Origin of the sequence: Kitasatospora sp. NPDC057015, assembly GCF_042673745.1 — a bacterium.
Classification (GTDB): domain Bacteria; phylum Actinomycetota; class Actinomycetes; order Streptomycetales; family Streptomycetaceae; genus Kitasatospora.
Genome location: NZ_JBHUSG010000070.1, coordinates 1 through 42,479, shown reverse-complemented (window position 1 = coordinate 42,479; position 42,479 = coordinate 1). Strand labels below are relative to the sequence as shown.

General features: G+C 72.5%; 33 protein-coding genes. 11 read left to right on the top strand and 22 right to left on the bottom strand.

Features of this window, described 5'->3' with window-relative positions:
• Nucleotides 1-414: 414 nt before the first annotated feature.
• Nucleotides 415-1,419, bottom strand: a complete 1,005-nt coding sequence (locus ACFTWP_RS38525; protein WP_380269821.1) for a stage II sporulation protein M — start codon at nucleotides 1,417-1,419, stop codon at nucleotides 415-417.
• A gap of 321 nt (nucleotides 1,420-1,740) precedes the next feature.
• Between ACFTWP_RS38525 and ACFTWP_RS38520 the strand changes: the two genes are divergently transcribed.
• The gene (locus ACFTWP_RS38520) at nucleotides 1,741-2,874 is read left to right on the top strand and encodes an RDD family protein (protein WP_380269820.1); all 1,134 of its coding nucleotides are present in this window, start codon (nucleotides 1,741-1,743) and stop codon (nucleotides 2,872-2,874) included.
• A gap of 30 nt (nucleotides 2,875-2,904) precedes the next feature.
• Here the strand turns inward: ACFTWP_RS38520 and ACFTWP_RS38515 are convergent, their stop codons facing one another.
• The 7 genes from ACFTWP_RS38515 to ACFTWP_RS38485 all read right to left on the bottom strand — a co-directional run bounded on the left by ACFTWP_RS38515 (nucleotide 2,905) and on the right by ACFTWP_RS38485 (nucleotide 10,642).
• Nucleotides 2,905-3,552 carry a hypothetical protein gene (locus tag ACFTWP_RS38515; RefSeq protein ID WP_380269819.1) on the bottom strand — a complete coding sequence of 216 codons (648 nt, stop codon included), beginning with the start codon at nucleotides 3,550-3,552 and terminating at the stop codon, nucleotides 2,905-2,907.
• Nucleotides 3,553-3,717: 165 nt separating this feature from the next.
• Nucleotides 3,718-5,166, bottom strand: a complete 1,449-nt coding sequence (gene ahcY / locus ACFTWP_RS38510) for an adenosylhomocysteinase (RefSeq protein ID WP_380269818.1) — start codon at nucleotides 5,164-5,166, stop codon at nucleotides 3,718-3,720.
• Between the two features lie 346 nt (nucleotides 5,167-5,512).
• Nucleotides 5,513-6,490, bottom strand: a complete 978-nt coding sequence (locus ACFTWP_RS38505) for a cation diffusion facilitator family transporter (RefSeq protein ID WP_380269817.1) — start codon at nucleotides 6,488-6,490, stop codon at nucleotides 5,513-5,515.
• A 170-nt stretch (nucleotides 6,491-6,660) separates the two neighbouring features.
• Nucleotides 6,661-7,959 carry an SIS domain-containing protein gene (locus tag ACFTWP_RS38500; RefSeq protein ID WP_380269816.1) on the bottom strand — a complete coding sequence of 433 codons (1,299 nt, stop codon included), beginning with the start codon at nucleotides 7,957-7,959 and terminating at the stop codon, nucleotides 6,661-6,663.
• 120 nt (nucleotides 7,960-8,079) lie between these two features.
• The gene (locus ACFTWP_RS38495) at nucleotides 8,080-8,262 is read right to left on the bottom strand and encodes a Trm112 family protein (protein ID WP_380269815.1); all 183 of its coding nucleotides are present in this window, start codon (nucleotides 8,260-8,262) and stop codon (nucleotides 8,080-8,082) included.
• 190 nt (nucleotides 8,263-8,452) lie between these two features.
• A complete protein-coding gene (locus ACFTWP_RS38490; protein WP_380269814.1) occupies nucleotides 8,453-9,838 on the bottom strand; it encodes a phosphomannomutase/phosphoglucomutase in 1,386 nt (461 codons plus the stop codon).
• A gap of 432 nt (nucleotides 9,839-10,270) precedes the next feature.
• A complete protein-coding gene (locus ACFTWP_RS38485) occupies nucleotides 10,271-10,642 on the bottom strand; it encodes a DUF3499 domain-containing protein (RefSeq protein WP_380269813.1) in 372 nt (123 codons plus the stop codon).
• A gap of 162 nt (nucleotides 10,643-10,804) precedes the next feature.
• Here ACFTWP_RS38485 and ACFTWP_RS38480 point away from each other — a divergent pair, with 162 nt between their 5' ends.
• A complete protein-coding gene (locus ACFTWP_RS38480; protein WP_380269812.1) occupies nucleotides 10,805-11,257 on the top strand; it encodes a metallopeptidase family protein in 453 nt (150 codons plus the stop codon).
• Nucleotides 11,258-11,477: 220 nt separating this feature from the next.
• On the opposite strand, the gene ACFTWP_RS38475 is transcribed toward ACFTWP_RS38480, so the two are convergent.
• The 3 genes from ACFTWP_RS38475 to ACFTWP_RS38465 form a co-directional block, all read right to left on the bottom strand.
• Nucleotides 11,478-13,184, bottom strand: a complete 1,707-nt coding sequence (locus tag ACFTWP_RS38475; RefSeq protein WP_380269811.1) for a DUF5719 family protein — start codon at nucleotides 13,182-13,184, stop codon at nucleotides 11,478-11,480.
• Between the two features lie 6 nt (nucleotides 13,185-13,190).
• Nucleotides 13,191-17,096 carry a glycosyltransferase gene (locus tag ACFTWP_RS38470; RefSeq protein WP_380269810.1) on the bottom strand — a complete coding sequence of 1,302 codons (3,906 nt, stop codon included), beginning with the start codon at nucleotides 17,094-17,096 and terminating at the stop codon, nucleotides 13,191-13,193.
• A 329-nt stretch (nucleotides 17,097-17,425) separates the two neighbouring features.
• A complete protein-coding gene (locus ACFTWP_RS38465) occupies nucleotides 17,426-17,701 on the bottom strand; it encodes a WhiB family transcriptional regulator (RefSeq protein ID WP_380269809.1) in 276 nt (91 codons plus the stop codon).
• Between the two features lie 707 nt (nucleotides 17,702-18,408).
• Between ACFTWP_RS38465 and ACFTWP_RS38460 the strand changes: the two genes are divergently transcribed.
• The 3 genes from ACFTWP_RS38460 to ACFTWP_RS38450 are packed head-to-tail and all read left to right on the top strand — an operon-like array spanning nucleotide 18,409 to nucleotide 21,360.
• Nucleotides 18,409-19,050, top strand: coding sequence for a cysteine dioxygenase (locus tag ACFTWP_RS38460; protein WP_380269808.1), 642 nt, complete (start codon nucleotides 18,409-18,411; stop codon nucleotides 19,048-19,050).
• Between the two features lie 28 nt (nucleotides 19,051-19,078).
• Nucleotides 19,079-20,071: a 2-phospho-L-lactate transferase gene (gene cofD, locus ACFTWP_RS38455; RefSeq protein WP_380269806.1), complete on the top strand. Its 993-nt coding sequence runs from the start codon at nucleotides 19,079-19,081 to the stop codon at nucleotides 20,069-20,071.
• Nucleotides 20,068-21,360 (top strand): coenzyme F420-0:L-glutamate ligase, encoded by a 1,293-nt coding sequence (locus tag ACFTWP_RS38450; RefSeq protein WP_380269804.1) that lies wholly within the window; start codon nucleotides 20,068-20,070, stop codon nucleotides 21,358-21,360. The genes cofD and ACFTWP_RS38450 overlap by 4 nt, the downstream gene beginning before the upstream one ends.
• A gap of 71 nt (nucleotides 21,361-21,431) precedes the next feature.
• Here the strand turns inward: ACFTWP_RS38450 and ACFTWP_RS38445 are convergent, their stop codons facing one another.
• Nucleotides 21,432-22,349, bottom strand: coding sequence for a DNA-3-methyladenine glycosylase family protein (locus ACFTWP_RS38445; RefSeq protein ID WP_380269802.1), 918 nt, complete (start codon nucleotides 22,347-22,349; stop codon nucleotides 21,432-21,434).
• 82 nt (nucleotides 22,350-22,431) lie between these two features.
• Between ACFTWP_RS38445 and ACFTWP_RS38440 the strand changes: the two genes are divergently transcribed.
• The 4 genes from ACFTWP_RS38440 to ACFTWP_RS38425 all read left to right on the top strand — a co-directional run bounded on the left by ACFTWP_RS38440 (nucleotide 22,432) and on the right by ACFTWP_RS38425 (nucleotide 26,932).
• A complete protein-coding gene (locus ACFTWP_RS38440) occupies nucleotides 22,432-22,926 on the top strand; it encodes an SgcJ/EcaC family oxidoreductase (protein WP_380269800.1) in 495 nt (164 codons plus the stop codon).
• Between the two features lie 214 nt (nucleotides 22,927-23,140).
• Nucleotides 23,141-23,932: a TIGR03089 family protein gene (locus tag ACFTWP_RS38435; protein WP_380269798.1), complete on the top strand. Its 792-nt coding sequence runs from the start codon at nucleotides 23,141-23,143 to the stop codon at nucleotides 23,930-23,932.
• Between the two features lie 37 nt (nucleotides 23,933-23,969).
• Complete coding sequence (locus ACFTWP_RS38430) at nucleotides 23,970-25,190, top strand: LCP family protein (RefSeq protein ID WP_380269797.1); 1,221 nt, start codon at nucleotides 23,970-23,972, stop codon at nucleotides 25,188-25,190.
• Between the two features lie 173 nt (nucleotides 25,191-25,363).
• Nucleotides 25,364-26,932 carry an LCP family protein gene (locus ACFTWP_RS38425; RefSeq protein ID WP_380269795.1) on the top strand — a complete coding sequence of 523 codons (1,569 nt, stop codon included), beginning with the start codon at nucleotides 25,364-25,366 and terminating at the stop codon, nucleotides 26,930-26,932.
• A 42-nt stretch (nucleotides 26,933-26,974) separates the two neighbouring features.
• On the opposite strand, the gene ACFTWP_RS38420 is transcribed toward ACFTWP_RS38425, so the two are convergent.
• Nucleotides 26,975-28,021, bottom strand: coding sequence for a glycosyltransferase family 2 protein (locus ACFTWP_RS38420; protein ID WP_380269793.1), 1,047 nt, complete (start codon nucleotides 28,019-28,021; stop codon nucleotides 26,975-26,977).
• A gap of 162 nt (nucleotides 28,022-28,183) precedes the next feature.
• Between ACFTWP_RS38420 and ACFTWP_RS38415 the strand changes: the two genes are divergently transcribed.
• Nucleotides 28,184-29,704 carry an LCP family protein gene (locus ACFTWP_RS38415; RefSeq protein WP_380269791.1) on the top strand — a complete coding sequence of 507 codons (1,521 nt, stop codon included), beginning with the start codon at nucleotides 28,184-28,186 and terminating at the stop codon, nucleotides 29,702-29,704.
• A 72-nt stretch (nucleotides 29,705-29,776) separates the two neighbouring features.
• Here ACFTWP_RS38415 and ACFTWP_RS38410 read toward each other — a convergent pair whose 3' ends face one another.
• The 5 genes from ACFTWP_RS38410 to ACFTWP_RS38390 all read right to left on the bottom strand — a co-directional run bounded on the left by ACFTWP_RS38410 (nucleotide 29,777) and on the right by ACFTWP_RS38390 (nucleotide 36,529).
• Nucleotides 29,777-31,858 (bottom strand): hypothetical protein, encoded by a 2,082-nt coding sequence (locus tag ACFTWP_RS38410; protein WP_380269790.1) that lies wholly within the window; start codon nucleotides 31,856-31,858, stop codon nucleotides 29,777-29,779.
• A 224-nt stretch (nucleotides 31,859-32,082) separates the two neighbouring features.
• Nucleotides 32,083-34,650 (bottom strand): ABC transporter permease, encoded by a 2,568-nt coding sequence (locus tag ACFTWP_RS38405; protein WP_380269788.1) that lies wholly within the window; start codon nucleotides 34,648-34,650, stop codon nucleotides 32,083-32,085.
• Between the two features lie 18 nt (nucleotides 34,651-34,668).
• Complete coding sequence (locus ACFTWP_RS38400; protein ID WP_380269786.1) at nucleotides 34,669-35,457, bottom strand: ABC transporter ATP-binding protein; 789 nt, start codon at nucleotides 35,455-35,457, stop codon at nucleotides 34,669-34,671.
• Between the two features lie 296 nt (nucleotides 35,458-35,753).
• The gene (ssuE, locus tag ACFTWP_RS38395) at nucleotides 35,754-36,308 is read right to left on the bottom strand and encodes an NADPH-dependent FMN reductase (protein ID WP_380269784.1); all 555 of its coding nucleotides are present in this window, start codon (nucleotides 36,306-36,308) and stop codon (nucleotides 35,754-35,756) included.
• A gap of 143 nt (nucleotides 36,309-36,451) precedes the next feature.
• Nucleotides 36,452-36,529, bottom strand: coding sequence for a putative leader peptide (locus ACFTWP_RS38390; protein WP_380269822.1), 78 nt, complete (start codon nucleotides 36,527-36,529; stop codon nucleotides 36,452-36,454).
• A 160-nt stretch (nucleotides 36,530-36,689) separates the two neighbouring features.
• Here ACFTWP_RS38390 and ACFTWP_RS38385 point away from each other — a divergent pair, with 160 nt between their 5' ends.
• On the top strand, nucleotides 36,690-38,063 hold the full coding sequence (locus tag ACFTWP_RS38385; RefSeq protein WP_380269783.1) for an LCP family protein: 1,374 nt from the start codon (nucleotides 36,690-36,692) through the stop codon (nucleotides 38,061-38,063).
• Nucleotides 38,064-38,385: 322 nt separating this feature from the next.
• On the opposite strand, the gene ACFTWP_RS38380 is transcribed toward ACFTWP_RS38385, so the two are convergent.
• The 4 genes from ACFTWP_RS38380 to ACFTWP_RS38365 form a co-directional block, all read right to left on the bottom strand.
• Complete coding sequence (locus ACFTWP_RS38380; RefSeq protein WP_380269782.1) at nucleotides 38,386-39,036, bottom strand: hypothetical protein; 651 nt, start codon at nucleotides 39,034-39,036, stop codon at nucleotides 38,386-38,388.
• Nucleotides 39,037-39,362: 326 nt separating this feature from the next.
• Nucleotides 39,363-40,850: an Hsp70 family protein gene (locus ACFTWP_RS38375; protein ID WP_380269781.1), complete on the bottom strand. Its 1,488-nt coding sequence runs from the start codon at nucleotides 40,848-40,850 to the stop codon at nucleotides 39,363-39,365.
• A complete protein-coding gene (locus tag ACFTWP_RS38370; protein ID WP_380269779.1) occupies nucleotides 40,847-42,061 on the bottom strand; it encodes a hypothetical protein in 1,215 nt (404 codons plus the stop codon). The genes ACFTWP_RS38375 and ACFTWP_RS38370 overlap by 4 nt, the downstream gene beginning before the upstream one ends.
• A 322-nt stretch (nucleotides 42,062-42,383) precedes the next feature.
• A partial coding sequence (locus ACFTWP_RS38365; protein WP_360021341.1) for an acyl-CoA dehydrogenase family protein occupies nucleotides 42,384-42,479 on the bottom strand: 96 nt, incomplete at its 5' end.

Genomic DNA, 42,479 nt, shown 5'->3' with positions numbered 1-42,479 from the left:
GCGTTGACTTTTGGCACGCTGTTGAGTTCTCAAGGAACGGACACTTCCTTCGAGCCACTCTCGTGAACTCTCCGGGCGCTTCGTTCTTTCGTGTTCTCAGCTTATCAGATCCGCTCGGCCGGTTTGACCGGCGCTTGTTTCTCTGAATTCCCGCTGAGGGGGCTTTCCTTCAACTTCGCTCCGAAGCCTATCAAAGGTTTCGGTGTGCTCAGTTCAGGGATTTACCGAATCGAGCAGGCATCCGTAAATGCATTCTGTCCCGAATTTGGCGGTGTCGTGGACACTAGCGCCCGCGCCCGACCGTTGTCCAGTCCGACGCAACCGTTTGAGTCTACTAGCCCACCCGGACCACGTCAATGGTTCGTGCGGGATGTCAGAAGACTAGCAGGTCAGGGGTGGTCCGAGCACATCCGCTCAGGCGGCGACGGGTTGCAGGTCCGCCCGATCGGCCGCGTCCACATCACCGAACTCTCCGTCGGCCGCCGCCCGACGGCCGAGAACCAGTGCATAGAGGAGGAAGAGCACCTCGGCGACCGCGCCGATGGTGATCCGCGCCCAGGTGGGGAGGCCGGAGGGGGTGACGAAGGCTTCGAGGAGACCGCTCACGAAAAGCACCACGGTCAGTCCGATGACGGCGCCGATGATGGCGCGGCCCTCCTCGGCCAGCGCCGTCCGGCGGTCACGCGGGCCGGGGTCGACGATCGTCCAGCCGAGCCTCAGCCCCAGACCCGCGGCCACGAAGACGGCCGACAGCTCCAGCAGGCCGTGCGGCAGGAGCAGGCCGAGGAAGAGGTCCAGCCGGCCGGCGGAGGCCATCAGGCCTATCCCGAGGCCGAGGTTGATCACGTTGCCGGCCAGCACCCAGAGCACCGGGAGGCCGAAGAAGATGCCGTACATCAGGCACTGCGCGGCGACCCAGGCGTTGTTCGTCCACACCTGCGCCGCGAAGGAACTGGCCGGACGGTCCGAGTAGTAGGCCTCGTACGCGCCGCCGGGCCTGGTCATCTCGTGGAGCTCGGCGGGAGCGGCGAGGCTGTCGCGGACCTCGGGGTGGTTGGCCACCCACCAGGCCACCAGGGCGGCGGCGAGCAGGGAGACCAGCGCGATCGGGATCCACCAGCGGCGGGCGCGGTAGAGGGTGGCGGGAAAGCTGACCGCGAAGTAGCGACCGACGTCGCGCCAGCCGCTGCTCCGGCTGCCCGTCACGGCGTCGCGGCCGCGGGCCACCAGGGTGGTGAGCCGGCCTTCGAGGGTGGGGTCGGGCGCCGCGGCCTGGACCTTGGCCAGGTGGCCGGTGGCCCGCTGGTAGAGGGTCACCAGCTCGTCGGCCTGCTCACCGGTGAGCCGGCGGGTGCGGCTGAGGGCGTCCAGTCGGGCCCACTCCGCCTGGTGAGTGGTGACGAAGACGTCCAGGTCCATGCGGCACGCTCCATGATCGACGGGAGGAGGCGGAGTGAGACGGGTGGAGCGGGTGGAGCGGGCGAAGCGAGTGGAGCGGGTCCGAGCCACCAGGCGGTGCGGTGCTGACGGGTGGGCCGTCCGGGTTGCGGTCGTCGGGCAGGCGCTAGCTTGCCAGAGAGCGGTGCCGCGTCCGCAGGGGGCGGCGAATCGCACTTCCCGGGCGGGCACGGCTCCCCGTATGTTGGCGGCGGCAGACCACGGGATTCCGGGGGCGGGTCTGCGCGGGCCGGTCGGACGGTCGTTCTCCCCACCGGCGACGCAGTGGAACGGACGGATGTTGTGAGCGACCTGGTGACGGGTGAGGCGGTCGTCCTCGGCCTGCGGGCGGCAAAGCTTCCGAGCCGCGCGCTGGCCGTCGCCGTGGACCTGGTGGTGGAGGGCGGCGGCCTGCTGCTGGCGATCGTCGTCGTGGCCTTCGTCGCTCCCGACATCGACGACGCCGCCGCGGTCGCGCTCATGCTCGCGCTGACGGTGTTCTTCCTGGTCGGCCTTCCGGTGATGATCGAGACGCTGTCCGGCGGTCGCTCGCTCGGCAAGCTGGCGCTGGGCCTTCGGGTGGTCCGGCGTGACGGCGGTCCCATCCGGTTCCGGCACGCGCTGGTCCGCGGGCTGATCGGGTTCTTCGAGATCATCTCCTTCAGCGGGATACCGGCCGCGATCAGCTCGCTGGTCTCCGAGGAGGGACGCCGGCTCGGCGACGTCTTCGCGGGCACCCTGGTGGTCCGTGAGCGGGTGCCGGGGGCCGGCCGCGGCGGGGTGTCCCTGCCGCCGCTGCCGCCGCAGCTGATGCAGGCGCTGGGCGGCGAGCTCGTGGCGCTCGACCTCTCCGCGGTCCCGGAGGGGCTGTGGCTGGCGGTTCGGCAGCTGCTGGGCCGCCTCACCCAGCTGGATCCGCAGATCGCACAGAGCATGGTCGCCCGGCTGACCGCCGACATGGTCGCGTGCACCGGCCACCCGGCCCCGGTCGGGGTGCACCCGGCGGCCTATCTGGGGGCTCTGCTGGCGGAGCGCCAGCGCCGGGAGTGGGCCAAGGTCACCGGTCCGGGCGCTCAGCAGCCGGCGCCGTGGGCGTTCGGACCGCCGCAACAGCCGGGGTACGGCTTCCCGTACCCGGGCCAGCCCGTCCAGGCCTACCCGGGCCGGCCTTTCCCCGGGCAGCCCGGCCAGCCGGCACCGCACCACCCCGCGCCCCACTCCCCCGCACCGCACCCCCCGGCGCCGGCCCAGGTACCCGCCGGCTGGGCCGCGCAGGCAGCCCCCGCGCCCGCCCCGCCGGCGCACTCCACACCGATCCCGATCCCGGCACCGGCGGCCATGCCGTCCCCGGCCCACGCCAACCCGCCCGTCACGCCCCCGGCACCGGCACCGGCCGCTCCGCAGCCGCCGGCGACCGGCTTCGCCCCGCCGTCCTGACGGTCGCGTGACGGTCGCGCCCCTACCGGCTCAGCCGGTGAACTCGGCCGGCCACGCGTTGGGCGGCGAGGCCAGCTCCTCCAGCTCGATGCCGGGAGCGGCCAGCACCACGTCGCCGGCCAGGTGGACCAGCTGCTGCTCGCCCGTCTCCAGGTCGGTGACCTGGTAGCGCTCGACCAGCAGCGGGCCCGAGTCGGTGTCGTGCGTCTCGGTGCCCTCCAGCAGCCAGCCCTGGTCGAAGGTGCGCGGCGCCAGCACGGGCTCGCCGAAGCCGACCAGTCGCACCCGGGTGCTCGCGCCCTGCCGCAGCCGCAGCATCCGGGCGGTGGCGATCAGGAAGGCGGGCGAGGTGCCGGCGAAGCCGTGGGCGCGGTCGTGCCCCTCCGCGGCGTGCGGCCCGGCGGGGTCGGCGGCGTCCGTGCGGACCCAGGCGACGCCGTCCACCGCACCGCCGCGCACCTGCCAGCCTCCGGCGCGCAGTTCGAGGCGCAGCGGGCGGCAGCGCGAGTCGAGGGTGAGGTCGACGGTGCCGACGGTGCTGCCGTCGGGGGCGTAGGTCTTGGAGACGTAGCGCCAGCCGGCAGGGCCGGGGGCGCAGCTGAACCGCTCCTCGCCGAGCAGGACGCGGTCGTGTCCGGGCGTGGCGGACGTGTGGATCGAGTACCGGCCGTTGGGCATGGACCGAAGCCTACGTCGGGCCGGGTGCCGCTCCGGCAGGGCTGCGGGACGGCAGGGCTGCGGGGCGGCCGGGGCACGGCTACGGCCGGTGTCACGGGGACACCGGCCGTAGGGCGATCACGCGATCAGCGGGTCAGCCGACCCGTGGATCAGCGGACCCGTGGATCAGTAGCGGTACTGGTCCGCCTTGTACGGGCCCTCCACCGGAACGCCGATGTAGTCGGCCTGCTCCTGCGACAGGACGGTGAGCTTCACGCCCAGCGCGTCCAGGTGCAGGCGGGCGACCTTCTCGTCCAGGTGCTTCGGGAGGACGTACACGCCGACCGGGTACTGCTCGGTCTTGGTGAAGAGCTCGATCTGCGCGATGGTCTGGTTCGCGAAGGAGTTGGACATCACGAAGGACGGGTGGCCGGTCGCGTTGCCCAGGTTCAGCAGGCGGCCCTCGGACAGCAGGATGATGGTGTGGCCGTCCGCGAAGCGCCACTCGTGAACCTGCGGCTTGACCTCGGTCTTCACGACGCCTTCGAGCTTCGCCAGGCCGGCGATGTCGATCTCGTTGTCGAAGTGGCCGATGTTGCCGACGATCGCCTGGTGCTTCATCTGCTCCATGTGCGAGGCGAGGATGATGTCCTTGTTGCCCGTGGTGGTGATGAAGATGTCGGCGATCGAGACGACCTCCTCCAGGGTGGTGACCTGGTAGCCGTCCATGGCGGCCTGCAGGGCGCAGATCGGGTCGATCTCGGTGATGATCACCCGGGCGCCCTGGCCGCGCAGCGACTCGGCGCAGCCCTTGCCGACGTCGCCGTAGCCGCAGACGACCGCGACCTTGCCGCCGATCAGCACGTCGGTGGCGCGGTTGATGCCGTCGATCAGCGAGTGGCGGCAGCCGTACTTGTTGTCGAACTTCGACTTGGTGACGGCGTCGTTGACGTTGATGGCCGGGAACAGCAGCTTGCCGTCGCGGTGCATCTCGTACAGCCGGTGGACGCCGGTGGTGGTCTCCTCGGTGACGCCCTTGATGGTGGCGGCGACCTCGGTCCACTTGCTCGGCGACTCGGTGAGGGTGCGGTTGAGCAGCTCCAGGATGATCCGGAACTCGTCGTTGTCGGCGGTCGACGGGTCCGGCGCGGAGCCGGCCTTCTCGAACTCGACGCCCTTGTGGATCAGGAGGGTGGCGTCACCGCCGTCGTCGAGGATCATGTTCGGGGTCTGTCCGTCGGGCCAGGTCAGCGCCTGCTCGGTGCACCACCAGTACTCCTCCAGCGTCTCGCCCTTCCAGGCGAACACCGGTACGCCGGAGGGGTTCTCGACGGTGCCCTCGGGGCCGACCGCGATGGCGGCGGCCGCGTGGTCCTGGGTGGAGAAGATGTTGCAGGAGCACCAGCGGACCTCGGCGCCGAGCGCGGTGAGGGTCTCGATCAGCACGGCGGTCTGCACGGTCATGTGCAGCGAGCCGGTGATCCGCGCGCCGGCCAGCGGCTGCGCCGCGGCGTACTCCTTGCGGATGGACATCAGGCCGGGCATCTCGTGCTCGGCGAGCTGGATCTCCTTGCGGCCGAACGGCGCCAGGGAGAGGTCGGCGACCTTGAAGTCACCGGTGGTGTTCGACGACATGCGTGAGCTCCTCGCTGCGTGGTGGTGGGGCGTGGGCCAAGGTCCGGTGTGCGTCGCAGCACGGCGGGGCCACGGGGTGCGCGGCGACGCCCGGGGCACCGGCGGGGCCGGCTCCCAGCTGCACGGCACAATCCGTCGGAGGACCTCTCTCCCTCGACCGGCGGCGCGGACGGACCGCGCCGCGCCGATCGACCGCCATCAGCAGCGACGTTTGGCACTGGTGACGAATCTACACCGACGGCCCGCACCGCCGGGCTCCGTAGGGCCGGATCCGGCCGCCGGAACCCGGCCGCGCGGGCCGTCGGAGGGGTCGTTCGCGGTGGTCCGCGACGGGTGCCGCCAGGGGTCAGTGGGCGCCGTCCGGGCCGGGGCCGCCCGGCGTGGCCAGCGGATCGTCGCCGGCCGCGGCCTTCTCGGCGTCGTAGATGTCCGGCTCCAGGTAGATCGCCCGGGCGATCGGGACGGCGCGCCGCACCCGGACCTCGGCCGCGTCGATGGCCTGGGCCACCTGGGCGGCGCTGTCCTCGGCGTTGACCCCGATCTTGGCGGCGACCAGCAGCTCCTCCGGCCCGAGGTGCAGGGTCCGCATGTGGATCACCCGGGTGACGGAGTCGTGGTCGACCAGCGCCTCGCGGATCCGCTGGACGGTGTCCTTCTCGGCCGACTCGCCCAGCAGCAGCGACTTGGTCTCCGCCGCCAGCAGCACCGCGATGACCACGAGCAGGATGCCGATGCAGAGCGTGCCGATGCCGTCCCAGACGCCGTTGCCGGTGATCACCGTCAGCGAGACGCCGAACAGCGCGAGCACCAGGCCGATCAGCGCGCCGGCGTCCTCCAGCAGCACCACCGGCAGCTCGGGCGCCTTGGCCCGGCGGACGAACTCCACCCAGCCGAGCCGGCCCTTGGCCTTGTGCGACTCCCGGATGGCGGTCATGAACGACCAGCCCTCCATCAGGATCGCGAAGACCAGCACCCCGACGGCCCAGTACCAGCCGTGCAGCTCGTGCGGGTCGTGGATCTTCTCGTAGCCCTCGTAGATCGCGAACAGGCCACCCACGCTGAACAGCACGATGGCGACCAGGAAGGCGTAGATGTAGCGCTCGCGGCCGTATCCGAAGGGGTGCTGCTCGTCCGCCTCGCGGCGGGCCCGCTTGCCGCCGATCAGCAGCAGGACCTGGTTGCCGGAGTCGGCGACCGAGTGGACGCCCTCCGCGAGCATCGAGGAGGAGCCGGTGAAGCCGAAGGCCGTGAACTTGGCCGCCGCGATCGCCAGGTTCGCGGACAGTGCCGCCACCAGTGCCTTGGTCCCGCCTTCGGTACTCATGCTCGGGTTCGTTCCCTCCGACTGGGCCGGTGCTTCGGCCTGCGCTCTGCTGACGAGCGCATACGGTATCCCGGTCGCTGGGGGCGGCCGGGCTCTGCCCTGCCCCCCGGCTACCCCGTCGTGGCGTCCGTGCACGGCGGCGGGCCCGCCGGATCGCACGGCGGGCCGGCTCAGCCGCCGGCGGCGGCCAGACCGAGGTAGACGGCGGCGAAGTCGGTCAGGGCCACCAGGTCCGCCAGCGCGTGCAGCGGATCGGTCCGGCCGCTGGCGTACTCGGTGAGCCTGACCTCGTGCGCGGCGGCCAGGCGGTGGGCCCGGGAGACGGCGACGCCGCGCGGCGAGTCGTCGTCGGCCGGCTGCTCGTACGGGCCGTCGGTGTCGGCGCCGCCGTCCGCGTCCGGGTCGGCGAGCGACCGGCCCGGGGTGTGCCGCAGCAGCAGGACCTGGAGCAGCAGCGGGTCCGGCTCGTCGATCCGGTCGCGGAAGAAGTCGTCCGGGTCGGCGCCGCCGCCGAACTGGCCGACGAACATGCCCCGGTGGGCGAGCAGGGCCTGCGGCAGCAGTCCGGCCAGCGCGGGGCGCCCGCCGCGTTCGGCGAGCTGCGTGGCGAACCGGCCGGCCACCGCGCCGGCCAGCGGGCCCTCCGCCCAGAGCAGCGGGACGGTGCCGGACAGCCGGGCGGCCAGGCTCTTGGCCGGGTTGGTGTACGCGGCGGCGTCGGGGCGGCAGCGCACGGCGCTCTCGTCCAGACGGTCGGCGGTGGCCGGCAGGGAGCCGGGCGGCAGCTGGGTGATGCCGGTCTTCTCGGTGAGCGCGAGCAGCGGCGCGAGGAACGCCCAGAGGGCGCCCGGGTCCTCGGCGGGGAGGTCGGGCTCGGCCGGTCGGTACCCGGCGGACTCCCGGCCCTCCGGCGCCGTCGGCTCCTCACGCTCCGGCAGTGCGGACGGGACGAAGGGCAGCGGCAGGGCGCGGACCTGCCGGGCCGCCTCGGCGAGGCTGCTGCCGTCGGGGGCGATCACGACGATCGAGCAGCCACGGGCGTACGCCTGCTCGGCGAGCGTGACCAGCCCGCGCTCGTCGCCGTCGGCGGAGGCGATGACCAGCAGGTCGATCGGGCCGGCCCAGCCGGGGAGCTGCCAGGTCATGCCGGCCGCGAACGAGGGAGTGGCGCGCAGCCGGCGGTCCTCGCGGGCGACCGGGCCGGCGTCGGCCGGGGGCAGCCCGGTGACCAGGCAGGCGGTGCCGGCCAGTGCCGCCAGGATCTCGGCGGCGGCCAGTGCGCTGCCGTGGCCGGCCACCAGGACGCCGCGCGGGCGGCCGTCGGGGCGCAGGGCGGCGACGCCGGCCGCGTCCGCGAGCCGCAGGGCGGTGCGCACCCGGGCGCCCGCCCCGGCGAGGGCGAGCAGCGCGTGGTCGTGGTCGGCGCGCTGCAGGGCGGCCGGGTCGTCGAGCAGGGTGTCGTCGAGCATGCGCTGGCCTCCGACTGAGAGGTGGAGCTACCGACGGGGTGGGGCGGCCCGCTGCCGGGCGGCGGCCCCCGGAGCGCCCGGCCCGTGGGGCCCGGCCTCGGGGAACCGTGGTGCCGGGCCTCAGGCCGGGCGGCGGGCCTCGTCGACCAGCAGCACCGGGATGCCGTCACGGACGGGGTAGGCCAGCCCGCAGCTGTCGCCGGTGCAGACCAGCTCGGGCTGCTCCTCGGTGCCGCCCTCGGCGAGCGGCGCCCGGCACTCGGGACAGACCAGGATCTCCAGCAGGAAGGGTTCCAGCTTCATTGGGCGTCAGGCTCCAGATCTCGCGGGGAGGGGCGGCAGGACGGTGCCCCGGCCGAGGGCAACCCTACCGGCCGGGGCACCCGGGAGGTCAGAGCCGGGGCCCGGCCGCGACGGTGTCAGCCGTCGCGGCGTCAGGCCCCGGACGCCCGCGGGCGGGCGGCATCCGGTGCCGGCTGCCCGGGGCCGCGGGTCAGGCGCGGACGATGGCGAGCACGGCGTCGCGCACCTCGGCCATCTTCGCCGGGTCCTTGGCCTCGGCGTTCAGGCGCAGCAGCGGCTCGGTGTTGGAGGCGCGCAGGTTGAACCACCAGTCCTGGCCGGCGACGGTCAGGCCGTCCAGCTCGTCGACGGCGGTGCCCGGCAGCTCGCCGTAGGCGGCCCGGACCGCGGCGACCCGGTCGGCCTGGTCGGCGACGGTGCTGTTGATCTCGCCGGAGGCCGCGTAGCGGTCGTACTCGGCGGTCAGCGCGGACAGCGTGCCGTCCTGCCCGCCGAGGGCGGCCAGCACGTGCAGGGCGGCCAGCATGCCGGTGTCGGCGCGCCAGAAGTCGCGGAAGTAGTAGTGCGCGGAGTGCTCGCCGCCGAAGACGGCGTCGGTGACGGCCATCTCCTGCTTGATGAAGGAGTGGCCGACCCGGGTGCGGACCGGCTCGGCGCCCAGCTCGCGGACCACCTCGGGGACGGTCCAGGAGGTGATCAGGTTGTGGATGATCGTCGGCTTCTCCTCGCCGGCCGCCCGGGCCCGGGCGATCTCGCGGGCCGCGACCAGCGCGGTGATCGCGGACGGCGAGACGGGCTCGCCGCGCTCGTCGATGACGAAGCAGCGGTCGGCGTCGCCGTCGAAGGCCAGGCCGATGTCGGCGCCGGTCTCCACGACCTTGGCCTGGAGGTCGACCAGGTTCTTCGGGTCGAGCGGGTTGGCCTCGTGGTTGGGGAAGGTGCCGTCGAGCTCGAAGTACATCGGCACGAGGTCCAGCGGCAGGCCGTCGAAGACGGTCGGGACGGTGTGGCCGCCCATGCCGTTGCCGGCGTCCACCACGACCTTGAGCGGGCGGATGGCGGTCAGGTCGACCAGGCCGAGCAGGTGGTCGGCGTAGCCGCGCAGGCTGTCCTGGGTGGAGAGGGCGCCGGGCTTGACGTCCGCGGCGGGGACGGTGACGGTGTCGTCCTCGGCGGTCCAGGACTCGACCAGCTCGCGGATCTCGGTCAGGCCGGTGTCCTGGCCGACCGGCGCCGCGCCCGCACGGCACAGCTTGATGCCGTTGTACTCGGCGGGGTTGTGGCTGGCGGTGAACATCGCACCGGGCAGGTCCAGCTTGCCGCTCGCGTAGTACAGCTGGTCGGTGGAGCAGAGCCCGATCTCGACCACGTCGGCGCCGTAGCCGGCCGCGCCCTCGGCGAAGGCCCGGCTCAGCGAGGGCGACGAGGGCCGCATGTCGTGGCCGACGACGATCGCGGTCGCCTCGGTGACGCGTACGAAGGCGGCGCCGAAGGCACGTGCCAGGCTCTCGTCCCACTGGTCCGGCACGACGCCCCGGACGTCGTACGCCTTCACGAGCTGCTTGAGGTCGCGCACTACGGCTCCACCCTGCTTTTTCCGGTCTGCGGGCTGGTCGCCCCTGGTCACGATACGTCCGGGCACAGCCGGTGACGGCGGCTCGGTCAGGGGGAAGCGTACCGGGGCTGCCCGAACAGCCGGTGCCACCGGGTCGACGCCCACGACCACAGGCCGACCCACCGGCCTCACGCCCCGCGCAGCAACGCACCACCCCGAACGCCGTGACCCTCCGGAAGGCCACCACCCGCGAGCGAGCCGAAGGGACGCGCCGGTGCCGAAATGGGGGCACCCCCGGCCGAAGGCTGGGAGAGAGAGCGCGGGAGGGAGCGGTGGGGGCACCTCCCGGCCGAAGGCTGGCGGAGAGCGACGGAGCGACGAGTGTCGGCACCGGATCAAAGCGCCCCGGAGGCGAGCCGAGCCCAAACAAGCAGCCCCGGAGGCGAGCCGAGCCTAATTATCAGGCGACCGCAGCACCCGCAGGTGCCCGCGGCGCCCGGCCTCGGTGGGATCGCCCTCGGGGCCGCGTGCCTGACGGGGGGTGCGTTCCTGCGGGCGGGCGGCCTCGCGGACGGCGTTGGCGAGGGCTTCGAGGTCGTCGCTGCTGCGGCGCAGCGGGCCGGTCTCGGCGGCGAGGCGGACGACGTCCCAGCCACGGGGGGCGGTGAGGCGTTCGGCGTGTTCGGCGCAGAGGTCGTAGCAGTGCGGCTCGGCGTAGGTGGCGAGCGGGCCGAGGACGGCCGTGGAGTCCGCGTAGACGTACGTCAGCGTCGCGACGGCCGGCCGGCCGCACGCGGTCCGCGAACAACGACGTACAGAGCTCACGAGGGTGGACGGTACCGCACTCACCGCCGGGGAGCGAAGACCCGCCCCCGGTGAGTGCGACGTGTCGTGGCGGCCGGGCCCGCCCGGGTGGTGACCCGGGGTGGTGAGTTGGTGCCGGGGTGGTCCACTTCGGAGCGTGCAAGGACTACGCTCGACGGTGATATGGAGAGCTCCGCACCTCAGTCATCACCGGGCCCCGCGCGCAGGCCCCGGCACCGCGACCGGCACGGCCGGGGCCTGCGCGGTCCGCTGGCGCCGCCTCAGGTGCCGATCTCGCTGACCCGATCCGAACTCTTCGACGACTACGTGCGCGAGTCGGTGGAGCGGCTGGAGCGGCGGTGGCCGCAGCTGATCGACGTCGAGTTCGCCGTCCAGGAGGTGCCGCAGCCGGGGCAGGGCGGGGAGGATCCCGAGGGCGGGGTGCCGCTCGGCCGGGTGCAGCCGGCCCAGCAGGGCCGCAAGAGCCGGATCGTGGTCTACCGGCGGCCGGTGGAGATCCGGGCGAAGTCGCGCGAGGACCGGGCCGCGCTGGTGCACGAGATCCTGATCGAGCAGGTGGCCGACCTGTTGGGGATGTCCCCGGACGCCATCGATCCCCGGTACGACGAGGAGTGACCTCGCGGTACGACGAGGGGTGACTTCGCGGTACGCCGCGCGCTGACCTCCCGTCGCCGCCCCGCACCCCGGTCTCCGGGTACGCCGTGACGTGGCCCGGGACGCTCCCGGCCTTGTCCGACGCGCCGCCTAGACGCGCCTCGGCCGCCCCGACACACCGCGGGCCCCGGAGGGGCGGTCGGCGACCGCCCCTCCGGGGCCCCACAGCTGTGCGCGGATCTCAGTGGACCAGCAGGCCAGGGTCCTGCCCCGCGTGCGGCACCCGGACGGTGCTGCGGTCGTCGGCGAAGGACTGGATGGTGAACATCGGCACGTCCTTGACCGGCAGCACGAGCATCCGGGCCGCGACCACCGGGCCGCCGGAGACCGTCTCCAGGGTGATCGCGAAGGGGCCGTTCAGCCCGGCCGGCTCGGGGGCCGGCAGGCCGACCGTGCCGCCCGCCGGGATCTGCACGTCCTGGGTGGCGGGGGTGCCGCCGCCGCTGCCGGCCGAGGAGGTGACCCGGACGGTCGCGGCCTCGCCGGTCGAGGTGAGGTAGAGCGTGCTGGCCTTGGACCGGTTGTCGGCGACGGTGGCGCGCTTGCCGACCGGCACCGCGCCGGAGAGCCAGGCGGCGTCGGACTTGCCCTTGTCCGCGCGGTCGACCCGCACGCCGGCCACCACCGGGGTCGGGTGCTTCTCGTCGCTGGGCGACACCCGCAGCGAGGCGAGCTCGTCGCGGGTGACCTTGCCGAGGTCGACGGCCGCGACCATGCTGGCCTTGACGTGGATCGACTCGTTGCCGGCCGGGGTGAACCAGCCGTTCTTGCCGGAGAGCTCGATCTTCAGGTCGGCGTCGTCGTCACCGGGCGCGGCCACCACCAGGCGGGCCGAGGCGGTGTCGGCCGGCAGGCCGGGCAGTACCTGGACGGCGGCGGGGGCCGCGGAGGCCGGCACCCAGTCCGCGCCCTTGTTGCCGTCGGCGGCGTGCAGCGCGGCGCCGACGCGCCCGCTGCGGGCGACCACCTGCACCGCGAGGTCGGCGACCGGGCCCTTGCTCAGGGTGGAGAGCAGCAGCGACTGCGAGGTTCCCGGGGCGAGCGTGATGCCGCCGGCCGCCTCGTTGTCGATCTTGCCCTTGTCGCCGTACAGCTTGAGGTCGACCACGGCCGCGACGGATCCCGGGTTGGTCAGGCTGACGTAGTCGGTGCGGCCGTCGGTGGTGCTGGCGCCGGCGAACCAGAAGGTGGTGCCGGCCGCGCCGCAGGTGACGCCGGAGAGGCCGAGCCCGCGCTGGTCGGTGACGGTGGTGGTCTGGCCGATGGTGAAGCCCGGGGCGTACGCGCCGGTGGCGGTGCCGAAGCTGCCGGGCGCGGTGTCGCCGTTGGCGGCCGGGGCGGCCAACGGGACGCCGGGCTTGGTGAGGGCCAGCCGGGCGTCGGCCGGGGCCGCGTCCGGGCTCGGGGCGGCCGGGGCCGGGGCGGCGGGCGTGGCGGGAGCCGCCGGGGCGGACGCGGCCGGTGCCGACGGCGTCGCGGTGGGCGCGGCCGGCGGCGGGACGAGGTCGGCGGCGAACCCGCTGCCGCCGGTGGCGGTGGCGCCCGGCGGCGCGTACGCGGTCAGCGTGGTGGTGCCGGTCAGCCCCTGCAGGGGCTGCGGGCAGACCAGTGCGGTCCGCTCGACCTGGGCCGTGGTCGCGGATCCGGCCACCGGCTCGGTCCCGGCGGGCGGGCGCAGTTCCGCGATGCCGAACACGGCGGCCAGCACCACGGCGGCGGCCAGCAGCGACTGGGTGGTCCGGGTGACGCCGCTGCCGCCCCCGGGCGTGGTCCGGCCGCCGTCCGCCCCGGCGGGCGGGGCGGAGGGCGCGGCGGAGTCGGGCTCGGCGGACGGGGCGGACGGGCCGGTGGCCTTCGCCGAGGAGGTCCTGAACGTGGGCTTCTTCATCGCGGGTCAGCTCCCCGATCCGTTGTGGTGCGGGTACGGGTGGCCCTGGTCGCCCCGCTGATCGGGGTCGTTGGGGTCGTAGTAGGGCTCGCCCTGCGGCTGGCCCGGCACCCACGGCTGCTGCTCCCCCGGCTGCTGCTGGTAGGGGTCGTAGCCGTACTGCTGGTACTGGTCGTAACCGGCCTGCTGGTCGTAGCCGGCCTGCTGGTAGGGCTGCTGCTGGTAGCCGTCCTGGCCTCCGTACGGCGCGGCGGCGGGCTGCGGCTGGCCCCCGTACGGGTAGCCCCCGCCGCCCTGGCGGCCGGCGCCCTGGGACGGGTCCCAGCTGTACGGGTCGGCCTGCTGGTAGGCCTGCTCCTGGTACGGGTCCGCGTAGCCGCCAGCGTACGGGTCGGCGCTCTGCGCCGCCGCCTCGGCGGCGCTCAGCGGCTCGGGTGTGCCGGTGGGCTGCGCCGGGATTCCGGTGGAGCCGCCCTCGTACACTCCGGCGTCGTCCCCGGCAACGCCGTCGCCCTCCCCGCGCTCGGCCATCCGACGGGCCCGGCGGCTGCCGGGTGCGGGGGCCTGCGCCTGGGCGGCGGCGGCCAGCGCGGCGGCGGCCACCACCTCCTCGGGGAGGTCGTCGTCGTTGTGGTTGCGCCGCCCGGGCAGGGCGAGCACCAGCACGGTCAGGCCGATCAGCAGCTGGGCCCAGATCCAGCCGGTGTGCGCCGCGCTGCCCTCGCGGGTGACGGACAGCTTGCCACCGGCGGCCGGGAGCTTGAAGCCCTGCGCCCAGTCGTCGACGGTCACGGACTCCAGCGCGGTGCCGTCCAGGGTGGCCGTCCAGCCCGGGTCGGCCTGCTCGGCGAGCCGCAGCACCCGGCCCTCGGGGCCGGCCGGCACGGTGGTGGAGAGGTCGCGCTCACCGGAGGGGACCGCCACGGGGACGGTGCCCGGCGCGGTGATCACGGCGCGGGTCGCGGGCACTCCGCTGACCTGCCAGAGCGCCCGGCCGGCGTCCTGGCTGACCTTGGTCAGGCCGGGGGTGGAGTCGAGCACCTCCCTGGCCTTGGCGATCATCGGGTCCTCGACCAGCACGTACGCGATGCCGTAGCCGGCCAGCGCGCTCGCCTGGTCGGCGCCGGAGCCGGCCAGCAGGTTGCCGACCAGCGAGGTCAGGCCGTTGCCGGAGCCGTCGGCCGCGACCGTGCCCTCGGCCTGGCCGAGGCTCAGGCCGGCGCCGCGGACCAGCGCGTACCGGACGGCGGCGACGTCGGCGTCACCGGTCAGCACGAGGGTGCGGGAGCGGTCGGTGGTCCCGGACTCCTCCGCGATGAACGCGGGGACCTGGGCGACCGCGGCCCGCCGCAGCGGCCCGTCCGCGCCGCTGACGGCCCACCAGACGCCGGTGCCCAGCGGGGCCAGCCCGGCGGCGGCCACCACCAGTGCGGCGACCGGCTGGCGCCAGCCGAAGGCGATCCCGGCCACGCGGGCGTTGGCGCCGTCGGCGCCGATCGCGGCGGCGGCCAGCAGGGCGATGCCGGTGAGCAGGGTGGCGGGGCCGGCCCAGGCGGGCACGGCGGCGCCGCCGGAGGCGGGGGTGACGGCCGAACCGGCCACCGCGACGGCGAAGACCATGCCCGCCGCGGCCGCGCCCCAGGCGGCGAGCACGGCCCGCCGGCGGTCGGCGCGCAGCAGCGCGGCGAGGGCCGCCAGCACCACGCCGGCGGAGAGCCAGACCGGCGGGACGCCGGAGCCGCCGGGGTTGACCAGGACGAGGCCGAGCGCGGTCGCCGGGTGGCCGCTCGGGCCGGGCAGGCCGGCCTCCAGCAGGAGCCGCGAGGGGTGCGCCAGCACGTGCAGCGACCACGGGGCGAGCACCAGCACGGGCATCCCGAGGATGACCAGCACCCGCAGGCCGAGCAGGCGCAGCGCGTCCAGGCCGGAGCCGAAGGCGCCGCCGCGGGCCACCGCGACGGCGAGCGCCGCGAGGCTGAGCGGGACGGCCAGGGCCCAGGCCAGCGGCACGAAGGCGGTGGTGAGGGTGAGCAGCAGGACGGTCATCCAGGCGCTGCGCCAGCCGGGTCGGGCGCCCTTGGCCGCGGTCTCGGCGCGGATGCCGAGGCCGACGGTGATCGCGGCGGCGCGGGCCAGCGGCGGCAGCAGGACGGCGAGGACGGCGGTGCCGATCCGGCCCTGGGCGAGCGCGCCGGTGGCGGCGGGCAGCAGGGCGTAGGTGGCGCTGGCCCAGGCGCGGACGAGCTTGGAGTCGAGCAGCGGCCGGGAGACCAGGTAGGCGCTGACGGCGGCGAGCGGGACGGCGAGCACGACCAGCAGCGTCAGGGCGAGGTCGGCGTGGTCGAACAGCAGCCAGGAGAACACCGACAGGACGCCGAGGTAGGGCGGGGCGGTGGCGGTGGATCCGGTGCCGACGGGGTGCCAGGACCCGGCGTACATGCCCCACAGGCCCGCGGCGCCGTCGGCGGCGGGCAGCAGGGCGCCGCCGAGCAGGTAGCCGCTGCCGAAGAGGGTCCGGCAGGCGGCCAGGGCGAAGACCAGCAGACCGGCGAAGAGCACCGGCGCGGGGCGTCGGGCGAGCTTCTTCAGCAGGGCGAACTGCTCGACGACCAGGTCCTCGGAGTCCTCGTCGCCGGGGCCGGCCTCGACCGAGCCGTGCCGGCCGGCGCCGGAGTCGTCGGCGCCGCCGATGCCGAGCGAGCTGATGACGCCCTCGACGGCGAGCCGGGCGGTGGCCCCGGGGGCGGGGAAGAGCGTGCGGTCGTCGCCGGGTTCGGCGGCTCTGGTCCGGGCCCGGCGTTTGCGGGCGAGCAGGATCCGGGGCAGCCGGATCAGTTCGTGGCCGAGGCCGGCGATCTCGTCGAAGGCCTGCTTGGGGTCCTTGCCGACCAGGTTGGTGACGACCCGCAGCAGGGTGCCGAGGACGAGCCGCAGCAGGACGTAGGGCACCAGCAGGCCCTTGGAGTTGGCCAGCAGGGTGTAGACGGCGCCTGCCTTGTCGACCCGGTGCGGGTGGGCGGAGGCGCAGTCGATGGCCCGGCGTTCGCGGCTGGCGGCCTCGGCGTGCCGCAGGACGGCGTCGGGGGCGATCACCACCCGGTGGCCGGCCGCGTTGACGCGCCAGCAGAAGTCGGTGTCGTCGCGCATCAGCGGGAGGGCCTTGTCGAAGCCCCCGAGGTCCTCGAAGACGTCGCGGCGCACCAGCATGCCGGCGGTGGAGACGGCGAGGACGGGCCGGACCTGGTCGTGCTGGCCCTGGTCCTGCTCGCGGCGGTCGAGGCCGGTCCAGCGGCGGCCGGAGCGGGCGATGCTGACGCCGACCTCCAGCAACTGGCGGCGGTCGTACCAGCTGCGCAGCTTGGGGCCGACGACGGCGGCGGAGGGGGTGGAGTCGGCGACCTGGAGGAGTCGGCGCAGGGCGTCGGTCTGCGGTTCGCAGTCGTCGTGCAGCAGCCAGAGCCACTCGACCGGCGCGGTCTCCCGCGGGCCGCCGCGGCCGAGTTCGTCCTCGGTGCCGAGCGGGTCGCCGAAGTCGTCCCAGCCTCCGGTGACGGGGTCGTACCCGGAGGGGTCGAGGCTGTAGGGGAGGTCCTCGGGGCGCAGCGGCGGGCTGTTGAAGACGGCGTCGGCGACGGCGGTGCCGAAGCCGGCCCGGCGGGCGAGGATCAGCGGGCCGGTGTCCGGGAGCCAGTCGCCGAGGGTGTCGGCGAGCAGCTGCGGGGAGGCGTCGGTGGAGCCGGTGTCGACGGCGAGGATCCGCTGCACCTGACGGTCCTGGCCGAGCAGGCCGGCCAGGGCCTGCGGCAGCCAGCGGGCGCCGTCGTGGGAGACGATCACGGCGGTGACCAGGTGGCGCGGGTACGCGGGCGGCCTGGCAGCTGAGAAGCCGCTCTGGTGGCTGTAGACAGTCATCGAGTGCGCTGGCCCCAGTTTTTCGGTGGATGCAGCCGGTGGATGCAGCCGGTGCACGGCGGTTGGTGCGCGGTGCCGGTCCGGGCGGGCCGTTCCACGGCCGGGGCGGGCGGCGCTGCGCGGGCCGGGAGCAGCGGCACCCGGATGGCGCACCACACTAACCGCTCTCGCGGCCGTCGGTGTCAGCGGTGTCCGAGCAGTGGCGGTTGCGGTGGTGGTCCGGGAATGCATGAGCGCCCCACCGAATGGTGGGGCGCCGGCACAGTGTGGGTGGTGGTCGGCGGGCCGCCGGCGGCGGCTGGCGCCGCCCGGTCAGAGGCCGCGGGGGCTCAGACCGCGCTCTTCTTGAGCCGCCGGCGCTCGCGCTCGGAGAGGCCACCCCAGATCCCGAACCGCTCGTCGTTGGCGAGTGCGTACTCCAGGCACTCGGAGCGCACCTCGCAGGCGAGGCAGACCTTCTTGGCCTCCCGGGTGGAGCCGCCCTTCTCCGGGAAGAAGGACTCGGGGTCGGTCTGGGCGCACAGTGCACGCTCCTGCCAACCGAACTCCTCCTCCTCTTCCTCCTCGATGCCCTCACCGATCAACAGCTCAAAGAGCTCGCTCATGTGGCGCGCCTCCTCTGCCCCTCTTGGCGTCCCCGTGTTGCCGCTACCGGGTGCGGCTGAACGACACGAGTGAAATTACAGTTGCGTCACTCTGGCCCAGTCAAGCCGAGCTCTGGTATTGGGTCGAGGATTCACTCCCCGGCACCAAGCCGTTACGAATAGTGTACATATCCGGACATCGCCGACTTCCGGCCCGGATGCCCTCGAACCGCCCTCAAGCGCTTGTCCGCTGACCCGTGGTCACCACGGGACGCGTCGATCTTGACCATCCCTCACGGGGAGGGACGCCCACCGGGCCGACGAGGGTTCCGGGAGACCGGCTCCGAGGGGTGGACACCGCCCGAACCGGTCATCGGGCTGCCTTCCCGGCGATCTTCACATCGAAACATAGAGGGTGATTTATCACCCCATCCGGTGGTTCATGAGCTCTGCACCCCCAATGTCCGACGGAACGGGTTGACACAGGCGTACCTCTTGCGGTCTCCTTGCCCGTATGTCAGAGTCCGCCGCCCCCCGGAGCCGCCAGGCCGAGCTCCGCCGTGCCGCGCACTCTTTCCCCTGTTGTCGCCTCTGTTCCTGCTGTATCTAGGCGCTCGCGTCCCACCGCGCGCCGCCCAGGACCACAGAGGCCGCCCGCGCTCCCGCCCCAGGACACCCGCGGATCCGGCTGATCCCTTCCGAACCAGCCGCCCTCCGAGGACGATCCCATGCGAATGAACCGCATCCGCAAGCGGAACCGCGACCGCAACAAGCACAGCCGCCTCCTCCTCATCCCGTCGCCCGCGACCGCGACCGCGACCGTCCACCCCTGGGCCGACGGCCTCAGCGACGTCTCCATCGCCGGCGACCCGCTGGCCTTCCCGCACCTGGCCCGCACCGACCTGCCCCAGCACCCCACCACCGTCGCCGGGTACGCCCAGCTCGTCCGCGAGATCGCCGCCGACCGCGCCCGCTGGGAGCCGCTGGTCCGCTACGACGCCCTGACCCGCTGGTACGCCCGCCTGGAGACCGGCCCCGGCTACGAGGTCTGGCTGCTCAGCTGGCTGCCCGGCCAGAGCAGCGGCTTCCACGACCACGGCGACTCCTCCGGGGTGATGTCCGTCGTCGCCGGCGAGCTCGTCGAGCGCTCGCTCACGCACGCGGGCGAGGGTGCGCGCACCCTGCGCCCGGGCGGCCAGCGGGTGTTCTCCTCCGGCTACCTGCACGAGGTCGTCAACGCCTCGCTCGAACCCGCCGTCAGCATCCACCTCTACTCGCCGGGTCTGACCGAGATGCACCAGTACGGCGTGCCGGTCACCCCCGAGGCGCAGCCCGTCCGCCGCAGGCCCGACCCGGCCGGCGCGCACTGACACTCCGTCCGCCTGGCAGGATGGACGCATGCGCATCGTGGCACTGGCAGGCGGAATCGGCGGAGCGCGCTTCCTGCGCGGACTCAAGGAGATCGTCGGCCCTCAGGACGAGATCACCGTCATCGGCAACACCGGCGACGACATCCACCTCTTCGGACTGAAGGTCTGTCCGGACCTCGACACCGTGATGTACACCCTCGGCGGTGGCATCCACGAGGAACAGGGCTGGGGCCGGGCCGACGAGACCTGGTCGATCAAGAACGAGATGAAGGCGTACGGCGTCGGGCCCGAGTGGTTCGGGCTCGGCGACCGTGACTTCGCCACCCACATCGTCCGCACCCAGATGCTCGGCGCGGGCTACCCGCTGAGCGCCGTCACCGAGGCGCTCTGCGACCGCTGGCAGCCCGGCGTGCGGCTGCTGCCGATGAGCGACGACCGGGTCGAGACGCACGTGCGGATCACCGACGAGCAGGGCCCCCGGGTGGTGCACTTCCAGGAGTACTGGGTCCGGCTGCACGCCGCCGTCGCCGCCGAGGCGATCGTCCCGGTCGGCGTCGACACGGCGAAGCCGGCGCCCGGCGTGCTGGAGGCCCTGGCCGCCGCCGACGTGATCCTCCTCCCGCCGTCCAACCCCGTCGTCAGCATCGGCACCATCCTCGCCGTGCCCGGCATCCGGGAGGCCGTCGCCGCGGCGACGGCGCCGGTGGTCGGTCTCTCCCCGATCATCGGCGGCGCGCCGGTGCGCGGCATGGCCGACAAGGTGCTGGCGGCGGTCGGGGTGGAGGCCACCGCCGACGCCGTCGCACTGCACTACGGCGGCAGGGGCGCGCCGGGCGGCAGCGGCCGACCGGCGGGCCTGCTCGACGGCTGGCTGGTGGACACCGCCGACCAGGCCGTGGTGGCGGCGGTCGAGGCCGCCGGCATCAGCTGCCGGGCGATCCCGCTGCTGATGACCGACACCGACGCGACGGCCGCGATGGCGCGCGAGGCGCTCGCCCTGGCCGAGCAGGTCCGCCGGTGAGCCTGCACGTCCTGCCGGTCACCGGCCTGCCGGAGATCGACGCCGGCGCGGACCTGGCCGAACTGATCGCCAAGGCCGGCGAGTTCGAGGACGGCGACATCCTGCTCGTCACCTCCAAGATCGTCAGCAAGGCCGAGGGACGGCTGCTGCGCGCCGCCGACCGCGAGGCCGCCATCGACGCCGAGACCGTCCGGGTGGTGGCCCGGCGCGGCCCGGCCCGGATCGTCGAGAACCGCAACGGCCTGGTGATGGCCGCAGCCGGGGTGGACGCCTCCAACACCGCCCCCGGCACCGTGCTGCTGCTGCCCGAGGACCCGGACGCCTCCGCCCGCGCCCTGCGCGCCCGGCTCCAGCAGCTGACCGGCCGCCGGCTCGCCGTCGTCGTCACCGACACCTTCGGCCGGCCCTGGCGCAACGGCCTGACCGACGTCGCGATCGGCGCCGCCGGCCTGCCCGTCCTGGAGGACCACCGCGGGCGCACCGACAGCCACGGCAACGAGCTGGCGCTGACCGTCACCGCCACCGCCGACGAACTCGCCGCCGCCGGCGACCTGGTCAAGGGCAAGGCCACCGGCACGCCGGTGGCCGTCGTCCGCGGCCTGGCCGCCCTGGTCACCACCGAGGACGGCGAGGGCACCCGGCCGCTGGTCCGCCCGGCCGCCGACGACATGTTCCGGCTCGGCACCTCCGAGGCGCTGCGCCAGGCGGTCACGCTGCGGCGCACCGTCCGCTCGTTCACCGCCGAGCCGGTCGACCCGGCGGCCGTCCGCCGGGCGGTGGCCGCCGCCGTCACCGCGCCCGCCCCGCACCACACCACCCCCTGGCGCTTCGTCCTGCTGGAGAGCCCCGAGGTCCGCACCCGCCTGCTGGACGCGATGCTCGCCGCCTGGCAGCGCGACCTGCGCGAGCTGGACGGCTGGGACGACGCGAAGATCGCCCGTCGGACGGCCCGCGGCGACGTCCTGCGCGACGCGCCGTACCTGGTCGTCCCCTGCCTGGTGATGGACGGCTCGCACGCCTACCCCGACGCCCGCCGGGCCGCCGCCGAACGGGAGATGTTCACCGTCGCGATCGGCGCCGCCGTGGAGAACCTGCTGGTCACCCTCACCGGCGAGGGCTACGGCTCGGCCTGGGTCTCGTCCACCATGTTCTGCCGCGACACCGTCCGGGCCGTCCTCGACCTCCCCGCCGACTGGGACCCGATGGGCGCCGTCGCGGTCGGCCGCCCCGCCGAGGCCCCGCGCCAGCGCCCGGAGCGCACGGCGGACGCCTTCGTCACCGTGCGCTGAGGCGGCGCGGGTCAGGGCGTGCGGCACCCGTCCCACCCGTTCCGACCTGGACGGCTTGGAGCAGCAGGACGTCACCGCCCCCGGTGGTCGTTGGGCGCCAGCCGCGGGCCGTAGCGCGGTGCGTGGCCGCCGGTGGCCAGCAGCAGCCGGCAGACCCGGTGGCGCTGCGGGCGGTAGGGCTCCAGCAGGGCCAGCATCTGGGTGTCGTCGCTGCGGGGGCGGCCGGCCAGCGCCCAGCCGACCAGGTTCGGCAGGTGGAAGTCGCCGACCGATACCGCGTCGGGGTCGCCGTTGCTGCGCTGCAGGGTCTCCGCGGCCGTCCAGATCCCGACGCCGGGCACGGTGGTCAGCCGGGCGAAGGCCTCGTGGTGGTCGAAGCCGGAGGCCTCCTCCAGTCGGGGCGCCAGCCGGGCGGCGCGCACCACGGTGGCGGAGCGCTTCGGGTCGACGCCCGCGCGGTGCCACTCCCAGCTGGGGAGCAGCGCCCACTCGCGGGCCGAGGGCGCCACCCGCATGCCCTCCACCGGCCCGGGGGCCGGGGTGCCGAAGTCGCGCAGCAGGGTGCGCCAGGCGCGGTACGCCTCGTCGGTGGTGACCTTCTGCTCCAGGATCGCGGGGACGAGCGACTCCATGACCAGCCCGGTCCGGCCCAGCCGGGCGCCGCCGAGCCGGCGCTGGGCGTCGCGCAGCGGGCCGGGCGGCAGCACCAGGGCGGCCGGGTCGTCCTCCGCGCCGAGCAGTGCGGGCAGCCGCTCCAGCAGCCAGTCGGCGCCCGGCCCCCAGGCGCTCGCCTCGACCTCGCCGGTGGCCGGGCGGCCGAGCACCCGCAGCGTGCCGACGCCGGCGGGGGTGCGGGAGGCGCGCCAGACGGCGCCGTCGCCGGTCCGGCGGTACGCGGGGTCGCCCGGTCCGCGGCGCAGCGGCAGCAGGGCGCGGCCGGGGTCCACCGGGAATCCCGGTCGCCAGTGCCGTACCGCTTCCTCCGTCACCGCGCGCACCTCCTGTGCTCCGGGCCGCCACGCCGGGGCTGCTCCGCTGTCCCGCCGGGTCGCCTTCGCCGACCATGGACCTATGAACGATACGCGGCTGCCGGACCTCTCCCCCGGCGACGAGAGCGCCGTCCGCGGGCTCTACCACCGGGTGCTCGACGGCTGGAACCTGCGCGACGGCGCCGCCTTCGCCGGGCCCTTCGCGCAGGACGGCGAGGCCATCGGGTTCGACGGCAGCCGGCACGTCGGACGCTCCGGCATCGCCGCCGAGGTGGGCCGGGTCCTCGCCGAGCACGAGACGCCCGCGTACGTGGCGAAGGTGCGCCGGGTGCGTCCGCTGGCCGCCGGGGCGGCGCAGCTGGACGCGGTCGCGGGCCTGGTGCCGCCGGGCGCCGAGGACATCGATCCGGTGCTGAACGCGCTGCACACGGTGATCGCCGTCAACCGGGGCGCCGGCTGGCGGATCGCCCTGCTGCAGAACACCCCGGCCCGCTACGACGGGCGCCCCGACCTGGCGCGGGCCCTCACCGCGGAGCTGCGGGAGCTGCTGGTGCGCACTCCGGGCCCGGTCGCCTGACCTGCGGAGGGGCCGCTCCGGGGGCGGTCCGTGGGCCGTCCGGGCGGGCGGCGGAGCGGGCGGACGGCCCGGGAGGGCCGGGGTGCCCAAGATCACATCCGCCGGGAGACGCCGTGAGCCTTGCCGGGCAGCGGTTTCTGACGCCACGCCGGTTCTTGCGGGGCCCGTCACCCCTCCCGGTGGCGACCCCCTAGGCCGTAGGCTGGGGCGCACCATGACTGCGCCTTTCGCTGCCGATGCCCGCACCCCTGTCGAGCTGCTGCACGCATATCTGCGAGGTGGCACTCCCGCTGCGGATCCCTCACTCCCGCTGGTCACCTTCTACGACGACGCGACCGGCGAGAGAGTCGAGCTCTCCGCCCGGACCTTCGACAACTGGGTCGCCAAGACCGCCAACCTGCTCCAGGACGAGCTGAACGCCGGGCCCGACGACCGCGCCGTGCTCCTCCTCCCCGCCCACTGGCAGAGCGCCGTCTGGCTGCTGGCCTGCTGGTCGGTGGGCGTGACGGCCGCCCCCGCCGGCGACCCGGCCGACGCCGATCTGGTGGTCAGCGGCCCGGACGGGCTGGAGGCCGCCCAGGCCTGCACCGGCGAGCGGGTCGCCCTCGCGCTGCGCCCGCTGGGCGGCCGCTTCCCGCAGCGCCCGGACGGCTTCCTGGACTACGCCGCGGAGGTGCCCGGCCAGGGCGACCGCTTCGCGCCGTACTCCCCCGTGCCGCCGGACGCGCCCGCGCTGGAGACGGTGGTGGACGGCCTCCCGCTGAAGCTCACCGGCGAGCAGACCGTCCAGCTGGCCCGGGAGGGTGCGGCGAGGCTCGGCATCGGCCCCGGCGACCGGGTGCTGTCCACCCTCGGCTACGAGGACTGGACCGGCCTGGAGGCCGGGCTGCTGGCACCGCTGGCGGCCGGCGCCTCGGTGGTGCTGTGCCGCAACTCCGACTCGCTGACGGCCGATCAGTGGGAGAAGCGGATCGACTCCGAACGGGTGACTCTGCGCCTGGGGTGACCGCGCGACCCCGGGCCGGCGGGTAGGCATCCCTGCCATGGCCGAGGACGAGAACCCCCAGGACTCCCCGACTGCACCCGGACAGAAGACTCCCCGACGAGGGCGCCGACGGTGGTTGCTGATCACCGCCGGCGCCCTCGCGTTCCTCCTGCTGGCCTGTGGCGCGCTGCTCTGGATCGCGTACCGCAAGCTGGACGGCAACATCGAGACCGACACCGCGACCCAGCGGCTGCTGGCCCGGCTGGAGGCCGAGCGCCCGAGCCGGACCGCCGGCGCCGGGGGCGCCGAGAACATCCTGCTGATCGGCAGCGACGACCGGACGGGCGCCAACGCCGCCTACGGTTCGGCCGGCGGCCAGCGCTCCGACACCACGATCCTGCTGCACATCGCGGCGGACCGCCGGCACGCGACGGCGGTCAGCATCCCGCGTGACGTGATGGTGACCGTCCCCTCCTGCGAGCTGCCGGACGGCACCCGCACCGGGACCAGGCTGGTGCAGTTCAACCAGGCCTTCGAGACCGGCGGGCCGGCCTGTGCGATCCGGGCGGTGGAGCAGCTGAGCGGCATCCGGGTCGACCACCACATGGTGCTCGACTTCACCGGCTTCAAGGCCATGGTCGACGCGGTCGGCGGGGTGGAGGTCTGCGTCCCGCAGCCGATCCACGACCGGGACGCCAAGCTCGACCTGCCGGCCGGGCGGCAGACCCTGCACGGTGAACAGGCCCTCGGGTTCGTCCGGGCGCGCGAGAGCCTGGGGGACGGCAGCGACACCCAGCGGATGGGACGTCAGCAGCAGTTCCTGGCCTCGCTGATCCGCAAGGTGCAGTCCCAGGGCGTGCTGCTGAACCCGGCCAGGCTCTGGCCGGTGCTGGACGCGGCCACCTCCTCGGTGAAGGCCGACGAGGGCCTGTCCTCGCTCGGCGCGCTGTACGACCTGACCTGGGACCTGCGCTCGATGCAGCCCGCGAACGTGGTCTTCCTGACCGCCCCGCGCCGCCCCTACCGGCCGGACCCGGACCGCGACGAGTTCGTGCAGCCGCAGACCGCCCAGTTGTTCACCGAGCTGCGGGAGGACCGGCTGCTCACCGTCCGGCCGCCGGGGTCGGGCGCCTCGCCGTCCCCGAGCCCCGCCTCGGCGTCCCCGTCCCCCGCCTCGGCGGACCGTACGGCCTTCGGCGCGAGCCCGTCCCCGTCGGCCGGCCCGGCGCCCGTCTTCGAGGGGCGGACGGCCGACACGGACGGCTGCGCCCTGCACTGATCGCCCCCGGGGGCGCCCGCGCGCCGGCACGGCGGAGGTCCCGCCGGTGCGAAGGGACGGCCCCAGAATTGTTCTGACTATGTAACACATACGATCATCGCTTGTGACCTCGGGTAGGTTCCCCCTCGAACGGCCCAACGGGGGCCCGCGGGACGAGGGGTGGCGGACCGGCCATGGCAGTGGACACCGAGGCCCGCCCGGGCCACCGCCGCACGACCGCCGCCCGGCGCTCCGGGCGCGCCCGCCGGCGCTGGGTCAGGCCCGTGGCGCTGGCCACCGGACTCACGCTGGTGGGCGGCTGCGCCGGCGCCTACCTCTACGTCCGGCACCTGGACGCCAACATCCAGCACGCGCCGCTCGGTGCCGGCAACGCACCGCCGCCCGGCGGCGCCGCCGACGAGCACGGCCGGACGGCGATGAACATCCTGGTCATCGGCACCGACAGCCGGAAGGACCTCGGCGGAGCGTACGGCGACCGGCAGAACACCGGGCTCGGCAACAACGACGTCAACATCGTGCTGCACGTCTACCCCGACCGGCGTTCGGCCGTCGCCCTCGACCTCCCCCGGGACACCCTGATCGACCTGCCGGCCTGCACCGACCCGCAGAGCGGCCGGACCTCCCCCGCCGTCCGGCACCGGCCGCTCAACGAGGCCATGGGCCGCGGCGGCCCCGGCTGCGTGCAGGACACCGTGCAGTCCGTCACCAAGCTGAAGATCGACCACTTCGCGGTGGTCAACTTCCAGGGCGTCAAGGACCTCACCGACGCCGTCGGCGGCGTCGACGTCAACCTCTGCCGGGCCCTCAAGGACGGCGACTCCCACCTCGACCTGCCCGCCGGCCCCAGCCACCTGAGCGGCGAGCAGGGCCTGCAGTTCGTCCGGACCCGCCACGCCGTGCAGGACGGCAGCGCCGTCGGCCGGTTCTCGATGCAGCGGGACTTCCTCGCGGCGCTGCTGCGCAAGCTCACCGACCGGGGCACCCTGCTGGACCCGACCAAGGCGTTCCCGGTGATCGAGGCCGCCACCCGGTCGATCACGGTGGACGACGCGATAGCCGGCACCACCAAGCTGGTCGGGCTGGCCTCCGAGCTGAAGAACATCAAGCCGGCCGAGGTCGCGTTCGCCCAGCCGCCGGTGGAGTACACCCATGACGACCCGGACCGCGACCTGCGGGAGAAGAACCGGTTCGTCCAGCCGGGCGCCGACCAGCTGTTCGCGCTGCTGCTCGCCGACAGGTCGCTGACCGGCGGCCCCGACCAGGGCCCGGCCGCCGACGCGTCCACCGCGGCGCCCGCCGCGGCCCCCGTCTCCACGGCCTCCCCGGCGGCGCCCGCACCGGACCCGGCCACGGTCGGCGTGAGCGTGGTCAAGGGCGTCAGCACCCCGGGACTCGCCACCTCGGTCCAGAAGACCCTGGCCGGGCTCGGCTACCAGGTCACCGTCGGGCACGACACCGCCCGGCCGGTCGCCGTCAGCACCGTGCAGTACGGCCAGGCCGACCGGAAGGGCGCCGCCGAGGCGCTCGCGACGGCCCTCGGCCTGCCGGCGTCCGCCGTCACCGCCGGCGGCAGCGGGCGGGGCGTCCTGGTCACGCTCGGCGCGGACTACCGGGCGCCCGCCCAGGGCGCGCCGGCCGCGCCGGCCCCGGTGCCGAGCGCCGTCCCGAGCGACGCCTCGGTCCACACCGGGGACGAGGCCACCTGCTCGGGCGGCGCCAGGTTCGGCACCTTCACCCGCTGACCGGCCGGGGCGCCGACGGCGACGGCCGGGGCGGGCCCGCCGTCAGCCGCTCTCGGCCGCCCGTACCGCGCTGGTGGTGCCGCCCGGCGCACGGCTGCCGATCACCTTGCGGGCCAGCGACCTGGGCGAGGTGAGGAAGCCGAAGCCCCAGCTGAGGTGCATGGTGGCCAGCGCCACCGGCAGTCGCAGCCGGGCCTTGAGGGAGAGGCCGCGGCCCTCCACCGCCGCTCCGCCGACGATGCCGAGCAGGTAGCCGGCCGGCAGCACGAGGAAGGCCGGGTGGACGGCGCTGAGCGCCAGCCCCAGCACCACGGCCAGGAAGGCCGCCGGCGGTGCCAGGTAGCGCAGGTTGACCGAGCCCCGGTGGTAGCGGATGACGACCCGGCGCCAGCGCCCGTAGTCCTTGTACTGCTTGGCCAGGGCCCGCACGGTGGGTCGCGGGCGGTAGGTGACCCGCAGCTGGGGGGTGAACCAGATCAGGCCGCCGTCCTGGCGGATGCGGTAGTTCAGCTCCCAGTCCTGGGCGCGGATGAACTCCTCGTTGTAGCCGCCGAGCTTCTCCAGCACCTCCCGGCGGAAGACGCCCAGGTAGACGGTGTCGGCCGGGCCGGCCAGGCCACCGGTGTGGAAGGCGGCGTTGCCGACGCCGATCTTGGACGTCATGGCGGCGGCGACCGCCCGCTCCCACTCCGTCTCCCCCTCGGCGAACATGATGCCGCCGACGTTGGCGGCCTCCATCTCGCCGAGCAGCCGCACGGCCGTGGCCACGTAGCCGGGGGTGAGCAGTCCGTGGCCGTCCACCCGGACCACTATCGGGTGACTGGAGCCGCGGATCGCCGCGTTCAGCCCGGCCGGGGTGCGGCCCGTGGGGTTGCGCACCGTCCGGACCCGGGAGTCCTCCGCGACGAGTTCGGCGGCGATCTCGTCGGTCCGGTCGCTCGACGGACCGAGGGCGATCACCACCTCCATCGGGCCGGCGTAGTCCTGTTCCAGGATGTGCCGGACGGCGGTGCGAAGGTGTCGTTCCTCGTTGAGCACCGGCATGATCACGGAGACCGCCGGCAGCTCCTCAGCAGCCTTGGTGTTCATCGAGGCCAACCGTACCGGTGCCGACGGGTTCCAGTCTCGTCCCGGTCCCGGCAGCGCGCGGACCCCGCGCGGGGCGGAACGTTCCGGCCGGTGCGACGGCCGCCCGGGCGGCCCCGGCGTGCCCTCGCCCGCCGGACCGCACGCACGCATACCATCCGGGAGATGCCCGTGTCCCCGTACCCCGCCACCAGCGTCCCCCGCCGCCGCTGGACGCGCCGGCTGGCCGGCGGGGCCGCGTTCGCCGTCCTGGCCACCTCCTGCGGGGGCTGGGCGGTGCTGAACGGCCTCGGCTCGGCGCTGGAGCGGGTGGACGCCTTCAGCGGCGACCAGGCCCGGCCGGCCGACGACGGCGCGACCACCTTCCTGGTGGTGGGCACCGACGACCGCGAGGGCATTCCGGAGGCGACGCTCAAGAACGTCCTGCACGCGGGCGGCCCGTCCTGCCACTGCACCGACACCATGATGATCGTCCAGCTGGCGAAGGACGGCGGCCGGGCCAGCGTGATCAGCATCCCGCGGGACTCGTACGTGGACATCCCCGCCCACCAGGACCTGGCCACCCGCAGGGCGGTGCCGGCCGGCAAGGGCAAGATCAACGCCGCGTACGGGATGGGCGGCGCCCCGCTGACCGTGCAGACGGTCGAGCTGAACACCGGCCTGCGGATCGACCACTACCTGCAGCTCGACTTCGTCAGCTTCGTCTCCACCGTGGACGCCCTGGGCGGCGTGCGGGTCTGCACCGCCAAGCCGCTGAAGGACGAGTACTCCGGGCTCGACCTGCCCGCCGGGACCACCACCCTGGACGGCGCCGGCGCGCTCAAGTACGTCCGGGCCCGGTACGTGGACGGCAGCGCCGACCTCGGACGGATGCACCGCCAGCACCGGTTCGTGGCGGAGCTGCTGCACCAGGCCACCAGTTCGGGCACGCTCCTCAACCCGGTCAGGCTGGCCCGGCTGACGGAGGGTGTGCTCGGCTCGGTGAAGGCCGACAAGGACCTCGGCGCCGGCGACCTGATCACCCTCGCCTCCCGGCTGAAGGACCTGTCCGCCCAGAACGCCGACTTCGCGACGGTACCGATCGGCGTCCTGGACCATCCCGTGGCCGGCTGGGGATCGACCGTGCTCTGGGACCGGGCCGGTGCCAAGGCCCTGTTCGACGCCGTCCGGGCCGGGCGGCCGCTGGTCGCCCCGCCGACCGCGGCCCCGGCGCCCGCCCCCGCGGCAGCCGCGCCGAGCCCGGCGCCGGCCGTACCGCCCGAACAGGTGCACGTCCAGGTCCTCAACGGCGCCGGGGTGGCCGGGCTCGGCGCGCGCTTGGACGGCGACCTGCGCCGGGCCGGCTTCGCCACCACCGGGGCCCCCGCCAACGCGCCGGCCGGTGAGCCGGCCACCCGGACGACCGTCCGCTACGACCCGCGCTGGGACGAGTCGGCCCGTACCCTGATCGCCGCGCTGCCCGGCGCGGAGGCGGTCGCCGTCCCCGGCCTGGGCGCGACCCTCCAGGTGGTGGCCGGCAGCGACTACCCGGGCCCGAGCCCGAGCGCGGGGCCGCCCACCGCCGCGGCGCCCACCGCCGCGGCCCCCGGCGGCGCACCCGGCGGCCCGACCGCGACGGTCACGCCGGCCCCGCCTGCGGCCTCCGGCGTCAGCGCCGCCACCGCCGCCGAGATCGCCTGCCCCTGACGGGCGCCCCGGCCGGGCGGGGTACGACCGGGCGGAGCAGGACCGGTCAGGCCCGACCGTGCTGCGCGGGACTCAGAACAGGAACCTGGCGACCACGAACACGATGTACCCGGTCAGCGCCGCCCGGTTCACCAGCAGCTGGGGGCTGGACAACCGCTCGCGCAACGCGGCGCCCGGGCGCCGCCCGGGCAGGTGGGCCGCGGTGGCGATGGCCGCGGCGACCGCCTGCGGGTCGTACGGGCCGCCGAGGTGGCGGCTGAGCAGCCGGGCCGGCCGGCTGCCGATCCGCAGCTCCCGGCCGTCGGTGAGCTGCACGGCGAGGCGGTGGCGGTGCACGGCCGCCGCGTTGACCTGCTCCCACGGCACGAACCGGCGGGTCATCCCGGAGACCACCGCCACCCCGTGCCCGTCGATGGCCGCCTGCCAGGTCAGTGCGCCGGCCGCGGCCAGGAAGAGCGGTATGCCGGCGAGCAGGGGGTGCACCAGTCCGGTGCCCCAGGAGCGCGAGCCGAGCAGCTGCACCAGCAGGGCCAGCCCGAGCGCCACCAGCGGTCCGGCGACCAGCCGCAGCACCAGCGGCATCTCCCAGCGCTGCGGCGGCAGCGGCGGGCCCTCCTCCGGCGCCGCCGCGATCGTCCGTGCGGCCAGCGCGGGGACGGCCAGTTCGTCCTCCAGGTAGCGCCGCTGCCGGGCGCCGCGCCTGACCGGCAGCACGCTCTCCCGGCAGACCACCGCCAGCCAGCCCGGCTCCGGCCCGTCCGGCGACGTCTGCGGGCGCACCAGCAGCTGGGCGTAGGGACTGTCCGGCCCCCGGTAGAGCACCGCCGGTACGGGTCGGTTGGCGTCGGCCAGGGCGGCCGCGGCGCGGTGGGGGGCCGCCACGAGCGGGCCGGAGCCCTCGTCGCCGTAGCCCTCCCCGGCGCCCGGGTCGTCGTGCTCCCCCTCGTACCCCTCGCCGTCCTCCTCGTCGCGCACCTCGTCCTCGCGCCAGCCGTACCGCTCGCTCCAGGCGTGGGACTCGGCGGCGCGCAGCCGCCACAGCGGCCGGCCCTCGGCGGCGGCGTCGCCGTCCACCGGGCGGACCAGCAGGCTGCCCTTGCCGTCCGGCTGCACCAGCACCGCGAGGGCCGGCGCGCAGGGCTCCCCGAGCCCGCGCCGGATCCGCACCCGGGTACGGGCGGATCCCAGCAGCAGCGCGCCCAGCAGGGCGGGCAGCGCGCCGGTGAAGGCCCAGTCGGTCGGGTCGTAGGGCTGGCCGTCGACCCGGACCCAGTCCGCGCCGTCGACCAGCAGGGGCACGCCCGTGCCCGGCCCGGGCAGCGGGGTCCACAGGATGTCCGCCTCGAACTCGTGCTCCTCGCCCTCGCCCGGGACGGCCGGGTCGGAGCCGGCGGTGTCCGCGGAGGCGGTCGGGCCGCCCCGGGCCCCGCCGGGCAGCCGGTAGCCGATCCGGGCGGTGCCGGCGTCCTCGTCGACCGACAGCACCGTGCCCCGGACGCGGGCCGCGCCGGCCGCCCGGTCGTCGCTGGCGGCCTGGCGGACCAGGCCGGTCAGCGCGAGCAGGACCCCGAGCGCGATCAGCAGCCGGCCCAGCAGGCGCCGCCCGCGCGGGCGGCGCGGCGGCGGCACCGGGGAGGGCACGCCGGCCAGCGTCCAGGGGTAGGGCTCGGGGGTGCCCATCAGGACGTCCAGCTGGTGGCGGGCCCGTCGCCGGCCCAGCTCCGCGCCGATCAGGACGACGGCCAGGAACCCCTGCGTGGCCAGCGCCGCCCAGCGGCAGATCCCGTTCTCCAGACCGCCGGGCAGGTACCAGAGCCCGGCCGCGACCGCGACCGGGACGAGCGCCAGCCCCCGCGGCCTGGCCAGCAGCAGGACCACCTCGGCGACCACCGAGAAGGTCGCCAGGGCGCTCGGCCAGGACGGCAGGCAGGGCCGGTCCGGGCTGCAGGCGCTCGCGACCGGCTCCAACGCGCCGGCCAGCATGATGAATCCGAGCGGCACCAGGGCCAGCCAGCGGCCGTCCAGCCGCCGCCCCTCCAGCGGCCAGGACGTCCGGGCGGCCCGCCAGCGGGCGGCGGCGGCGGAGGTGAGCGGCGGCGCGGCCGGCAGTACCGGTGCCGGCGCGCCCGGGCCGGGCAGGTCGTGGCTGGGCATACGGCGATGCTCTCAGGCGGGCCGGCGGGGCCGGGCGAAGGGGTCGCGGCTGGTGCCGGAGCGACCGTCAGGACGCTGGTCCGGAGCGACCGTCAGGACGGCGGCGGGGCAGGGGGCCGGGAGGCGACCGCACGTGCCCGGGCCCCGGGCACGGCGGAGGGGCCGGATGCGATGCATCCGGCCCCTCCTCCGACGCCTCCCCCCGTTGCTCCCCCGACGAGGCGTCAGTCCGTCGCGATGGCCGCGAGGACGTTCATCCGGCCGGCCCGGAAGGCCGGGATGAGGGCCGCGAGCAGACCGATCAGGACGGACGCGAACAGCGTGGCCACGATCGTCCCAGTCGGGATGGCCAGGGTGGCCAGGCCGTTGCTGGCCAGCACCTTCTGCGAGGTGACGCCCCAGGCCAGGCCCAGGCCGGTGCCGAGGACGGCGCCGAACAGGGCGATCACCACCGACTCCAGACGGATCATCCGGCGCAGCTGGCGGCGGGAGAGCCCGATCGCCCGCAGCAGGCCGATCTCCCGGGTGCGCTCGACCACCGACAGCGCCAGGGTGTTGACCACCCCGAGCACCGCGACGATGATCGCCAGGCCGAGCAGGCCGTAGATCATGTAGAGCAGCTGGTTGAACTGGGCCTGGACGAGCTCCTTGTAGCCGGCCTGGTCCTTGACGGTGAGCTGCGGGTACCCCTTGAGCGAGTCCTCCAGCGCGGTCAGGGTCTTGGCCACGTCGGCCCCGGAGGCGGCCTTGGCGAAGGCGACGCCGACCGGCGGCTGGTCGGCCACCGGGACGGCCTTGGCCACGGTGTCGACGGTGGCGAAGTAGTTGCCGTCGAAGAGCGAGTTGCCCTTCTTGACGATCAAGCCGACCGGGAGGGACTGGGTGCGGCCCTGCCCGTAGTCGACGGCGATCCGGTCGCCCACCGCGAGGTGGTGCTCCTTCGCGAAGTCCTGGCCGATCGTGATCGCGCCCTGCTGGAGCGAGTCGGCCGTGCCCGTCAGGACGGGGATCTTGAAGTCCTGGGTGAAGGTCGGGGAGACCGCGGAGACCGCGCTCTCCGTGACGGCGCCGTCCGGCGTGGTGAACACCGCGTCGAGCCCGCTCTGCGTGGTGACGTGGGCCAGGCCCGGGGTGGCGCCGACGGCCTTGAGCATCTCCTTGGTGAGGCCGGTCCTCCCGCCGGCGATGATGTAGTCCGCGCCGACCGACTCGTCGACCTGGCTGTTGATGGACTCGACCGCGGACGAGGTGAACACCGAGGCGCCGATCACCAGCGCCAGCCCGATCATCAGTGCGGCCGCGGTGGCGCCGGTGCGACGCGGGCTGCGCATCGCGTTTCGCTGGGCGAGCCGGCCGGACGGGCCGAAGAGCTTCGGCAGGGCCGCGCCCAGCACCCGGACGACGGTGGTGGCCAGCAGCGGACCGAGGACGACGAAGCCGACCAGGGTCAGGACGACGCCGACGCCGAGCAGCTTCCCGCCGGTGCCGGCCGAGTCGGCGCCCGCGGCGGCGACCAGCAGGGCCCCGCCGCCCACCGTCAGCACCAGGCCGACCGCGGTACGGATCCGGTTGGCCTTGGCCTCGCTGGGGGTGCCGTGGTCGCGCAGGGCGGCCATCGGGGCGATCCGGCTGGCCCGGCGGGCCGGGATCCAGGCGGCGAGCACGGTGATCACGACACCGACGCCGTACGCGGCGATCGGTACGTTCAGGCCGATCTGCAGCTCCGAGCCGGAGAGGTTCATCCCGACCGACTTCATCAGCTGGATCAGGCCCTCGGCCAGGCCGAGGCCGGCGCCGAGGCCGATCGTCGAGCCGAGCACGCCCAGGATCAGCGCCTCGACCAGCACCGACTGGTTGACCTGCCGGCGGCTGCCGCCGACGGCGCGCAGCAGGCCGATCTCCCGGGTGCGCTGGGCGACCAGCATCGAGAAGGTGTTGATGATCAGGAAGCCGCCGACCAGCAGCGAGATCAGCGCGAAGCCGAGCATCGCGTACTTCATGAAGTCGAGGAAGGAGCCGACGTCCGCGTTGCTGTCGGCCTTCTGCTCGGCCGCGGTCTTGACCTGGTAGCCGCTGCCGAACGCGCTCAGGGCGTCGGCCTTCAGCTGGTCGTCCGTCCGGCTGCCGTCGCCGTAGGCCTCGACGGAGGTGTAGGCGGTGCTGCCGAGCAGGTCCTTCTGGGCGGTGGCGGTGTCCAGGAAGGCCAGCGCCGCACCGGGGTTGGTGGTCTTGAAGGTGACGATGCCGGAGATGGTGAAGTCGTACGTGCCGTCGGCGGCGATCAACCGCAGCGGGCTGCCGAGGCCGAGGCCGGACTTCTTCGCGGTGTCGGCGTCCAGCATGATCTGGCCGTCGCCCCGGGGGGCCGTGCCGGAGGTGATCTCCACCGAGTTGCGCGGGGTCTCGGCCCAGTTGCCGGTCAGGGTCGGGGCGCCGGTGGTCGGGCCGACGGCCTTGTCGGTGGCCGGGTCGACCAGGGTGGCCTGCTCGGTGAACACCTGGCCCACGACGGTCCTGACGCCCGGCAGGGCGGCGACCTTCTGCGCGGTCTCGACCGGGACGGTGTGGATCTTGCCGTCGTGCACCTCCTTGCCGTTGAGCTTCGGCGGCTCCTGGCGGACGGAGATGTCGGAGGCGGTGGAGGCGAACAGCCGGTCGAAGGTGCTGGTGGCGGTGTTCGAGAACACCAGTGTTCCGGAGACGAAGGCCACCGACAGGACGACGGCGATCAGCGAGAGGATCATGCGCCCCTTGTGGGCGAAGAAGCTCCGTAGGGAGGTCTTGAGAAGCATCGGTCCGTTTCCCCCGGCTCAGCTGGTGCGCTTGCCGTCGAAACGGCGCATGCGTTCGAGGACGGAGTCGGCGGTCGGGGCGTGCATCTCGTCGACGATGACGCCGTCGGCGAGGAAGAGCACGCGGTCCGCGTAGCCGGCGGCGACCGGGTCGTGGGTGACCATGACGATGGTCTGGCCCAGCTCGTCCACCGAGCGGCGCAGGAAGGTCAGCACCTCGGAGCCGGAGCGCGAGTCGAGGTTGCCGGTGGGCTCGTCGCCGAAGATGATCTCGGGACGGGCGGCCAGGGCCCGGGCCACCGCGACGCGCTGCTGCTGGCCGCCGGAGAGCTGGGTCGGCCGGTGCTTGAGCCGGTCGGCCAGGCCGACGGTCTGCACGACCTGGTCCAGCCAGCCGGTGTCCGGCTTGCGGCCGGCGATGTCCATCGGCAGGGTGATGTTCTCCAGCGCGTTCAGCGTCGGGAGCAGGTTGAACGCCTGGAAGATGAAGCCGATCTTGTCCCGGCGCAGCTTGGTGAGCTGCTTGTCCTTCAGGCCGGTGATCTCGGTGTCGCCGATCCAGATCCGGCCCTCCGAGACGGTGTCCAGGCCCGCCAGGCAGTGCATCAGGGTCGACTTGCCGGAGCCCGACGGGCCCATGATCGCGGTGAACCTGCCGCGCTGGATGTCCACGTCGACCGAGTCCAGTGCCGTGACCCGGGTCTCCCCGGCGCCGTAGGCCTTGGTCACCTGCCGCGCGGACGCGGCGATGGTGGACTCTCCGCCGGGGGTCTGGGGGTCGTACACGGCCGCTGCTGCCGTCGTCACTGGATTCTCCTCAAGATGTGGGCCCGCCCGTCGCCCCGAGTCTGTCGCGCGCCGCAGGTCCGTGGACATGGTGGCAGGCGGTGTGTCAGACCGGGGGTTAGCCCCACCCTCCGGGGTACCGGTCGCGGTACCGAGCGGGGATAAGGACAACGTTAGGAGCGATCGGCGGACGTCTCGTCATCCGCCGGGAGGAAGCCGCACAACCTGAGATGTACGGGAAGCGGGACCCCTCCCCCTAGGGGTCCCCGCCACCCGGCTCAGGGTCCCGCCCCGGCGGTCGCGCGCCGGGGCGGGCCTCAGCCCGCCAGGGCCGGCTCGACCCGCCGCTCCAGCGCCGTCGCGAAGCCCTCGACCACCGGCGTGAGCAGGACGTCCGTCTCCCGCTCGATCACGGTGCTGCCGTCCTCCCGGACGGTGATGTCGCGGTCCAGGACGAACCAGCCCTGGGTGATGTGCCCGGCTCCCATCGAGCTGAGCACCGGGCGCAGGGCGTAGTCCACCGCGAGCACGTGGGCGGTGGAGCCGCCGGTGGCGAGCGGCAGGACGGCCTTGCCGGTCAGCGCGTACTGCGGCAGCACGTCCAGCAGGGTCTTGAGCAGGCCGGAGTACGCGGCCTTGTAGACGGGCGTGCCGATCACCACGCCGTCGGCCTGCGCGAAGAGCTCCAGCGCGGCGGCTATCGAGGGGTGCGAGGTGTCCCCCGCGAGGAGCGCCTCGGCGGGCAGGCTGCGGACCTCGAACGGGATGACCCGGTGGCCGCGGTCGGTGAGCCGGGCGTCGACGTGGCGCAGCAGCCGGGTCGTGCGGGAGGTGCGGGACGGGGATCCGGAGACGGACAGGACGGTGGCCATGGAGTTCACCTCAGGGCAGGGTGGCGCCGCGGGAAGGCGCCGAACGGGAAGCGGGCCGCACCCCGGCCCGTCGACGGCTCAGGGTCGACGGCGCGCGGCGGCGGAATCGGTGGATCGCGAGAGGGTTGAACGGTGGCGAGCGGTCAGCCACGACACAGCGAGCCGGACACACGCTTGAGGTCGACGTGCCGCCGACGCGTGAGGGTCCATCGCTGCTCCATGCCACTCATGCAAACACGCAGCGTCCGAACCGGTCAAGGATCGTTCCAGCTGGTGAACATGCGGCGGGACGATCCGGGATGTGCATCAAATCGGCTACAAGGGGCCTGGTGGGGGCCCCCGAAGGAGTCCACCGCCCCGGGTTCGGGCATTCTCTCCCACATGAACACGTGGCAGGAGGGCCGCCCGGGCGGCGGTGGCGGGACCCCGTACGGCGAGGGCAGCGGCCCGCAGCGGCAGGGCGACGGCGGGGCGGCCGAGCCGCCGCTGCCGGCCTCGCTCAACCCGCGCGGCCCGGGGGCGGCCGCGCCGCAGCGTCCGTCGCAGCCGGCCGGGTACGGGCAGCAGCAGGCGCCCGGCGGGTACGGGCAGCCTGGCGTGCCGGGTCAGCCGGGCGCGTTCGGGCCGCCGTCCTCCGCGTACGGTCCGCCGTCCGCCCACGGGCAGGGCGCCGAGCCGCCGCGGCCCGGCGGGGTGCCGCCGCAGCGTCCGGGCGGGTCCGGTGGCCCGACCGGCCCGGGCGGCGCCGCGCCGTCGGCCGCCCGCTCCCGCTGGCCGCGCCGCCGGAAGATCAAGGTGACGGTCCTCGCGCTGGTCGTCGCGCTGACGGTGACCACCGTCGGCACCTGGTTCTGGGCCGACTCCAAGCTCAACCACGAGAACGTGCTGGCCGACTACCAGGGCAGACCCGCGGCCGGGAAGGGCACCAACTGGCTGATCGTCGGCTCCGACAGCCGGGACGGGCTGAGCGACTCGCAGGAGAACGACCTGCACACCGGCCACGCCGGCGGCAAGCGCAGCGACTCGATGATGATCCTGCACGTCGGGGACAACGGGAACACCCTGATGAGCATCCCGCGTGACTCCTGGGTGCCGATCCCCGAGCACCCCGGGGACAAGGGCAAGACCGTCAAGGCGAGCACCTCGAAGATCAACGCGGCCTTCGCGGCGGGCGGCGGCAAGCTGCTCGCGCAGACCGTGGAGACCAACACCGGCATCCGGATCGACCACTACGCGGAGATCGGCTTCGCCGGCTTCGTGGGCATCGTGGACTCGGTGGGCGGCGTCGAGATGGACATCGAGCAGGACGTCAAGGACAAGGACTCCGGCCTCGACCTCAAGGCGGGCAAGCAGACCCTGACCGGCACCCAGGCCCTGGCCTTCGTCCGCCAGCGCCACCAGATGGCCGACCAGGACCTCGGCCGGATGCGCAACCAGCAGAAGTTCCTCGGCGCGCTGGCCAAGCAGGCCGCCTCGCCGGCCACCCTGCTCAACCCGTTCACCTTCTACCCGCTGGTGAGTTCGGGCCTCGGCACCCTGATCGTGGACGAGGACGCCGGCCTGACCGACCTCGGCTCGCTGTTCCTGGCCATGAAGGACGTCAACGGCGGCGGTGGTAAGAGCATCACCGTGCCGATCGCCAACCCGGACTTCCGCACCCCGACCGGCGAGTCCGCCGTCAAGTGGGACTCGGCCAAGGCCAAGCAGGTCTTCGACGCCTTCAAGAACGACACCGCGGTGCCGGACACCAAGTAGTCCCTTCCCTGTCTATCCGGCTCCCTGCTGCGCCGTACACGCGTACGGCGCAGCTCCGCATGCTCCGGCAAAACTACAAGCGAGCAATTGGCCACGTGCACCCGTCACTCTCACTTGCCAGCTTCGCAACGATTTCCCATTCGGTTTAACGTTCGCCCGACATCACCCGCAACAGCAACTACGTCACGGCTTGGGATCTCACCAAGACACAGAGTGAACTATATGGGCATGGCGCCATTAGCCCTGCGGCGCACAATTGACTCGCCCGAATCACTAAATTCGCCCAATATCGCGATGTAAAATTGCAATTCTTCGCCACTGATTAATCTGCCGTATAGACGACCTGGAGCGAATAAAGCCGATTGTCGCCGATATATGCAGGGGCTACACAGAACCGCCCCACCTGAGTGGCATCACATGCCATCCAGGCGCGCTGAAATGTCGGATCAAGAAACTCCCCCGAGTTGAACGCATAGTCCCAGGAATAGTAGATCTTTAGGATCCGTGCCTCATCTCGGATTTCATCCCATGAATCCACAGTTCGATCCACTGCGTCCGCAATGCTATCGCCTCGCCGCGCCCGCAGGAGCCTCTTCACCCTGCGGGTTTCCACTTCGCCCGGAACGAAGAAGAGTCGACACAAACGCGCGACTAGCATCGCGGCCTCTTCGCGCGTGATCGTCCGCTGATTAGTGGCTTGATAGACAAGGCCTAGCAGGTTCTGGGAAACAAACCTATCGAACCTGGAAGAGAAATCCCGATGAACTGCGGCCCGATTTCCCTGAACATCTCCACGGTGACCCGCTTTGAATGCCAGATAGCCATCGAGCGCACTGTCTATACCATCAATTTTCTCTTCGAGCATCCGAAGCAAGGAGATGGCGGACTCCATCCCCTCTCTCAGGGATTGGACCGCCTGATGCTCAAGGCGACTGATTACATCATCGCCCTCAAAGTTGGGTTCGACTCTCAACTTAGGACACTCATCCTTACCTCCAGCAGCTAGTACGCTAAGCTTCAGCCCAATGCCTTCCTGGTCACCCCTGTTTACCGCGCAGGCATAAACTTGATATTTGCCTCGATTGACCTCTGCGTCTTGAGCACTTCGGCACGCACTCGAATAGATGTCTCGCCAAATTTCATCGAGACCTTTACCTGGCGGTCGCGCAGAGGAGAATCCATGAGATCCGAAATGTCCACCGTTACCTCGCCGAGCTTTACAACTCCAGGCTCACTGACATACCTCGCATGAGCGGCAAGGGTGGAGTATATCTGAACCAATACACTGTCCTGCTGCAGTCAAATCGGAGTGAGAACCCTATCGACCTCCTCGTCAACTGGGATACTCTGTCCAGCCCTAACAAACGGCAAGAACCTGCTTCCGCAGTATTTTTTGCCATCAGGGCCGAGGTACTCCAGATCCTTCGGGTCTACCCTTTCAACGAAAGGCTCGGCCACATTACAACCGTACGACATCTTGGTACGCCGGGCACGAGTCTGCGGATCATAGGTAAAGTGAACAGCACCTCTTAGTACCGCAGTGTGCGGATCAGGTGGGACGAGCAGATCGGCAACGCCTTCAAGATGCGCCGCAAGACGCTTCTGCAGATAGGGAGAGCTTGCAAATCCACCAACCAGAATTACTAGCTCCTTCCCGGATGAATTCCGCCGCTGCCGGCGCATCTCTCCGATCTGCTTGTCCACCAACCCAAGAATATTTGAGATGACTGCTTCGAACACATTACGCATCTCGTCTGCCGCTACCACGATGGAGTCCGTGATGCCGCCCTGGCTTTCAGAGAGCGATTTCAATGTGCTTTCGTCAAGCAAGCGATATATCGAAGCAGGAATGGGCAGATACAAATTATCCACCAAATCCCCTTCGAAGTGCAGCTTTTCTTTCTCCCAGCTGTCTATCAAGTCGAGGACAGCAGCGGGGCTATGCTCGCGCAAATATGCTAGGGTCGCAAACGAGCCAAATCGGACAGCAAGAATAGATTCGAAGAATCCTTGATTCAGATACTCCGACCCGAACCTGCCGCCACACTCTCGACCGATTTCTTCGAGGCGGTTCTTTGCATCGGTCCGGTAGGCAGTAATATCAATGGTTCCGCCACCACAGTCTGCCACGAGGAACCGCGATCCGGGCGACATGAGATTCGCACGCCGTCCGCTAGTATTAGCAGTCCGGACCCCTGACACGCGCGCATAGTAGGCAGCAGCTTCGGGCTCCAGAGCCAAGGTCAGACGATTCTCATCCTCGGGCAATCCTGCCTCAATAGCAGCCTCGCGAACCATCTGTTTCTGATATTCAGTCCAGATCGCCGGAACTGTGACGCACCATCGGATCTGATCCTCCGTAAACCCGCTCGCAGTAATCTCGGAGTGAGCTGCCCGGACGACTTCGCGAAGGTGGGCCGAAAAAAGCAGCTTCGATTCTTCTGCGGTCAGGATGCCGCCGACCTGATGCGCAGCAGTAGTGGATGGATCATTGGCGATGGACATTTTGAATGCATAGTGGTAGCGCATCCCTTTGCCTTCTGGGCGACCAGACAACTGGGCCCACCGCCGGCGAGCCTCGTAGCCCCAAGCGACTACCTCGTTCGACTCATCGAGGAGTAGTGCAGAAAGATTCTTGGGGTAAGGCACCGGATATCCAGGCCATTTATCCCGCATGAATATCTCGCGACTTCTTGCACTATTGTTCTTATCTGTAATGATCGTCCAAGCATACCCGGTCCCATGGGTGCCAAAGTCAATCGCAGCAATTACCCGTTGCTTCTTCATCGGACAGTCCATCCAAAATCCCTGTACAGCGACTCTCGGGCGACGGCCTCAAGGAGTTCTGTAGTTCGATCTGCAAGCACGTGGTCCCCAGAAACGTTGCATATGAGCAGCAACTGCCGCAGCTGGTAAACAGTGTCGCGGGTTGGAGTTTCAGCCATGGACTCTATTAGGGTAAGAGCGCGCTCAGTTGCCCGAGAAGCTTGGGAGGAAAGGTTCGAATCTCCGAATAGAACCGCTTGATTTACTCTCGCGACCGACTCGCTGACGTGACCCCTCTCAAGCGCTATCTCAAAGGCGGCAGCCAAGCCAGCCGCGATGGAACGCCGCTCTGGTGCCATTGCGAGTGGCAGCGCCTGATGAAGGCTAGGGGTACGCCCAAAATTCGCCAGATGAAACCATTCCGCAATTAGTGCAGCAGTCACCGAGATAGAGTAGCCGAGCTCATCCTCAAATTGGAGCCGAGAAGTCGGGTGCGCATCTGGCCCAACGGCTTCCACGGGAATGGAAAGGGGAGGAAAGTTCACTTGAATCGACCGCATGCTGGACGTGTCAGCTATATTCCAAGCAGCAAGGGAAGGCCAGACCCTCACCCCGGACTGGACCTCACCGTAGACAACGACCGCTGGTAGATCACGCAAGGCGTGCCGCAGGATGAGCAGATCAGCGTCCGTACCCCTGAGTGGGCGGCTTATGGCGCCATCGAGCAAGCCCAGGTCCCCCGACCAAGGCGATCCCATCCAGGACCTTCTTACCGCCACTCTAAATGAATGAGGGCCGTCATCGTTCTCTTGCCTGCTGGCATCCTCTCGAAAAAAGGGCGCCACTAGCAGCACTGGAATCTGACCGCCCCGAGATGCCTCATGGGCAAGCTCATAAAATTCGTCATAACTGTGCGAGAATGGCGAGTTTTCGATCTGTCGCGTCAGCCGCTCCAGCGTCACCTTGCTGTATATTTGAACGTCGGCCTGTTGCCAGTCCCGTTCGAGGGCATTTCGCTGTATGTCCTCGGACTCCGACAAACGCGTCGCGCGAGTCCGCTCCTCTGATTCAATCAGCCTTTGTTTTGCGGCCTCTGCCTCGCGCTCACGAATCTCATGCAGATAATCCTGCTGCTCAAAGTAGTTGCCATCTCGCCGCAGCTTATAAAGCTCCAGCATTCGACCACTCACATCGACAAGGCCCTTGAACATTCCTGCCGACAGAATTTCCATGACACCCCTTGCAGCAGGTCTGCCGCCGCCATCATCAGTACCGATCGTGAGCGGTGAACCGGGACACGATCAGGCTGGACATGTGCGCACAGTACACCGAGGCAGGGCTGCCGGGAGAGCAAATGACGATGTACGGGGTCCGCTCCTCAGTCTATCCTCGGAGTTAACCGGCGAGTAGGTAGCGCTGTCGATGGTTCCTCCGAGCGTGGATAGCCTGCCTGACCTCGAACTTTGCAGTCTGGTTCATCGAACAACCCAATAAACGGCGAGGCCCCTTAGAAGCAAAGTGGCTTCTAAGGGGCCTCGCGTTCCACAGTACGGGCTAGGGGAGGTTGCGGGCCATGACGATGCGCTGGATCTGGTTGGTGCCTTCGTAGATCTGGGTGATCTTGGCGTCGCGCATCATGCGCTCCAGCGG

Excerpts from the sequence above, each read along its gene's own strand:
- ACFTWP_RS38525 (WP_380269821.1), bottom strand. The coding sequence starts at position 1,419 with ATGGACCTGGACGTCTTCGTCACCACTCACCAGGCGGAGTGGGCCCGA.
- ACFTWP_RS38515 (WP_380269819.1), bottom strand. The coding sequence starts at position 3,552 with ATGCCCAACGGCCGGTACTCGATCCACACGTCCGCCACGCCCGGACAC.
- ahcY (WP_380269818.1), bottom strand. The coding sequence starts at position 5,166 with ATGTCGTCGAACACCACCGGTGACTTCAAGGTCGCCGACCTCTCCCTG.
- ACFTWP_RS38505 (WP_380269817.1), bottom strand. The coding sequence starts at position 6,490 with ATGAGTACCGAAGGCGGGACCAAGGCACTGGTGGCGGCACTGTCCGCG.
- ACFTWP_RS38500 (WP_380269816.1), bottom strand. The coding sequence starts at position 7,959 with ATGCTCGACGACACCCTGCTCGACGACCCGGCCGCCCTGCAGCGCGCC.
- ACFTWP_RS38495 (WP_380269815.1), bottom strand. The coding sequence starts at position 8,262 with ATGAAGCTGGAACCCTTCCTGCTGGAGATCCTGGTCTGTCCCGAGTGC.
- ACFTWP_RS38480 (WP_380269812.1), top strand. The coding sequence starts at position 10,805 with ATGGAGAGCTCCGCACCTCAGTCATCACCGGGCCCCGCGCGCAGGCCC.
- ACFTWP_RS38475 (WP_380269811.1), bottom strand. The coding sequence starts at position 13,184 with ATGAAGAAGCCCACGTTCAGGACCTCCTCGGCGAAGGCCACCGGCCCG.
- ACFTWP_RS38470 (WP_380269810.1), bottom strand. The coding sequence starts at position 17,096 with ATGACTGTCTACAGCCACCAGAGCGGCTTCTCAGCTGCCAGGCCGCCC.
- ACFTWP_RS38465 (WP_380269809.1), bottom strand. The coding sequence starts at position 17,701 with ATGAGCGAGCTCTTTGAGCTGTTGATCGGTGAGGGCATCGAGGAGGAA.
- ACFTWP_RS38460 (WP_380269808.1), top strand. The coding sequence starts at position 18,409 with ATGCGAATGAACCGCATCCGCAAGCGGAACCGCGACCGCAACAAGCAC.
- cofD (WP_380269806.1), top strand. The coding sequence starts at position 19,079 with ATGCGCATCGTGGCACTGGCAGGCGGAATCGGCGGAGCGCGCTTCCTG.
- ACFTWP_RS38440 (WP_380269800.1), top strand. The coding sequence starts at position 22,432 with ATGAACGATACGCGGCTGCCGGACCTCTCCCCCGGCGACGAGAGCGCC.
- ACFTWP_RS38435 (WP_380269798.1), top strand. The coding sequence starts at position 23,141 with ATGACTGCGCCTTTCGCTGCCGATGCCCGCACCCCTGTCGAGCTGCTG.
- ACFTWP_RS38430 (WP_380269797.1), top strand. The coding sequence starts at position 23,970 with ATGGCCGAGGACGAGAACCCCCAGGACTCCCCGACTGCACCCGGACAG.
- ACFTWP_RS38425 (WP_380269795.1), top strand. The coding sequence starts at position 25,364 with ATGGCAGTGGACACCGAGGCCCGCCCGGGCCACCGCCGCACGACCGCC.
- ACFTWP_RS38420 (WP_380269793.1), bottom strand. The coding sequence starts at position 28,021 with ATGAACACCAAGGCTGCTGAGGAGCTGCCGGCGGTCTCCGTGATCATG.
- ACFTWP_RS38415 (WP_380269791.1), top strand. The coding sequence starts at position 28,184 with ATGCCCGTGTCCCCGTACCCCGCCACCAGCGTCCCCCGCCGCCGCTGG.
- ACFTWP_RS38410 (WP_380269790.1), bottom strand. The coding sequence starts at position 31,858 with ATGCCCAGCCACGACCTGCCCGGCCCGGGCGCGCCGGCACCGGTACTG.
- ACFTWP_RS38405 (WP_380269788.1), bottom strand. The coding sequence starts at position 34,650 with ATGCTTCTCAAGACCTCCCTACGGAGCTTCTTCGCCCACAAGGGGCGC.
- ssuE (WP_380269784.1), bottom strand. The coding sequence starts at position 36,308 with ATGGCCACCGTCCTGTCCGTCTCCGGATCCCCGTCCCGCACCTCCCGC.
- ACFTWP_RS38390 (WP_380269822.1), bottom strand. The coding sequence starts at position 36,529 with ATGGAGCAGCGATGGACCCTCACGCGTCGGCGGCACGTCGACCTCAAG.
- ACFTWP_RS38385 (WP_380269783.1), top strand. The coding sequence starts at position 36,690 with ATGAACACGTGGCAGGAGGGCCGCCCGGGCGGCGGTGGCGGGACCCCG.
- ACFTWP_RS38375 (WP_380269781.1), bottom strand. The coding sequence starts at position 40,850 with ATGAAGAAGCAACGGGTAATTGCTGCGATTGACTTTGGCACCCATGGG.
- ACFTWP_RS38370 (WP_380269779.1), bottom strand. The coding sequence starts at position 42,061 with ATGGAAATTCTGTCGGCAGGAATGTTCAAGGGCCTTGTCGATGTGAGT.